The 57,526-nt window shown below is 71.5% G+C and carries 48 protein-coding genes and 2 pseudogenes (1 of these 50 cut by a window edge); 28 read left to right on the top strand and 22 right to left on the bottom strand.

Going from position 1 to position 57,526, the window contains the following annotated elements; all coding sequences use genetic code 11:
- The 5 genes from hutH to QCN29_RS24610 all read right to left on the bottom strand — a co-directional run.
- Window positions 1-1,048: the 5' portion of a histidine ammonia-lyase gene (hutH, locus tag QCN29_RS24630; RefSeq protein ID WP_240137565.1), read on the bottom strand. It extends 524 nt beyond the left edge of the window; only the first 1,048 of its 1,572 coding nucleotides appear in the window; its start codon is at window positions 1,046-1,048; its stop codon lies off the left edge, out of view.
- 38 nt (window positions 1,049-1,086) lie between these two features.
- Window positions 1,087-2,250 carry a GGDEF domain-containing protein gene (locus QCN29_RS24625; protein WP_240137492.1) on the bottom strand — a complete coding sequence of 388 codons (1,164 nt, stop codon included), beginning with the start codon at window positions 2,248-2,250 and terminating at the stop codon, window positions 1,087-1,089.
- Between the two features lie 170 nt (window positions 2,251-2,420).
- A complete protein-coding gene (locus QCN29_RS24620) occupies window positions 2,421-3,287 on the bottom strand; it encodes an enoyl-CoA hydratase/isomerase family protein (protein ID WP_279930847.1) in 867 nt (288 codons plus the stop codon).
- Window positions 3,288-3,349: 62 nt separating this feature from the next.
- Window positions 3,350-4,516, bottom strand: coding sequence for an adenylate/guanylate cyclase domain-containing protein (locus QCN29_RS24615; RefSeq protein WP_279930845.1), 1,167 nt, complete (start codon window positions 4,514-4,516; stop codon window positions 3,350-3,352).
- A gap of 237 nt (window positions 4,517-4,753) precedes the next feature.
- A complete protein-coding gene (locus QCN29_RS24610; protein WP_279930844.1) occupies window positions 4,754-5,662 on the bottom strand; it encodes a biotin--[acetyl-CoA-carboxylase] ligase in 909 nt (302 codons plus the stop codon).
- A gap of 134 nt (window positions 5,663-5,796) precedes the next feature.
- Between QCN29_RS24610 and QCN29_RS24605 the strand changes: the two genes are divergently transcribed.
- From QCN29_RS24605 to QCN29_RS24590, 4 genes are all read left to right on the top strand, one after another.
- Entirely contained in the window at window positions 5,797-7,389 is a 1,593-nt protein-coding gene (locus QCN29_RS24605) for an acyl-CoA carboxylase subunit beta (protein ID WP_279930842.1), read from the top strand.
- 36 nt (window positions 7,390-7,425) lie between these two features.
- A complete protein-coding gene (locus QCN29_RS24600; RefSeq protein WP_240137501.1) occupies window positions 7,426-7,635 on the top strand; it encodes an acyl-CoA carboxylase epsilon subunit in 210 nt (69 codons plus the stop codon).
- 656 nt (window positions 7,636-8,291) lie between these two features.
- Window positions 8,292-8,420: a morphogenic membrane protein MmpB gene (gene mmpB, locus QCN29_RS24595; protein ID WP_275674989.1), complete on the top strand. Its 129-nt coding sequence runs from the start codon at window positions 8,292-8,294 to the stop codon at window positions 8,418-8,420.
- A gap of 98 nt (window positions 8,421-8,518) precedes the next feature.
- Complete coding sequence (locus QCN29_RS24590) at window positions 8,519-9,124, top strand: Maf family protein (RefSeq protein WP_279930840.1); 606 nt, start codon at window positions 8,519-8,521, stop codon at window positions 9,122-9,124.
- A gap of 27 nt (window positions 9,125-9,151) precedes the next feature.
- Here the strand turns inward: QCN29_RS24590 and QCN29_RS24585 are convergent, their stop codons facing one another.
- Window positions 9,152-10,369: an RNA-guided endonuclease InsQ/TnpB family protein gene (locus QCN29_RS24585; RefSeq protein WP_279930839.1), complete on the bottom strand. Its 1,218-nt coding sequence runs from the start codon at window positions 10,367-10,369 to the stop codon at window positions 9,152-9,154.
- A 26-nt stretch (window positions 10,370-10,395) separates the two neighbouring features.
- On the opposite strand from QCN29_RS24585, the pseudogene tnpA reads away from it, so the two are divergent.
- Window positions 10,396-10,807, top strand: a pseudogene (gene tnpA, locus QCN29_RS24580) (IS200/IS605 family transposase); the annotation flags it as partial.
- Window positions 10,808-11,010: 203 nt separating this feature from the next.
- Here the strand turns inward: tnpA and QCN29_RS24575 are convergent.
- Entirely contained in the window at window positions 11,011-12,165 is a 1,155-nt protein-coding gene (locus tag QCN29_RS24575) for a helix-turn-helix domain-containing protein (protein ID WP_279930837.1), read from the bottom strand.
- A 203-nt stretch (window positions 12,166-12,368) separates the two neighbouring features.
- Here QCN29_RS24575 and QCN29_RS24570 point away from each other — a divergent pair.
- The 4 genes and pseudogenes from QCN29_RS24570 to QCN29_RS24555 all read left to right on the top strand — a co-directional run.
- Window positions 12,369-12,815 (top strand): annotated as a pseudogene (locus QCN29_RS24570) (amino acid permease); the annotation flags it as partial.
- A gap of 102 nt (window positions 12,816-12,917) precedes the next feature.
- Window positions 12,918-14,177: a M20 family metallo-hydrolase gene (locus tag QCN29_RS24565; protein ID WP_279930836.1), complete on the top strand. Its 1,260-nt coding sequence runs from the start codon at window positions 12,918-12,920 to the stop codon at window positions 14,175-14,177.
- Window positions 14,170-14,961: a nitrilase-related carbon-nitrogen hydrolase gene (locus QCN29_RS24560; protein WP_279930835.1), complete on the top strand. Its 792-nt coding sequence runs from the start codon at window positions 14,170-14,172 to the stop codon at window positions 14,959-14,961. The genes QCN29_RS24565 and QCN29_RS24560 overlap by 8 nt, the downstream gene beginning before the upstream one ends.
- A gap of 115 nt (window positions 14,962-15,076) precedes the next feature.
- Window positions 15,077-16,714 (top strand): flavin monoamine oxidase family protein, encoded by a 1,638-nt coding sequence (locus tag QCN29_RS24555; RefSeq protein ID WP_279930890.1) that lies wholly within the window; start codon window positions 15,077-15,079, stop codon window positions 16,712-16,714.
- Window positions 16,715-16,944: 230 nt separating this feature from the next.
- Here the strand turns inward: QCN29_RS24555 and QCN29_RS24550 are convergent, their stop codons facing one another.
- Window positions 16,945-17,409, bottom strand: coding sequence for a hypothetical protein (locus tag QCN29_RS24550; protein WP_279930888.1), 465 nt, complete (start codon window positions 17,407-17,409; stop codon window positions 16,945-16,947).
- Between the two features lie 380 nt (window positions 17,410-17,789).
- Between QCN29_RS24550 and QCN29_RS24545 the strand changes: the two genes are divergently transcribed.
- Window positions 17,790-19,544: an acetyl/propionyl/methylcrotonyl-CoA carboxylase subunit alpha gene (locus QCN29_RS24545; RefSeq protein WP_279930834.1), complete on the top strand. Its 1,755-nt coding sequence runs from the start codon at window positions 17,790-17,792 to the stop codon at window positions 19,542-19,544.
- A 69-nt stretch (window positions 19,545-19,613) separates the two neighbouring features.
- Here QCN29_RS24545 and QCN29_RS24540 read toward each other — a convergent pair whose 3' ends face one another.
- Entirely contained in the window at window positions 19,614-21,026 is a 1,413-nt protein-coding gene (locus QCN29_RS24540) for an MFS transporter (protein ID WP_279930833.1), read from the bottom strand.
- A gap of 211 nt (window positions 21,027-21,237) precedes the next feature.
- On the opposite strand from QCN29_RS24540, the gene QCN29_RS24535 reads away from it, so the two are divergent.
- Window positions 21,238-21,786, top strand: a complete 549-nt coding sequence (locus QCN29_RS24535; RefSeq protein WP_240137569.1) for a TetR/AcrR family transcriptional regulator — start codon at window positions 21,238-21,240, stop codon at window positions 21,784-21,786.
- 70 nt (window positions 21,787-21,856) lie between these two features.
- On the opposite strand, the gene QCN29_RS24530 is transcribed toward QCN29_RS24535, so the two are convergent.
- Together QCN29_RS24530 and QCN29_RS24525 are read right to left on the bottom strand one after the other, a co-directional pair.
- On the bottom strand, window positions 21,857-22,804 hold the full coding sequence (locus tag QCN29_RS24530; protein WP_450169965.1) for a DeoR/GlpR family DNA-binding transcription regulator: 948 nt from the start codon (window positions 22,802-22,804) through the stop codon (window positions 21,857-21,859).
- Window positions 22,805-22,985: 181 nt separating this feature from the next.
- A complete protein-coding gene (locus QCN29_RS24525; RefSeq protein WP_240137510.1) occupies window positions 22,986-24,425 on the bottom strand; it encodes an NAD(P)H-quinone dehydrogenase in 1,440 nt (479 codons plus the stop codon).
- 224 nt (window positions 24,426-24,649) lie between these two features.
- On the opposite strand from QCN29_RS24525, the gene QCN29_RS24520 reads away from it, so the two are divergent.
- From QCN29_RS24520 to QCN29_RS24510, 3 genes are all read left to right on the top strand, one after another.
- On the top strand, window positions 24,650-25,087 hold the full coding sequence (locus QCN29_RS24520) for a gamma-glutamylcyclotransferase (protein WP_240137512.1): 438 nt from the start codon (window positions 24,650-24,652) through the stop codon (window positions 25,085-25,087).
- Window positions 25,088-25,228: 141 nt separating this feature from the next.
- Entirely contained in the window at window positions 25,229-26,071 is an 843-nt protein-coding gene (locus QCN29_RS24515; protein WP_398859861.1) for a purine-nucleoside phosphorylase, read from the top strand.
- 840 nt (window positions 26,072-26,911) lie between these two features.
- Window positions 26,912-28,552: a phospho-sugar mutase gene (locus QCN29_RS24510; RefSeq protein ID WP_279930828.1), complete on the top strand. Its 1,641-nt coding sequence runs from the start codon at window positions 26,912-26,914 to the stop codon at window positions 28,550-28,552.
- Between the two features lie 559 nt (window positions 28,553-29,111).
- Here the strand turns inward: QCN29_RS24510 and QCN29_RS24505 are convergent.
- Window positions 29,112-29,747, bottom strand: a complete 636-nt coding sequence (locus QCN29_RS24505) for a PH domain-containing protein (RefSeq protein WP_279930827.1) — start codon at window positions 29,745-29,747, stop codon at window positions 29,112-29,114.
- 124 nt (window positions 29,748-29,871) lie between these two features.
- Between QCN29_RS24505 and deoC the strand changes: the two genes are divergently transcribed.
- The 3 genes from deoC to QCN29_RS24490 are packed head-to-tail and all read left to right on the top strand — an operon-like array spanning window position 29,872 to window position 33,171.
- A complete protein-coding gene (gene deoC / locus QCN29_RS24500; RefSeq protein ID WP_240137518.1) occupies window positions 29,872-30,813 on the top strand; it encodes a deoxyribose-phosphate aldolase in 942 nt (313 codons plus the stop codon).
- Between the two features lie 5 nt (window positions 30,814-30,818).
- Window positions 30,819-32,279: an aldehyde dehydrogenase family protein gene (locus QCN29_RS24495; protein ID WP_279930825.1), complete on the top strand. Its 1,461-nt coding sequence runs from the start codon at window positions 30,819-30,821 to the stop codon at window positions 32,277-32,279.
- On the top strand, window positions 32,272-33,171 hold the full coding sequence (locus tag QCN29_RS24490) for an aldehyde dehydrogenase family protein (RefSeq protein WP_279930823.1): 900 nt from the start codon (window positions 32,272-32,274) through the stop codon (window positions 33,169-33,171). Before QCN29_RS24495 ends, QCN29_RS24490 begins: the two co-directional genes overlap by 8 nt.
- A 130-nt stretch (window positions 33,172-33,301) precedes the next feature.
- Here QCN29_RS24490 and QCN29_RS24485 read toward each other — a convergent pair whose 3' ends face one another.
- Window positions 33,302-33,655 carry a hypothetical protein gene (locus QCN29_RS24485; protein ID WP_279930822.1) on the bottom strand — a complete coding sequence of 118 codons (354 nt, stop codon included), beginning with the start codon at window positions 33,653-33,655 and terminating at the stop codon, window positions 33,302-33,304.
- A 132-nt stretch (window positions 33,656-33,787) separates the two neighbouring features.
- Here QCN29_RS24485 and QCN29_RS24480 point away from each other — a divergent pair, with 132 nt between their 5' ends.
- Window positions 33,788-34,420, top strand: a complete 633-nt coding sequence (locus tag QCN29_RS24480; RefSeq protein ID WP_279930820.1) for a uridine kinase family protein — start codon at window positions 33,788-33,790, stop codon at window positions 34,418-34,420.
- 198 nt (window positions 34,421-34,618) lie between these two features.
- On the opposite strand, the gene QCN29_RS24475 is transcribed toward QCN29_RS24480, so the two are convergent.
- Together QCN29_RS24475 and QCN29_RS24470 are read right to left on the bottom strand one after the other, a co-directional pair.
- Window positions 34,619-35,974 carry a helix-turn-helix domain-containing protein gene (locus QCN29_RS24475; RefSeq protein ID WP_279930818.1) on the bottom strand — a complete coding sequence of 452 codons (1,356 nt, stop codon included), beginning with the start codon at window positions 35,972-35,974 and terminating at the stop codon, window positions 34,619-34,621.
- Window positions 35,975-36,344: 370 nt separating this feature from the next.
- Window positions 36,345-37,091: a SigE family RNA polymerase sigma factor gene (locus QCN29_RS24470; protein WP_279930817.1), complete on the bottom strand. Its 747-nt coding sequence runs from the start codon at window positions 37,089-37,091 to the stop codon at window positions 36,345-36,347.
- Between the two features lie 214 nt (window positions 37,092-37,305).
- Here QCN29_RS24470 and afsQ1 point away from each other — a divergent pair, with 214 nt between their 5' ends.
- From afsQ1 to QCN29_RS24445, 5 genes are all read left to right on the top strand, one after another.
- Entirely contained in the window at window positions 37,306-37,983 is a 678-nt protein-coding gene (gene afsQ1, locus QCN29_RS24465; RefSeq protein WP_240137534.1) for a two-component system response regulator AfsQ1, read from the top strand.
- 52 nt (window positions 37,984-38,035) lie between these two features.
- Window positions 38,036-39,688: a HAMP domain-containing sensor histidine kinase gene (locus tag QCN29_RS24460; protein WP_279930814.1), complete on the top strand. Its 1,653-nt coding sequence runs from the start codon at window positions 38,036-38,038 to the stop codon at window positions 39,686-39,688.
- 14 nt (window positions 39,689-39,702) lie between these two features.
- Window positions 39,703-40,359: a hypothetical protein gene (locus QCN29_RS24455; protein ID WP_279930813.1), complete on the top strand. Its 657-nt coding sequence runs from the start codon at window positions 39,703-39,705 to the stop codon at window positions 40,357-40,359.
- A 53-nt stretch (window positions 40,360-40,412) separates the two neighbouring features.
- The gene (locus tag QCN29_RS24450) at window positions 40,413-40,994 is read left to right on the top strand and encodes a VanZ family protein (RefSeq protein ID WP_240137539.1); all 582 of its coding nucleotides are present in this window, start codon (window positions 40,413-40,415) and stop codon (window positions 40,992-40,994) included.
- Window positions 40,995-41,094: 100 nt separating this feature from the next.
- Window positions 41,095-41,298 (top strand): PspC domain-containing protein, encoded by a 204-nt coding sequence (locus tag QCN29_RS24445; RefSeq protein WP_240137541.1) that lies wholly within the window; start codon window positions 41,095-41,097, stop codon window positions 41,296-41,298.
- A gap of 98 nt (window positions 41,299-41,396) precedes the next feature.
- On the opposite strand, the gene QCN29_RS24440 is transcribed toward QCN29_RS24445, so the two are convergent.
- Together QCN29_RS24440 and QCN29_RS24435 are read right to left on the bottom strand one after the other, a co-directional pair.
- The gene (locus QCN29_RS24440; protein ID WP_279930810.1) at window positions 41,397-41,771 is read right to left on the bottom strand and encodes an ATP-binding protein; all 375 of its coding nucleotides are present in this window, start codon (window positions 41,769-41,771) and stop codon (window positions 41,397-41,399) included.
- Between the two features lie 128 nt (window positions 41,772-41,899).
- Window positions 41,900-43,054 (bottom strand): adenosine deaminase, encoded by a 1,155-nt coding sequence (locus QCN29_RS24435; protein WP_279930808.1) that lies wholly within the window; start codon window positions 43,052-43,054, stop codon window positions 41,900-41,902.
- A gap of 274 nt (window positions 43,055-43,328) precedes the next feature.
- Between QCN29_RS24435 and QCN29_RS24430 the strand changes: the two genes are divergently transcribed.
- On the top strand, window positions 43,329-44,063 hold the full coding sequence (locus tag QCN29_RS24430) for an alpha/beta hydrolase (RefSeq protein ID WP_279930886.1): 735 nt from the start codon (window positions 43,329-43,331) through the stop codon (window positions 44,061-44,063).
- A gap of 613 nt (window positions 44,064-44,676) precedes the next feature.
- Here QCN29_RS24430 and QCN29_RS24425 read toward each other — a convergent pair.
- On the bottom strand, window positions 44,677-46,200 hold the full coding sequence (locus tag QCN29_RS24425) for a potassium channel protein (protein WP_279930806.1): 1,524 nt from the start codon (window positions 46,198-46,200) through the stop codon (window positions 44,677-44,679).
- A 315-nt stretch (window positions 46,201-46,515) separates the two neighbouring features.
- Here QCN29_RS24425 and QCN29_RS24420 point away from each other — a divergent pair, with 315 nt between their 5' ends.
- Window positions 46,516-48,174, top strand: coding sequence for a PucR family transcriptional regulator (locus QCN29_RS24420; protein WP_279930805.1), 1,659 nt, complete (start codon window positions 46,516-46,518; stop codon window positions 48,172-48,174).
- A 122-nt stretch (window positions 48,175-48,296) separates the two neighbouring features.
- Here QCN29_RS24420 and QCN29_RS24415 read toward each other — a convergent pair whose 3' ends face one another.
- Window positions 48,297-49,913: an alanine/glycine:cation symporter family protein gene (locus QCN29_RS24415; RefSeq protein ID WP_279930804.1), complete on the bottom strand. Its 1,617-nt coding sequence runs from the start codon at window positions 49,911-49,913 to the stop codon at window positions 48,297-48,299.
- 275 nt (window positions 49,914-50,188) lie between these two features.
- Complete coding sequence (putP, locus tag QCN29_RS24410; protein WP_279930802.1) at window positions 50,189-51,697, bottom strand: sodium/proline symporter PutP; 1,509 nt, start codon at window positions 51,695-51,697, stop codon at window positions 50,189-50,191.
- A gap of 271 nt (window positions 51,698-51,968) precedes the next feature.
- Between putP and QCN29_RS24405 the strand changes: the two genes are divergently transcribed.
- On the top strand, window positions 51,969-53,429 hold the full coding sequence (locus tag QCN29_RS24405; RefSeq protein WP_279930801.1) for a sodium-dependent transporter: 1,461 nt from the start codon (window positions 51,969-51,971) through the stop codon (window positions 53,427-53,429).
- Window positions 53,430-53,475: 46 nt separating this feature from the next.
- On the opposite strand, the gene QCN29_RS24400 is transcribed toward QCN29_RS24405, so the two are convergent.
- Window positions 53,476-54,429 (bottom strand): LysR family transcriptional regulator, encoded by a 954-nt coding sequence (locus tag QCN29_RS24400; protein WP_279930800.1) that lies wholly within the window; start codon window positions 54,427-54,429, stop codon window positions 53,476-53,478.
- 62 nt (window positions 54,430-54,491) lie between these two features.
- Here QCN29_RS24400 and QCN29_RS24395 point away from each other — a divergent pair, with 62 nt between their 5' ends.
- Together QCN29_RS24395 and QCN29_RS24390 are read left to right on the top strand one after the other, a co-directional pair.
- Window positions 54,492-55,775: an MFS transporter gene (locus QCN29_RS24395; protein ID WP_279930799.1), complete on the top strand. Its 1,284-nt coding sequence runs from the start codon at window positions 54,492-54,494 to the stop codon at window positions 55,773-55,775.
- Between the two features lie 79 nt (window positions 55,776-55,854).
- Window positions 55,855-56,841: a sigma-70 family RNA polymerase sigma factor gene (locus tag QCN29_RS24390; RefSeq protein WP_279930798.1), complete on the top strand. Its 987-nt coding sequence runs from the start codon at window positions 55,855-55,857 to the stop codon at window positions 56,839-56,841.
- A gap of 180 nt (window positions 56,842-57,021) precedes the next feature.
- Here QCN29_RS24390 and QCN29_RS24385 read toward each other — a convergent pair whose 3' ends face one another.
- The gene (locus QCN29_RS24385; RefSeq protein WP_279930797.1) at window positions 57,022-57,336 is read right to left on the bottom strand and encodes an STAS domain-containing protein; all 315 of its coding nucleotides are present in this window, start codon (window positions 57,334-57,336) and stop codon (window positions 57,022-57,024) included.
- Window positions 57,337-57,526 lie beyond the last annotated feature (190 nt).

Genomic DNA, 57,526 nt, shown 5'->3' with positions numbered 1-57,526 from the left:
GGACATAGGCGATGGGCGCGCCGTGGAAGTTGCCGTTGGACTCGACCCTCCCGCCCCCAGGGCCTTCGGCCTGCGAGGCGCCCCCGAGGAGGACGACCGGGTTGTCGACAGCGGCGGCCAGCTCCCGCTCGGCGACCAGACGGGCATGGGCGAGGGTGTCGCGGCCCGCGCCGGCGACCTGGGGGGCGCAGCGCACCGAGTACGCGTCCTGGACGCGGGGGGCCTCGTCCTGCTGGAAGTGGCCGACGAGCCCGGACCCCTTGAGCACCGCGCTCATGTTGGCGGCGGCGACGGCCTGGCCGGGGTGGGGGCGGATGGTGTGCAGTTCGGGGGCGAGCACCCTGTCCGTGCCGAGCAGCGCCTCGAGGGTGAGGGCCGCGGTGATGTCGGCGGAGGTGTAGAGGCGCTGGAGGTCGGCGATGGCCATGATCAGCATGCCGAGCATGCCGTCGGTGCCGTTGAGGAGGGCGAGGCCCTCCTTCTCGTGCAGCACGACGGGCTTGATGCCGTGCTCGGCGAGCAGTTCGCCTGCGGGGCGCACGACGCCGTCCGGGCCCTCCGCGTCGCCCTCTCCCATCAGGGTCAGGGCGCAGTGAGACAGCGGGGCGAGGTCGCCGGAGCAGCCCAGGGAGCCGTACTCGTGGACGACGGGGGTGATGCCGGCGTTCAGGACGTCCGCCATGGTCTGCGCGACCTCGGGGCGTACGCCGGTGCGCCCGGAGGCCACGGTCTTCAGCCGCAGGAACATCAACGCACGGACCACCTCGCGCTCCACGCGCGGGCCCATGCCCGCGGCGTGCGAGCGGACGAGGTTGCGCTGGAGCTGGGTGCGCAGATCGTGGCTGATGTGGCGGGTGGCGAGCGCGCCGAAGCCGGTCGACACGCCGTACACAGGCTCGGGCTTGGCGGCCAGCGCCTCCACGATCTCCCGCGCGGCCGTGAGCGCGGCCAGCGCCTGCTCGGACAGCTCGATCCTGGCGTTTCCGCGGGCCACGGCGATGACGTCCTCGGCGGTGGTCCCGGACGTGCCGACCACCACAGTGTGCATATCCATATTCAGCAGACTACGGACTGAATCGCAACCTGTCACCGGGGGGACTCGGGCGGCCCGTCCTGCGGACGTGCGGCGCGGAAGCTGCGGCGCTCGCCGGGCGGGCGCGGCGGGGCGTCGGCGAGCCGGAGGACCGCGCCGTCGCGGCCGGCCACCACGGGCTTCAGGGAGTGCGCGGCCTTCGCCCGGTACTGGGCGGCGTCGGCGAGCCGGAACAGGCGGCGGGCGGAGCGGACCTCGCCGATCGGATCCCCGGTGGAGGCGACCCCGCAGGCGACGCCCTCGCCCAGCTCCAACTCCGCTGCCCTTCTGCACAGTTCGTCGGCCACACGGACCACGTCGTCGGCGGTCGGGCCGAGGGCGACCAGGCAGAACTCGTCCCCGCCCAGACGGGCGGCCAGCGCTCCGGGAAGCATCGCGCCGCAGAGGGACAGCACGGAGCCGAACCGCTCCAGCAGACGGTCGCCGACGGCGTGGCCGAGGGTGTCGTTGACCTGCTTGAGGCCGTTGAGGTCGCAGACCACGAGGCTGACGACGTTGCCGTCGGCGCGGTGCCGCTCCAGCGCCTCGTCGAGGCGCGCGTCGACGGCCCGGCGGTTCGCCAGCCCGGTGAGAGGGTCGGTGAAGGCGAGTCTGCGGACCTCTTCCAGGCGCTCGGTCTGCGCGATGCCCGCGGCGACGACCGAGGCCAGAACGGTGGCGAAGTCGGCGTCCTCGCGGTCGAAGACGGGGGCGCGGAGGGGGCGGGCGACATAGAGCTCGCCCCAGGCGCGGCCGTGCAGCACGATCGGCGCGACGACGCAGCAGCCGCGGCCCCGGCGACGAAGGGCGGCCACCCGCTGGTGGCAGTAGCCGTGGCCGTCCTCGGCCGGGCCGTCGACGGTCTCCACCCACGCGTCGGGCTCGCCGCCGCCCGCCCATCGCTCGTGCAGAAACTCGGCGATTTCCGGGAAGTTGTGGACGGGGTAGGTCTCCGACTCCGGGAACTCCTCCTCGCCGTCGGCCAGTGCGCCCACGTTGACGAGCACCCTGAGCCGCCCCAGGTCGCGCTCCCACACCGAGAGCGCCGCGAAAGACCCGCCGAGCGCCTCGCGGGCGCCGTGGGCGGCGGCGCGCCAGGAGTCGCGGGGGGTCTGGGCGGCGGCCATGCTCTGCGCGAGGGCGACCACGGTCCGCAACCGCCGATCCTCAGCCATCATCCCAGCCTATGCCGTTCTGCCCGCATCCGGTCACCGATCGTGACGCCCTGGGGCCTGCGGACCCTCGCGGCACAGACAGCACCCCCGGGCCTGCGGACCACTCGCGGCACAGACAGCACCCCCGGGGCGCGAGGACTACCCGTGGCGCGAGGGCTGGACCCCTGCGCCGCTCACTCGCCCGGCCACTGCGGCGCGCGCTTCTCGTTGAACGCCGCCACACCCTCCGCACGGTCCCCCGAGAACGCCGTCGCACGCCACGCCGCGTCCTCGACGTCGAGGCCGGCCCGCAGGTCCAGTCCGTGGCCCAGCCGCATGGCCCGCTTGGCCGCGCGCAGTCCCACCGGGGAGTTCGCCGCGATCCGGGCGGCCAGCGCCAGCGCCTCGGTGCGTGCGTGCTCCGCCAGGATGTCCACGAGGCCCAGCTCGCGCGCCTCCGCGGCGTCCACGCGCCGCGCCGTGAAGACCAGCTCCGCCGCCCGTGCCGCCCCCACGCGCCGCGGCAGCAGCTGGGTGCCGCCGCCCCCGGGGATCACCCCGACCGACACTTCCGGCAGCCCCACCACGGAGGTCGCGTCCGCGACGATCACGTCGCAGGACAGGGCCAGCTCGAAGCCGCCGCCCAGGGCGAAGCCGTGCACCGCGGCCACCGAGGGCATCGGCAGCTCCAGCACACCGGTGTACGCGGCGCGTGCGGTCGGCCGCTGCCGCACCAGCTCCGCGTCGGTGAAGGAGTTGCGCTCCTTCAGATCCGCCCCCACGCAGAACGCGCGGTCATGCGTGGAGGTCAGCACCGTCACCCGTACGTCCCGGTCCGCGCCCAGCGCCTCGCACGCGGCCGCGATCGACCGCGCCATCTCGGTGGAGACCGCGTTCATCGCCTTCGGACGGTCGAGCACCAGCTCGGCGACCCGGCCCTGCTCATGCCTGCGGACGGCGACGAACTCGCCGAAACGCACTTCGGACGCGGACGCGGACGTGGACCCGGACGCGGACGTGGACCCGGACGTGGATGTGGACCCGGACGTGGATGTGGACATGCGCGCACCCTCCCAGAGACGATCGCAGGTTAACGACCGTTATCACAGCGGTACGGGCGATCCTAGACCTCTCGCCGCGCCAGCAGCCACGGCTCCACCACGCCCAGCCCGCGCACCGGCCGCTGCCACATCGGCTGAAGCTGGAAGCGGTACTTCGCCAGGGCGGCCGGGTCCTCGTCGGCCTCCGCCTTGGGCGCGTCCCCGTTCCGTACGATCTCCTCCGCGAACGCCCCGTCCACCAGCACCGCGTCCCTGGGCGCTATCGAGGTGAGCCGGCTGGCCAGGTTGACGGTCGTGCCGAAGACATCGCCCATCCGTGTGGTCACGGTCCCGAACGCGATGCCCACCCGCAGCGCCGGCATCGCCTCGTCGTCGGCCATCGTCTCGATCAGCCGGAGCGCGATCTCCCCGGCCGTGCCCGCGTCGTCCGCGGCGTACAGCACCTCGTCGCCGAGGGTCTTGATCAGCCGTCCGCCGTGCGCGGCGACCAGATCGGCGGCGGTGGTCTCGAAGGCCTCGACCAGCTCGCCGAGTTCCTCCTCCTCCATCCGCCGGGTCAGCCGGGTGAAGCCGACGAGGTCCGCGAAGCCGACCGCCAGCCTGCGGTCCACCATCTCCTCGTCGTCGGCGGCCTGCACGACCCGTCCTGTGGCCGCGGCGAGCTGCCGCCGCCACACGTACACCAGGAACTCCTCGAGCTCCGGCAGCAGCAGCTCGACCAGCGGATAGGTGACCTCGGTGCGGGTCATTCCGGGCTCGGGGGGCTCGGTGAGGCCCTCCAGGAAGGAGTCGATCTGCCATTCGGCGAGCCGGGCGGTGGTCTGCCCGGTCGAACGGGCCACCTGCACCGCCATGGGCTCGCTGAGCAGCCCGGCCTCGACCAGGCCCGCGAGCCGCCGCAGCGCCAGCACATCCGCCTCGGTGAGCGCCTTGGCCTGCCCGATGTCGGCGAAGCCCATGGCCCGCCAGAAGCGGGACGCCAGGTCCATCGACACCCCGGCCGTACGGGCCGCCTGGAAGGCGGTGTAACGGCGCTCCGCCCCCAGGATGAGCTGTTCGAGGCGGATGGCCAGCGGGTCGTCGGTCGGCTCCGCTGTGTGGTCCACCTCGTGGTGCGGCGTCGGATGCACGGACGACGCCCCCGAAGAAGCCGCGGAGGCCCCGGAGCCCGACGAGGAGCCCGACGGCGGCTGCGCACCCGCGCCGGAAGTGGTGTCGTCGACGGTCACCAGCCGCCTCCTGCCCGTTCCCTGCGCACTGCCCTGCCGATCTGTCGCTCGATCGCCTCAACGATACGTCAGGTGTGCCGTAGCTCACGTCCCGGAGGACGGGCCGAGCGCCGGCTCACCGGCCCCTGAGGCCCGGACCTGAACCTCGCGGGCCCGCTCAGGCCCCGGCCCGGGCCTCGCAGACCGGTTCAGGCCCCCGGAGCCTCGCAGCCCGGTTCAGGCCCGGTTCAGCCCGGATCAGGACCCGGCCGCCCGCAGATGCACGATGTCGCCGGCCCCGACGGCATGCCGCTCCCCGCCGTCCTCGGCCACCACCAGACGCCCCTCGCCGTCCACGGCCACCGCCTCTCCGGTCAGACTGCGGCCGCCGGGCAGCTCCGCGCGCACCGTGCGCCCGAGGGTCGCGCAGCCCGCCGCATATGCCTCCTGGAGGCCGGAACCCGCCGGATCTCCGCCCAGCGAGCGCCACCGGCGGTACCACTGCTCCAGGGAGCGCAGGATCGCGCGCAGCAGCGGGTCGCGGTCGGTGGAGACCGCATTCGCCAGGGCGAGGGAGCCCGCCTCGGGAACGGGCAGCTCATCGGGCCGCAGCGTGACATTGAGCCCGATGCCGACGACGACTGCGTCCTCGGTGACCCGCTCCGCGAGGATGCCGCCGGCCTTCCGCTCCTCCGTGCCGTTCGCCCCCTTCACCATGACCAGCAGGTCGTTAGGCCATTTGAGGGACATGTCGACGCCTGCCGCCCTGGCCAGGGCACTGGCCGTCGCCACTCCGGCCAGAAGCGGCAGCCAGGCCCAGTGGCGCACGGGCACGCCGTCGCCGGGCCGCAGCAGCACGGAGAAGAACAACCCGGAGCGGGCGGGGGCCGTCCAGGTGCGGTCCAGCCGGCCGCGCCCGGCCGTCTGCTCCTCCGCGACGAGCACCGCGCCCTCGGGGAGAGCGGCAGCACGCCCGCCGAGGTCGGTGTTGGTGGAGCCGATGGAGGGCACCACGTCGAGCGAGGTCCACAGCCCGCCCTCGATCAGCAGGGCTCGGCGCAGCGCGGTGACGTTCAGCGGGGGCCGGTCCAGATCGGACCAGCGGCTGCCGGATGCGGTACCCGGCTCATGGTCAGGGGTGTGCTCAGGCGCATTGTCTGGCGTCATGCAAGCCAGGTTAGGTGTGGTAAACGCCGCACTGCCGAACGGTATCCACGCCGATACGCTACGAGTCAGTAGCCAGCCACCCCGTCCCCTTGAGTCCCCCGTCCCCCCGTGACCAGGCAGGGAGCCGCATCCCGATGTCCGAGCCGGAAGAGATCGACATCCACACGACCGCGGGAAAGCTCGCGGATCTGCAGCGCCGGATCGAGCAGGCGACCCACGCCGGCTCCGCGCGCGCCGTGGAAAAGCAGCACGCCAAGGGCAAGTTGACCGCCCGGGAGCGGGTCGATCTGCTGCTTGACGAGGGGTCGTTCGTCGAACTGGACGAGTTCGCGCAGCACCGCTCCACCAGTTTCGGCCTGGAGAAGACGCGCCCGTACGGCGATGGCGTGGTCACCGGGTACGGCACGGTCGACGGCCGCCCGGTCGCCGTGTTCTCGCAGGACTTCACCGTCTTCGGCGGCGCCCTCGGCGAGGTGTTCGGTCAGAAGATCATCAAAGTGATGGACTTCGCGCTGAAGACCGGCTGTCCGGTGATCGGCATCAACGACTCCGGCGGCGCGCGCATCCAGGAAGGCGTGAGCGCCCTCGGCATGTACGGCGAGATCTTCCGCCGCAACACGCACGCCTCCGGGGTCATCCCGCAGATCTCGCTGATCGTGGGGCCGTGCGCGGGCGGCGCGGTCTACTCCCCCGCGATCACCGACTTCACGGTGATGGTGGACCAGACCTCGCATATGTTCATCACCGGGCCCGACGTCATCAAGACGGTCACCGGCGAGGACGTCGGCTTCGAGGACCTGGGCGGCGCACGCACGCACAACAGCACCTCGGGCGTGGCGCACCACATGGCGGGCGACGAGAAGGACGCCGTCGAGTACGTCAAGTCGCTGCTGTCCTATCTGCCCTCGAACAACCTCTCCGAGGCGCCGGCCTTCCCCGAGGAGGCCGATCTGACGCCGACCGGCGAGGACCTCGAGTTGGACACGCTCATCCCGGACAGCGCGAACCAGCCGTACGACATGCACTCCGTCATCGAGCACGTGCTGGACGACGGCGAGTTCCTGGAGACGCAGTCGCTGTTCGCGCCGAACATCGTCACCGGCTTCGGGCGCGTCGAGGGCTATCCGGTCGGCATCGTCGCCAACCAGCCGATGCAGTTCGCCGGCTGTCTGGACATCGACGCCAGCGAGAAGGCGGCCCGCTTCGTACGCACCTGCGACGCCTTCAACGTCCCGGTGCTGACCTTCGTCGACGTCCCCGGCTTCCTCCCCGGCGTCGACCAGGAGTACGGCGGGATCATCCGGCGCGGAGCCAAGCTGATCTACGCCTACGCGGAGGCGACCGTCCCGCTGATCACGGTGATCACCCGCAAGGCGTTCGGCGGCGCGTACGACGTCATGGGCTCCAAACACCTGGGCGCGGACCTCAACCTGGCCTGGCCGACCGCCCAGATCGCGGTCATGGGCGCGCAGGGCGCGGTGAACATCCTGCACCGCAGGACGATCGCCGAGGCCGCGACCGACGAGGAGCGCGAGGCCACCCGGGCGCGGCTGATCCAGGAGTACGAGGACGCACTGCTGAACCCGTACACGGCGGCGGAGCGCGGCTACATCGATGCGGTGATCATGCCGTCGGACACCCGTGCGCAGATCGTCAAGGGCCTGCGCCAGCTGCGGACGAAGCGGGCGAGCCTGCCGCCGAAGAAGCACGGCAACATCCCCCTGTAGGCACCCGTGCAATCCTCCGCAGGAAAGGAATCAGCGGTGATCAAGGTCGTACGGGGCAACCCGACACCGGAGGAGCTGGCCGCCGCGCTCGCGGTGGTGCGGGCACGCGCCGCGGCGACGGCGGCGGCTGCCGGGGAGGGCGCGCCGCTGCCGCCGGAGGGGTGGTCGGATCCGGCGCGCATCGCCCGCATGCGCAGGCCGGTGCCCGGGCCGCGCTCCTGGGCACGCACGTACTGGCCGCTCTGACCTGCCCGGGGACGTAACCGGGGCTCCGCCCCGGACCCCGTTGCGGGGACTCCGCCCCCGTACCCCCGCGCCTCAAACGCCGGCGAGGCTGAAATGTGCGAGCCCCGCCCTCAAGCGCCGGCAGGGCCGGATTTTCCGGCTCCTGCGCCCCACACCAGGCAGGGGGGATGCACGGGCCCCCGCGCCTCAAACGCCGGCGAGGCTGAAATGTGCGAGCCCCGCCCTCAAGCGCCGGCAGGGCCGGATTTTCCGGCTCCTGCGCCCCACACCAGGCAGGGGGGATGCACGGGCCCCCGCGCCTCAAACGCCGGCGAGGCTGAAATGTGCGAGCCCCGCCCTCAAGCGCCGGCAGGGCCGGATTTTCCGGCTCCTGCGCCCCACACGAGGCAGAGATGCACGGGCCCTCGCGCCCCAAGCGTCGGCGGGCTGAACGGGGCCGCCAACGCCGGCGGGGCTGGGATGTGGCTGAGCCGGATCCCAGCCCGTCCGGCGCTTGAGGACACGGCCGAAGGCCGTACAGGGGGTCCGGGGGCGAAGCCCCGGTTACGGGAAGGGGTGGGGCAGGGGAGAAGCTCCCCCCGGACACGGCCTGTGGCCGGGTCTCCTGAGTACCCGTACTCAGGCGCGGCACGAGCCGCCGCAGCAGGATCGAAGGCATGCTGTGGTCCGACCCAGACGACGAACCCCCGGAGGAACTGCGCGCCACGCAGGCGATGATGCGGCGCGCAGGGGTGGTGCTGGCGGTGGCGATGCTGCTGGCGATGCTGGTGGTCGGCCTGCACTGACGCCCCGGCCCCACCGGCATCGGACACCTGCCCGCGCCGCTGCGCGAGATGACGGGACGGCCGGCCACGGGCCCCCGCCGTCCGCCTACGATGAGCGCATGAACGCTCCCCGACGCCGTCTCGTCCTCGCGTCCGCCTCCCCCGCCCGGCTCGGGCTGCTGCGGCAGGCCGGCCTCGCCCCCGAAGTGATCGTCAGCGGGGTCGACGAGGACGCCCTCAGCGGGGCCACCCCGGCCGAGCTGGCGCTCGTCCTCGCCGAGGCGAAGGCCGCCGCCGTGGCCGGACGTCCCGAGGCGGCGGGCGCGCTGCTGATCGGCTGCGACTCGGTCCTGGAGCTCGACGGACAGGCACTGGGCAAGCCGGCGGACGCCGAGGAGGCCGTCACCCGCTGGAAGGCGATGCGCGGCCGTGCCGGGGTGCTGCAGACGGGCCACTGCGTGATCGACATGGCGACGGGCCGCCGGGCGTCGGCGACCGCCTCCACGACCGTCCGGTTCGGCGACCCCACGGACGCGGAGATCGCCGCGTATGTGGAGAGCGGTGAACCGCTGCGTGTGGCGGGCGCGTTCACGCTGGACGGGCGGTCCGCTCCGTTCATCGACGGCATCGAGGGCGACCACGGCAACGTCATCGGCCTCTCGCTGCCGCTGCTGCGCCGGCTGCTGGCGGAGCTGGATGTCCCGATCACGGAGCTGTGGAGCTGAACGAAGGCTTGACTTCCGCTCCCCGGCCTAAGGGCTGGGGATTCCTACGACGGTCGTCTGACCGTTTCGGTGGGTTCCTGCTTCACCGCGCTGGGCCGGTACGAGTACCGGTCTTACCTGCGCTCGACAGGCTGACACCGCCAGTCCGGCGGCCTTGGCGACGTTGACCGCCGCGTTGATGTCCCGGTCCAGGACGGCCCCGCAGGCCCCGCACGTCCACGTACGGACGTGGAGGGGCTTGAGGCCGTCCTTCACGCCGCACAGGCAGCAGACCTGAGAGGTCGGCTCGAAGCGGCCGATCCGGATGAAGATGCGCCCGTACCGGGCGGCCTTGTACTCCAGCATGGTCACGAACGCCGACCATCCGGCGTCGTGCACGGACTTGGCCAGGCGCGTGCGGGCGAGTCCCTTCACCGCCAGGTCCTCCACGGCAATCGCTTGGTTATCGCGAATGATCCGTGTGGAGAGCTGGTGGTGGAACTCGCGCCGCGCGTCGGCCACCTGTGCGTGAGCGCGGGCGACCTTGATGCGGGCCTTGTCCCTGTTCTTTGATCCCCTGGCTTTGCGGCTCAGACGCTTCTGCTCGCGCTTGAGCTTCTTCTCGGCCCGGCGCAGGAAGCGCGGGGCATCGATCTTCGTGCCGTCAGAGAGGACGGCGAAGTGCCCCAGCCCCAGGTCGATGCCGACCACGGCATCCGTCTCGGGCAGCGTCTCGGGGTCGGTCTCGACGATGAACGATGCGAAGTACCTGCAGGCCGCGTCCTTGATCACGGTCACCGTGGACGGGACCGAGGGCAGAGCGCGGGACCACTTGACCCGCACATCGCCGATCTTCGGCAGCGACAGGTCTTTGCCGGTGGTGATCTTCCAGCGGGCGTTCGCGGTGAACCGTACGGCCTGCCGGTTGTCCTTGCGGGACTTGAAACGGGGTGCTCCCATGCGCGGGCGCTTCCCCTTCAGCCCGTCGAAGAAGTTCCGGTAGGCGGTGTCCAGGTCCCGCAAGGACTGTTGCAGCACCACGGAGGAGACCTCACCGAGCCAGGCGCGTTCCTCGGTCTTCTTCGCCTCGGTGATCAGCAGCTTCGACATATCCCCGGTCTTGGGGAACGCCTCGCCCGCGGCTCGGGCGGCCTCACGAGCCCGCAGGGCGTCGTTGTAGACCACCCGCGCACACCCGAACGCCTGAGCCAGCGCGGAGCGCTGAGGACCGTTCGGGTACAGGCGGAAGCTGTACCTCAACTGCATGCCGATCACGGTATTACATTTGGTTTATGGCCGAGTATCAGAACATTCGTACTGGTAGACACTGCGCTTTCGTCCCTTCACACGCACTTGGCTTTCGTGACGAAGTACCGGCACAAGGTCTTCAAGGACGCCCACCTGACGCGTATGGAGGAGATCACGCGGGCCGTCTGCGAGGACTTCGAATGTGAGCTGGTCGAGTTCAACGGCGAGAACAACCACGTCCACCTGCTCGCGAACTTCCCGCCGAAGGTCGCCCTGTCCAAGCTGGTCAACAGCCTCAAGGGCGTCAGTTCCCACAGGCTCCGCCAGGAGTATCCAGAACTGGTCCAGCACTACTGGCGGGCGCAGCGCCTGTGGTCCGGCTCGTACTTCGCCGGGTCGGTGGGCGGGGCTCCGCTGTCGATCGTGCGGCAGTACACCGAGCAGCAGAACCGGCCCGTCTCAGCTGAGGCCGACAGTGCGGGCCCGTGCGCACAGCGCGGGTCAGAGCACTTCCCAGAATCGCTTCACCACCGACCTGAAGCCCGATGCACTGCGATTAGACCCAGTAGCGGCTGCGCCCACCCGGCGGAGCCGCTACGTCGTCGGATGCTGCGGGTGAGGGGACGTGCTCACTCGTCATCCGCCTGGAGCCGAGCGCCCTAAAGCCACTCCAACGCAATGATCACGGCAGCCGCGTCGTAGGGCCTCTGGACGTCGAGGCCTGTGTACCTCTCGAAGGCGTTGAGCCGGTTCAGCACGGTGTTGCGGTGACAGTTCATCGCCCGGCCCGTGTCACCCAAGCTTCCCGTTTCCAGATACGTGCTGACCGTCTCCAGGATCTTCCTGCGCTCCAGTTCCGTGCAGTTCTCCAGGTACGGGAAGACAATCTGTCCCAGGTCACACCCGACCCCGGCCAGAAGATGACGGGTCACCGACCGCCAGCGGTCCGACAGGGTGGCTACGCCCGTACTGTCCATCGGCAGGTCGATCATGATCTCTCTGGCGGCCGCAGCAGACTCTCTGATCCTCGCCAGCCCTCTGGCGACCGGGGCCACGGCCACCATCAGGCCGGCGAAGAGCTCCCGGGCGGGGTGCGAGAGCCGCCGGAGGGCCACTTCGTCCGTCGGCCAGATGAACAGGGTGTGGTGCCCCATATCGAAGGCAAAAGGGGTCCAGACGCTTCGCGCGGCGCCACGGATCCGACGGCGGATGACGGCTCCGTCCTCCCGGGAAGCAGCGGCCACGCAGAAGTTTCCCGTCAGTGGGACGCGAAGCGCGCCGGCGATCCGTTCCAGGGCGGCCTCGGTCGGCCGCGACGGAGCGAACAGCTGCGACAGGTACTGCCTTTGAAGGTCGGCGTTGGCCTGCTCGATGGCCAGCTGCTCCGCGAGATAGTGCTCCTGGACGTGCGCCGCGAACTCGTCGACCGTGGTCCAGACGCATCCGGCCCGACGGACCAGGAGTGCCGGGTCCACCTCCGAGGACGACTCCGCGAGGTGTTCCCACAGCACGGTGAAATCCAGGCGGATGGCGCGCAGCAGGCTGTCCAGCGGAACGGCCTGCCGAGCGCGCCGGGTACCCAGTGATTCGGCGACAGCGACGAGCCTGCTCGTAGTCCCGTCGGAACGCAGACTGTCCAGGATCGCTGTGAACGACTCCGCGCTCGACCGTCGCAAATCCTCTGCGGTCAGCTCGGAATCGGCATAGGAAGGGTCCGCCATCGCGCGTGCCAGGAACTTCTCCACCATGGCGCCCAAACTTCCGCGCGTCCGCTCGATGAGGTCGTCCCATCGCTGTTCATCCTGACCGGACACGCCTGCCTCCTTCTGCCTGGTGCGATGCCTCAGATATTACGACGCCTCGAAGACCACCCACTCTGCTCTGCCAACCCATGGCATTGTGCATACGCCAAATTTTACGCCTCTCGCACCGTGCGACTTTCCATTGTCCGTTCGCCTGACCACTGACAACCTTCCACTTGCACCCCTTCGACCCCGGCACAAGGAGGAACTCGTGACTGTGTGACACGGGCACCGAGGCAACGCTCCCGAGAGGCTCCGACGGCGAGGAACCCGAATACCGGAAAGGCCTCTCGCATCGCCAGATGCAAATGATCGGAATTGGCGGCGCCATTGGCACGGGTCTTTTCCTCGGTGCGGGCGGAAGCCTTTCCTCGGCGGGTCCCGCCCTGGCGATCATCTATGCTTTCTGCGGCGTCTCTTCGCCTTCTTCATTCTGCGAGCTCTCGGCGAACTTGTTCCGCATCGACCGAATTCCGGCTCCTCGTTTCCTACGCGCGTGAATTCTTCGACGAGAAAGCCGCCTACGCATCCGGCTGGGTATCTCTTGGGCGCTCACCGCCATCGTCGACATCACCGCGGTCGCCGCGTACCTCCACTACTGGCCGGCGCCCACCAGCGTGCCGCAGTGGCTGCTGGCCCTTCTCGTCCCGGCACTCGTCGTCGGCTGGTAAAGCGTGCGCAGCCGGGTCCCCGCCCTCGCAGCCGAGTCCTCCGCACCGGCTCCCTCCGAAATCCCCTGACCCGACTTTCCCAGGAGAAAACACATGACCACCGAGCACATGACCCCGGACTCCGACTCCGAGCTGTTCCTGCGAGACTTCCGCTCGCTGAGCCGGATCGGCGAGACACCCGGCGGAGGCGTGGACCGGCAGGCCGCGACCGTCGCCGACGCCCAGGCGCGGGCCTGGTTCACCGCCCTGCTGAGCCAGTACGGCTTCACCGTCGAGGTCGACGCCATCGGCAACGTCTTCGGGCTGCTGGAGTGGAACCCTGGAGCACCGTACGTGCTGGTCGGCTCCCACCTCGACAGCCAGCCCCTGGCCGGCAAGTTCGACGGGGCGTACGGTGTCGCGGCTGCCCTGCACGCGGGCCGGCGGCTGGCCGCGGGTCATGCCCCCGGTCACCGGCCGAAGTACAACCTGGCGGTGGTGGACTGGTTCAACGAGGAGGGGTCCCGGTTCGCCCCGTCCATGATGGGCAGCTCGGTTTTCACCGGAAAGATGACGGCAGCGGACGCCCTCGCCATTCGTGACGTGGAGGGAGTGACCGTCGCCGAGGCCCTCGCCGCCATCGGGCACTCCGGGTCCGGGGCCGGGCCGGCGCCCGCCGCGTGCGCCGAGATCCATATCGAGCAGGGGCGGTCGCTGGAGGACTCCGGCACCACCATCGGGCTCGTCCACTCCTGCTGGGCGGCGGAGAAGTTCACCGTCACTGTGCGCGGCGAGCAGGCGCACACCGGGTCCACGGTCATCGCCGACCGCCGCGACGCCCTCCTCGGGGCCTCCCGTCTGGTGGTACTGCTGCGCGGGCTGGCCGACCGCTACCCCGCCGGGGGGTTGCACACCTCGGTCGGACAGCTCACCGTGCTGCCCAACTCCCCCGTCGTCGTGCCCCGCCAGGTCGACCTGACGATGGACCTCCGCTCGGCCGACGAGGAAGTCCTCGCCGAGGCAAAGCAGTTGCTGAAGGATGGCATCAAACTGATCGAGGACGAGGTGAACGTCCGGATCGAGGTTCGCGGCACCCATGCGTGGGGTGTCCTTCCGTACCCGGCAGCCGGTGTGGACCTCGCCCGCGAGTGCGCGGAATGCCTCGGCCTGACCAGCCGACCGGTGTACACGCTGGCCGGGCACGACTCCATCAACATGAACGACGTCGTGCCGACGGTCATGCTGTTCGTCCCGAGTCGGGAGGGGGTCAGCCACAACGAGGGCGAGTTCACCGAGGAGCCCGATCTGTGCGCCGGAGTCGACGTCCTGACTGAGGTGGTCCGGAGGCTGTGCGAGGGCTCGCTCGATGACTGAGTCCGGCCCTCTGACCGTGGCGGTCATGCAGGCCACCGGCATCGTCGGCGACGCCACCCGCAACCTGGCGACGATAGAGGAGTTCGCGACGCGGGCCGTGGCACGTGGTGCACGGCTTGTGGTGACGCCGGAACTGTTCGTCAGCGGTTACGGCCCGGCCGCTGTCGCCGACGACGACGGAGCCCTGCAACGCGAACGGCTCGCCGCCGTCGCCCGGTCCGCCGGAGTGGCCCTCGTCGCCTCGACCGTCGACCGCCAGGACGGCGAACGCTTCATCAGCGCATCGCTCTTCGACGGCACCGGGAGCGAACTGACCAGGTACCACAAGATGCATCTCTTCGGTGCGGCAGAGAACACGTTCTTCGCGCCCGGCCGGGAGCGGCCTCAGGTCGTCGACCTGCATGGCGTACCCGTGGCGCTCGGCGTCTGCTTCGACGTGGAGTTCCCCGAGTTCACCCGCGCGGCGGCGCTCTCCGGAGCCGAGCTGCTGTGCGTGCCCACCGCGGTTCCGCTGCGCCCGCCGGTCGACGGCCGGCCCGCACCGTTCGACACCCGGCTCGTCCCCGGCATGGTGGTGCCCACGCGGGCGTTGGAGAGCCAGATCTTCATCGCGTACGCCAACCACGCCGGCCCCGCCTTCGCCGGGCTGAGCTGCATCAGCGATCCCTACGGCCGACGCGTCGCAGCCGGCGAGACGGGCGAGGAGCTGGTGCAGGGCGACGTGAGCCGCAGTGTCCTCCGCGCGGCGCGTCACGACACCGACTATCTCGCCCTGCGCGGCTGACCAGCCCTCCCCGAAGCGACCGTCCCCCTCCCGCACAACCGATCCACGCCGGACCGCACCCCGGCACGAACCTTCAGGACGCCCCGTGAACACGCCCCCGCACAGCGGCATCAGCATGCTGATCCCCGACTTTCCCTTCTCCTACGACGAGTACCTCGCGCACCCCGACGGGCTCGGCTCAATCCCGCGCGAGCAGCACGGCACGGAGGTCGCCGTCGTCGGCGCCGGCATGTCCGGTCTGGTCGCCGCGTACGAGCTGATGAAGCTGGGGCTGAAGCCGGTCGTGTACGAGTCCGCTCAGCTCGGCGGGCGGCTGCGCGGTGCCTGTCAACCCGGTACCGGCCACCCGGTGGCAGACCTGGGCGGCATGCGGTTCCCCCGGTCCGCGCGCGCCCTGTTCCACTACATCGACATGCTCGGCCTCGACACGAAGCCGTTCCCCAACCCCCTCACCCCGGCCTCCGACAGCACCGTGATTGAGATCGCCGGGCGCAGGCACTACGCCGAGTCCTCCGCCGACCTGCCGCAGATGTTCCACGACGTCGCCGCGGCCTGGCAGGACTGCCTTGAGGAACGCTCCCACTTCGGGGCCATGCAGCAGGCGATCGCGGACCGCGACTACCGCACGATCAAGAAGCTGTGGAACGAGCTCGTTCCCCGCCTGGACGACATGTCCTTCTCGCACTACCTCGCCACGTCCAAGGCGTTTTCCTCCCTCCCCTTCGAGTACCGCGAGGCGTTCGGTCTCGTCGGCTTCGGCACCGGCGGCTGGGACACCAACTTCCCCGACTCGATGCTCGAGATCCTGCGGGTGGTCTACGTGGGTGCCGAGGACGACCATCAGCGCATCCTCGGCGGTGCTCAGCGCCTGCCCCAGCTCCTGTGGCAGCACGTCCCCGAGGACCTCGCCCACTGGCCATCCGGTACCAGCCTCGCTTCGCTGCACGGCGGATCGCCCCGCGGCGCGGTGCGGCGTATACGCAGGGCGGAGGGCCCCGGCGACCTGATCGAGATCACGGACAGGTGGGGCAGGACGTCGACCTACCCCGCGGTCATCGCCACGTGCCAGTCGTGGCTGCTGTCCGCCCGGATCGACACGGACGAGTCGCTGTTCAGCCACCATCTGTGGACGGCCATCGAGCGGACGCACTACATGCAGTCGTCCAAGACGTTCGTCGTGGTCGACCGGCCCTTCTGGAAGGACGTCGACCCCGAGACCGGCCAGCACGTGCTCAGCACCACGCTCACGGACCGTCTGACCCGCGGCACGTACCTGCTGGATGACGGCCCCGACAAGCCCGCGCTGATCTGCCTGTCGTACACGTGGAACGACGACGCGCTGAAGTGGCTGCCGCTCGACGTCGAGGAGCGGGTGCGACTGATGCTGCACTCCCTGAAGCAGATCTATCCGAACGTCGACATCGCCTCGCACATCATCGGTGATCCGGTCACCATCTCCTGGGAGGACGACCCGGACTTCATGGGCGCCTTCAGCGACAACCTGCCAGGTCACTACCGCTACCAGGAACGTCTCTACAGCCACTTCATGCAGGAGGGCTTCGCCCCGTCCCACCGCGGCATCTTCCTCGCGGGAGATGACGTGTCGTGGACCGGCGGCTGGGCCGAGGGCGCGGTCACAACCGGCTTGAACGCGGTGTGGGGTGTCATGACCCAGCTGGGTGGCAAGACCACTGCGGCCAACCCTGGCCCTGGCGACCGGTTCGACGAGCTGAAGCCGATCCGGCTGGGGTGACGGGCGGGCGTAGGTGAGGAAACTACTGCTCGGCAGGCGGTCCGCGGCGTGCGTAGCCAGGCCTCCAGGAGCTTGCCGAGGTCGCACGTGACACGAACGCGAGTGATACGGCCGTTCTCGATGTGCGCCATCCGGCTACGGGAAACGGCTCCCCGGTGCCGCGGGGGGCGGAACCCCGGGCAGGGCCTCAGGCGTGACCCCGGGCCGGGCAGGGGGCTCAAGCGGTGGCCTCAGGCGGGAGCGGCGCCGTTCGCGGAAGCGTCGGCAGCATCCGCCTCGGCCCCCTCCGGCGGAGCCTTCGCGCCGCGTTCCTCCCCGTACGCCACCAGCGTCAGCACGATCAGCCCCAGGACGATCATCAAGAAGGCGAACGCGCCCCAGCCCACGAGCCCCACAGTCACCGCACCCAGCACCCCGTGGGTGATCGCACAGGTGACCAGCAGGGTGCGCGCGGCGCGCCCCGGCGCCCGGTCCCGCACCCCGGCGAGCAGCGACACCGCGGCGCACGCCGTCAGATAGAGCCCGAAGGCGATGCCCATCGCCCAGGTTCCGGTGACCATGGCGTCCGGGTCGAGCCCGGCCAGCGACATGGACTGGCCGTCGGCGAAGGTGGCGAGGATGCCGTTGATCGCCACGATGCCGACGGCCTCCGCCAGCAGTACGAGTGCCGTCACCACGGCTGCCGGTCTGCGCACCACGGCGCCCCCAACCCTCAGTCACTCGATTACCGGAAGTACGTACGACAGCGCGAACGCTACTGACTGGTAAACCCTTGGACAAGATGTAGGACCAGATGCTCGGCGGGCCGCTCCACCGGGCAGACAATGATTGGGCCATTCGTAGGGACTCCACAAAGAAACCCATTCGGCCGCTGGACCCCTGAACAGAGACCTTGACCACATCACAGGTCTACTGTGCGAGGGGGGAACCCGTCGTACCTTTGGTGCGACAAGGGATTTCGCAGTCTGGGCGAGCCTCGAATCACGCTCCGTGTGGGCAAGCTCACCATTGGGGACGGGTCGATAGGCCGTGTCGGCAGTCCCTAAACTCAGCTTGTTTCAAGGAGGGAGCCATCGTGCGCAAGGTGCTCATCGCCAACCGTGGCGAAATCGCTGTACGCGTCGCCCGAGCCTGCCGGGATGCCGGGATCGCGAGCGTAGCCGTCTACGCCGACCCGGACCGGGACGCTCTGCATGTCCGCGCGGCCGACGAAGCGTTCGCCCTGGGCGGTGACACCCCGGCCGCCAGCTATCTGGACATGGCCAAGGTGCTGCAGGCCGCCAAGGATTCCGGAGCCGACGCCGTCCACCCAGGCTATGGCTTCCTCTCCGAGAACGCGGAGTTCGCGCAGGCCGTCATCGACGCCGGGCTGATCTGGATCGGCCCGCCGCCGCAGGCGATCCGGGACCTGGGCGACAAGGTCGCCGCCCGGCACATCGCCCAGCGCGCGGGCGCGCCGCTGGTGGCCGGCACCCCCGACCCGGTCAGCGGCGCGGGCGAGGTGGTGGCCTTCGCCGAGGAGCACGGCCTGCCGATCGCGATCAAGGCGGCGTTCGGCGGCGGCGGTCGCGGTCTGAAGGTCGCCCGCACCCTGGACGAGGTGCCCGAGCTGTACGACTCCGCCGTGCGCGAGGCGGTGGCGGCCTTCGGCCGCGGCGAGTGCTTCGTGGAGCGCTACCTGGACAAGCCGCGCCATGTGGAGACCCAGTGCCTGGCCGACCAGCACGGTAACGTCGTGGTGGTCTCCACCCGCGACTGCTCGCTGCAGCGCCGCCACCAGAAGCTGGTCGAGGAGGCCCCGGCCCCCTTCCTGAGCGACGAGCAGAACGCCGAGCTGTACCGGGCGTCCAAGGCCATCCTCAAGGAGGCCGGCTACGTCGGCGCGGGCACCGTGGAGTTCCTCGTCGGCCTCGACGGCACGATCTCCTTCCTGGAGGTCAACACCCGACTCCAGGTGGAGCACCCGGTCACCGAGGAGGTCACGGGCATCGACCTCGTACGGGAGATGTTCCGCATCGCCGACGGCGAGGCGCTCGGCTACGACGACCCGCCGGTGCGCGGTCACTCGTTCGAGTTCCGCATCAACGGCGAGGACCCCGGCCGCAACTTCCTCCCGGCCCCCGGCACGGTGACCGCGTTCACCCCGCCGACCGGCCCGGGTGTGCGACTGGACGCCGGCGTGGAGTCCGGCTCCGTGATCGGCCCGGCCTGGGACTCGCTGCTGGCCAAGCTGATCGTCACCGGCGCCAGCCGTGAGCAGGCGCTGCAGCGCGCCGCCCGGGCGCTGGCGGAGTTCACGGTCGAGGGCATGGCCACCGCCATCCCCTTCCACCGCAAGGCGGTCGCCGACCCCGCCTTCACCGCCAACCCGTTCCAGGTCCACACCCGCTGGATCGAGACGGAGTTCGTCAACGACATCGCGGCCTTCGCCGCCCCGGCGGACGCCGAGGCCGAGGAGGAGGCGGACCGGGAGACGGTCGTCGTCGAGGTCGGAGGCAAGCGCCTGGAGGTCTCGCTGCCGACCTCGCTGGGCATGAGCCTGGCCCGCACCGGGCTGGCCGCGGGCGCGAAGCCGAAGCGCCGCGCCGCCCGCAAGTCCGCCTCCGCGGCGTCCGGCGACGCCCTCGCCTCCCCGATGCAGGGCACCATCGTCAAGGTGTCGGTCGAGGAGGGCCAGGAGGTCAAGGAAGGCGATCTGATCGTCGTCCTCGAGGCGATGAAGATGGAGCAGCCCCTCAACGCCCACCGCTCCGGCACCGTCAAGGGCCTGTCCGCCGAGGTCGGCGCCTCGCTCACGTCCGGCGCGGTGATCTGCGAGATCAAGGACTGAGGACTCAAGGCCCACGGACCGGCCTCAGGGGCCGAGGGCCCGAGGTCCGCGGCCTCGACGACCCGGGGCTCAGCGACCGGCGTCCGCCGTCCGTTTCCGGTGTGGGGCCTGACCGTGAGCTGAACGGTCAGGCCCCACCCGTGTGTTCAGTACCAGGACGAGCGCGGCGGCCAGGAACACGGCGGCCGCCCCGAGTCCGGCGGCGCTGTCCGTGCCCCGGACCCCGGCCCCGTACACCGTGACGACCAGCACGGACAGTCCCAGCGCACCGCCGATCTGCTGCACGGTCTGCATCGTGCCGGAGGCCGCGCCCGCGCGGGACGGGTCGACGCCGCTGAGGATGAGCGCGCTGAGCGGCATGAAGACGAGCCCGACCCCGAGGCCGTTCAGCGCGAGCGGGACGGCCAGCGCCCACTGCCCTCCCCCGGCCGCGGCCGCCGCTGCCTGGCCCAGCACACCGGTGATCGCGAGCGTGAGCCCGGTCCCGGCGACCCTCTTGAGGCCGTGCCGGGCGAGCAGCCGCCCGGCGAGCACGGAGGCGGCGAAGAGGCCCGCGGCGAGCGGCAGAAAGGCGAGCCCCGCGTGCAGCGGGCCGTAGCCGCGTACGACTTGCAGATGCCGTGTGTCGACGTACAGCACCCCGAACATCGCGGCGGGCGTCAGCAGCATCGCCCCGTAGGCGAGTACCCGGTTCCGTACGGCGAACAGGCCGAGCGGAACGACCGGCTGGGCCGCCCGGCGCTCGATGTGCACGAAGACCGGCAGCAGGACGAACGCGGCGGCGAGCGAGGGGGCGACCTGAGGGTCCGCCCAGCCGTGGTCGGCGGCGCGGATGAAGGCGTAGACGAGGGCTGCGACCGCGCCCGTGCCGGTGAGCGCGCCCGCGAGGTCGAAGCGGGCGGGCCTGCGGGGCGTCTCGACGAGGGCGAACGGCAGCAGCGCGGCGACGGCAAGCCCGACGGGCACGTTGATGAACAGCGTCCAGCGCCAGGAGCCGAGGCCGGTCAGCAGCCCGCCGAGGACCATGCCGATCGCAGACCCGGCCGCCGCCATGGAGGTGAACAGGCCCAGCGCACGGTCCCGTTCGGGCCCTTCGGGGTGGATCGTGGCGACGAGTGCGAGCGCCGACGGCGCGGTCACGGCGGCGGCCGCCCCCTGGGCGGCGCGGGCGAGCAGCAGGGCGGGCGCGTTGTCGGCGAGGCCGCCGAGGAGCGAGGCGACGCTGAAGGCGGCCGCCCCCGCGACGAGGGTGCGGCGACGCCCGAACAGGTCGCCGATCCGGCCCCCGACGAGAAGCAGCCCGCCGAAGGCCAGCGTGTAGGCGTTCAGGACCCAGGACAGGCCCGCGGGGCTGAAGCCCAGATCGGCGCCGATGCCGGGGAGGGCGATGTTCACGACGGTGGCGTCGAGCATCAGCATCATCTGACAGCCGAGGATGAGCGCGAGTGCGAGCGCGGGCCTGCGGGATGCCGCGGTGTTCACAGCGCGTGGGCCTCCCCGTGCTCGGATGGCATGCTGGATGCCGGGGGCGGACTCAGGGAGGACAGCGGAGATGGCGACCACGTCGGCGGAGTCCGAGCGGCCGATGCGGTCCGAGCGGCCGCGGTTCGCGCAGCAGCGGTCAGAGCAGACACGGTCAGAGCAGACACGGTCAGAGCAGACGCGGTCAGAGCAGACGCGGTCAGAGCGGCCGATGCGGGCGGATGCGCGCCGCAATCACGCCCGGCTGGTGACCGAGGCCAGGGCCGTCTTCGCGGAGCGTGGCACCGATGCATCGCTCGAGGAGATCGCACGGCGCTCGGGGGTCGGTATCGGAACGCTGTACCGGCATTTCCCCAACCGCCACGCCATGATGAACGCGGTCTTCCAGGACGCGCTGGCGGCGCTGCTCGAGCGCTCCCGCGAACTGGCGGACGCGGAGGAGCCGTGCACGGCGCTCGTCGACTGGCTGCGGGCGATCATCACCCACGCCGGTGAGTACCGGGGGCTGGCCCGGGAGCTGATGTGCGCCTCCGGCGACGAGAGTTCGGCGCTGGCCCGGTGCAGCGGGGAGCTGCGCGAGGCGGGCGAGGTGCTGCTGCTGCGGGCGCAGCGGGGTGGTGCGGTGCGGGCGGATGTCTCGATCGGGGACCTGCTGCAGCTGACGAACGCGATCGCCCTCGCCTCGGAGCAGTCACCGGAGGATCCGGGCCTCCCGGACCGGCTGCTTCGGCTCACGCTGCGGGGGCTGCGGGCGATGTGACCGCGCCCCCGGGAAGCCGACGGCGCGGCGCACCCCACGGGGGCGTGGGGGCGATGCCCCCGCAGAAAGCTCACCTGCGGCGGAGGTCCGCCATGCGCGTCGGCCGGTCCCGATCCGCGGGCTCCGACGTCAGCGGCGAGGGGCTGCGCAACGGGCCTGGAGCACTGCGGGTGCGGCGTTGCCCGGGCAGCGGGACCTCACGGCGGGGCTGCCGCCCCGAGGGTCCCGAGGGCAACCCGTCCTCCGCCACAGGCCCCGCACCGGCGCCGGCACCCGCACCCGCGACGGCGATCTGGACGCCCTGGTCGGCCAGGGCCTGCAACTCCGTGGCGGCACGGTCGTCATGCGCCGGCGGCTCATCCGTGACCAGTCGGGTGATCACGTCCGTCGGCACCGTCTGGAACATCGTGTCGGTGCCGAGCTTGGTGTGGTCGGCGAGCACGACCACCTCCGCCGCCGCCTGCACCAGCGCCCGGTCGACGCTGGCCGACAGCATGTTGGACGTGGACAGGCCGCGCTCGGCCGTCAGCCCGCTGCCGGACAGAAACGCGCGCGAGACACGCAGTCCCTGGAGCGACTGCTCCGCGCCGCTGCCCACCAGTGCGTAGTTGGTGCCCCGCAGCGTGCCCCCGGTCATCACGACCTCCACGCGGTTGGCATGGGCCAACGCCTGGGCCACCAGCAGGGAGTTGGTGACCACGGTCAGCCCGGGAACCCGCGCGAGCCGGCGGGCCAGCTCCTGCGTCGTCGTTCCCGCACCGACCACGATCGCCTCGCCTTCCTCGACGAGGCTTGCGGCGAGATCGGCGATGGCCGTCTTCTCGGCGGTCGCGGACAGGGATTTCTGCGGAAAGCCGGATTCGCGGGTGAAGCCGCCCGGCAGTACTGCACCGCCGTGCCGGCGGTCGAGGAGTCCTTCTGCCTCCAGTGCCCGCACGTCCCGCCGTACGGTCACTTCGGAGGTCTGGACGACGCGGGCGAGCTCACGGAGCGAAACCGCCCCGTTGGCCCGCACCATTTCGAGGATCAATTGGCGACGTTCTGCAGCGAACACGAAACTGACAGTAACCCCATCGCCCGATAGTTTTCAGCAGTATGCACTGAATAGACGAAGTTGCCGACACATGGAGCCCCGGAGTGGTATGGGCTGCCCCGAGTTGTTCGCCCGAACGTCCCAGGCAGGCGGCCTGAACGGCCGGTTACAGCTCGGCGGTGGCCTTCCGGGTGTGCAGCTGCCGCGCGACTTCCGCGATCGACCCCGACAGAGAGGGGTACACGGTGAAAGCATTTGCGATCTGCTCCACCGTCAGATTGTTGTCGACCGCGATCGAGATCGGATGGATCAGTTCGCTCGCGCGCGGCGCGACGACGACTCCGCCGACCACGATCCCGGTGCCGGGACGGCAGAAGATCTTGACGAAGCCGTCCCGGATGCCCTGCATCTTCGCGCGCGGGTTGCGCAGCAGCGGCAGCTTGACGACACGGGCGTCGATGACCTCGGCGTCCACGTCCGCCTGCGTGTAGCCGACGGTCGCGATCTCGGGGTCGGTGAAGACATTGGAGGACACCGTCTTCAGGTTCAGCGGTGTCACCGCGTCGCCCAGGAAGTGGTACATCGCGATCCGGCCCTGCATCGCCGCGACCGACGCGAGGGCGAAGACGCCCGTGACGTCGCCGGCCGCGTACACGCCGGGCGCGCTGGTGCGGGACACCCGGTCGGTCCAGATGTGGCCGGAGTCCTTGAGCCGTACGCCGGCCTCCTCCAGGCCCATGCCCGCGGAGTTGGGGATCGCGCCGACCGCCATCAGGCAGTGCGTGCCGGAGATGACCCGGCCGTCGGAGAGGGTGACCTCCACCCGGTCGCCCACGCGCTTGGCGGACTCGGCGCGCGAGCGGGCCATCACGTTCATGCCGCGGCGGCGGAAGACGTCCTCGAGGACGGCCGCGGCGTCCGGGTCCTCGCCGGGCAGCACGCGGTCGCGCGAGGAGACGAGGGTGACGCGGGAGCCGAGCGCCTGGTACGCGCCGGCGAACTCCGCGCCGGTGACGCCGGACCCCACCACGATGAGCTCTTCGGGCAGGACGTCGAGGTCGTACACCTGCGTCCAGTTCAGAATGCGCTCCCCGTCGGGCTTGGCGTCCGGGATCTCTCGCGGGTGCCCGCCGGTGGCGATCAGCACCGCGTCCGCGGTGAGCCGCTCCTGAGTGCCGTCGGCCGCGGTGACCACGACCGTGCGGGAGCCGTCCATCGCCTGCTGGCCCTCCAGCCGCCCGCGGCCGCGCATGACGCGCGCCCCCGCGCGGGTGACGGAGGCGGTGATGTCATGGGACTGCGCGAGGGCGAGCCGCTTCACCCGTCGGTTGACCTTGCCGAGGTCCACGCCCACGACACGGGCGGAGTGCTCCAGCGGCGGGGTGTCGTCGGCGACGATGATGCCGAGCTCCTCGTACGAGGAGTCGAAGTTTGTCATCACCTCGGCCGTGGCGATCAGGGTCTTGGACGGCACGCAGTCGGTGAGCACCGACGCCCCGCCCAGGCCGTCGCAGTCGACGACGGTCACCTCCGCGCCGAGCTGGGCGCCCACCAGGGCCGCCTCGTAGCCGCCGGGTCCGCCGCCGATGATCACGATCCGGGTCACGAAAAAGTCCGCCTCGCATGTCGTTCCCGGCCTGCCTGCCCGCCCGACCGGGGGTCCGGGGCCTGGCCCCGGGGAATGCAGTACGTACTTCATTGTCCCGCACGGCACGGGCTTCTCTCCCCGCGGGGCCCCGATACGGCAGCCGGACAGCGGCCAAACGGCCGCACTCACGTGCCACAGGCCATATGAGCGGCTCCAGCCTTCCCTCCCGTACCCTCGATCTCATGTCGCTCTACGCCGCGTACGCCGGCAACCTCGACGCGCGGCTGATGTCCCGCCGCGCACCGCACTCCCCGCTGCGCGGCACCGGCTGGCTGAACGGCTGGCGGCTGACCTTCGGCGGGGAGCAGCTGGGCTGGGAGGGGGCGCTGGCCACGATCGTGGAGGCCCCGCGCTCCCAGGTCTTCGTCGCCCTGTACGACATCGCGCCGATGGACGAGGAGGCGATGGACCGCTGGGAGGGCGTCGGACTCGACATCTACCGGCGGATGCGGGTCCGGGTGCACACCCTGGACGGCGAGGAGCCCGCGTGGGTCTACGTCCTGAACGCCTACGAGGGCGGTCTGCCGTCGGCCCGCTATCTCGGTGAGCTCGCGGACGCGGCGGAGTCGGCGGGCGCGCCGCACGACTATGTGATGGAGCTGCGCAAGCGCCCCTGCTGACGATCGGGCAATCACCGGCGGCGGGTTCACCGGCGGCGGGTTCACCGGCGGCGGGTTCGTCGGAAACGACAACACAACGATCCGAACACCGTGAGCTGAGTCATCTACGCGCGTAGGGAATGCTCGGCTACTCTCGACGACGTGAACGCATCTGTGAATCCCGAGCTCCACGGCGCTGCCGCCGATCCCCAGTCCGACCCGCACGGCACCGCCGACGCCGCGGCCGCACGACTGCGCGAACTGACCGGCGCCGAGGCCCACGACGTCGCACTTGTGATGGGCTCCGGCTGGGCCCCGGCCGTCGACGCGCTCGGCGCGCCCGAGGCGGAGTTCCCGGTCACGGAGCTGCCGGGCTTCCCGCCCCCGGCGGTCGAGGGCCACGGCGGCAAGATCCGCTCGTACCGCGTCGGCGACAAGCGTGCGCTGGTCTTCCTGGGCCGTACGCACTACTACGAGGGCCGCGGCGTCGCGGCCGTGGCGCACGGCGTGCGCACGGCGGTGGCCGCGGGCTGCAAGACCGTCGTCCTGACGAACGGCTGCGGCGGTCTGCGCGAGGGCATGCGTCCCGGCCAGCCGGTGCTGATCAGCGACCACATCAACCTCACGGCGACCTCCCCGATCGTCGGCGCGAACTTCGTCGACCTGACGGACCTGTACTCGCCGCGGCTGCGGGCGCTGTGCAAGGAGGTGGACGAGACCCTCGAGGAGGGCGTCTACGTCCAGTTCCCCGGCCCCCACTACGAGACCCCGGCCGAGATCAACATGGTCCGCGTGCTGGGCGGCGACCTGGTCGGCATGTCCACGGTCCTGGAGGCCATCGCGGCCCGGGAGGCGGGCGCCGAGGTGCTCGGCATCTCACTGGTGACCAACCTGGCGGCCGGTCTGACGGGCGAACCCCTGAACCACGAGGAGGTCCTCCAGGCGGGCCGCGACTCGGCGGCGCGGATGGGCGAGCTGCTGACCCGGGTGCTGGCGCGGATCTGACGGCCCCTGAGGGATGTTCTCGCAGGCCGCGGCCCCGCGCCCTGCGCGCCGGGACCCGACGGCCCCTGACGGTCCCCGGCCGCATCGCCGCATGGGGCCCGCCGGGAACAACCTCACCGGCCGCCGCCCGAGCGACACGGGCGCACCGCCCTACCGCACCCCTATGCGAGCCGGGGACGGAACTCCCGGAACGCGCCGTCCCCACCGCACCTCCGTGCACCCCGGGGACTGCGGCGTCACCCCCCCCCGGCGCCCCGCACCACCCGCACCACCCGAGCGGACGCCGGAGCGACACCCGACGCCGCTCCCCCCGCGCAGCGCCCCGGGGGACTGCCGTCGCGCGGGAGGAGGCGCGTGGCGGCAGCCCCCGGGGGCGCACCCCGCGGATGCCGGGAACGGCGGGGAACCCTCGCCACCCCGGCGGCGACGCGGAACGACGCCGCACCCGCATGCCGCGGCACAAAGCAGCCGCCTTGCCGGGGCAGGCTCCCCGGAAGGGAAGGGCCGGGCAGGCACCCCGGAAAGGAAGGGGCCGGGGCAGAACCTCTGGACGGCGAGAACGGCGGGAAGCCCTCGCCGCACCCCGCACCCCGCACCCCGGCAGCGGACACCGCACCCGCACACCGGCCCGGGAACCCGCCGACCGCGAAGCCGCACCCGCCCACGCGGTGCGAAGCAGACTCCCCGCCGAAGCCGTCACACGGCAGGCAGCCCCCAGGAAACCGTCCGGAAACCTCCCCTGGGAGGGCCCCGGGGCGCATCCCCCGGTTACGGGAGGGTGCGGGGTGGGGGAGACAACCCCACAGACACCCATCAACCACCACGAGAGGCGACACCACAGTGACCCAGGACCTCATCGCGCGAGCCAACGCCTGGCTGGCCGAGGACCCGGACGGCGAGACCCGCGAGGAGCTCGCGAAGCTCATCGAGTCACAGGACCTCGACGAGCTCGCCGCCCGCTTCGCCGGCACGCTCCAGTTCGGCACCGCCGGACTCCGCGGGGAGCTGGGCGCCGGGCCCATGCGGATGAACCGGGCCGTCGTCATCCGCGCCGCCGCGGGCCTGGCCGGGTACCTCAAGGCCAAGGGCCGGGGCGACGGCCTCGTCGTCATCGGCTACGACGCCCGCTACAAGTCCGCGGACTTCGCCCGCGACACGGCCGCCGTCATGGTCGGCGCGGGTCTGCGCGCCGCCGTGCTGCCGCGCCCGCTTCCTACGCCGGTCCTGGCCTTCGCCATAAGGCAGCTCGGCGCGGTCGCCGGCGTCGAGGTGACCGCCAGCCACAACCCGCCGCGCGACAACGGCTACAAGGTCTACCTCGGCGACGGCTCCCAGATCGTGCCGCCCGCCGACGCGGAGATCGCGGCCGAGATCGCGGCGGTCGCGAGCCTGGACGACGTGGAGCGCGCCGCCGAGGGCTGGGAGACGCTCGGCGACGAGATCGTGGAGGCGTATCTGGCCCGTACGGACGCGGTGCTGGCGCCCTCCTCCCCCCGTACCGCCCGCGTGGTCTACACGGCCATGCACGGCGTCGGCAAGGACGTGCTGACGGCGGCGTTCGCCCGGGCCGGCTTCCCCGCCCCGGTGCTGGTCGAGGAGCAGGCGGAGCCGGACCCGGCCTTCCCGACGGTCGCCTTCCCGAACCCGGAGGAGCCGGGCGCGATGGATCTCGCATTCGCCGCCGCCCGCCGGGCGCAGCCGGACATCATCATCGCCAACGACCCCGACGCCGACCGCTGCGCCGTCGCCGTGCCGCACGAGGACGACTGGCGGATGCTGCGCGGCGACGAGGTCGGCGCGCTGCTCGCCGCCCATCTGGTGCACAAGGGTGCGACCGGTGCGTTCGCCGAGTCGATCGTCTCGTCCTCGCTCCTGGGCCGGATCGCGGACGCCGCCGGACTGCGGCACGAGGAGACCCTGACCGGCTTCAAGTGGATCGCGCGCGTGGAAGGTCTGCGGTACGGCTACGAGGAGGCGCTCGGCTACTGCGTCGACCCCGAGGGCGTACGCGACAAGGACGGCATCACCGCCGCGCTGCTCGTCGCCGAGCTGGCGTCCGAGCTGAAGGAGCACGACCGCACGCTCACCGACCTGCTCGACGACCTGGCCGTGGCGCACGGGCTGCACGCCACCGACCAGCTCTCCGTGCGGGTGGAGGACCTCAGCGTCATCGCCGACGCGATGCGCACGCTGCGCGAGCAGCCGCCGGCCCGGCTCGCGGGGCTGCAGGTCGTCACCGCCGAGGACCTGACCCGGGGCACGGAAGCGCTGCCGCCGACGGACGGGCTGCGCTACTACCTGGAGGGCGAGTTCAAGGCACGCGTCATCGTCCGCCCCAGCGGCACCGAGCCGAAGCTGAAGTGCTACCTGGAGGTCGTGGTCCCGGTCGCGGACGCGAGCGAGTTGTCCACGGCACGGGAGAGTGCGACGCGGATCCTCTCGGCGATCAAGACGGACCTGGCGAGCGCGGCGGGCATCTGACGCCCCGCGGTGCGCCGCGCCCCGGCCGGGGCGCGGCGCAGCCGTCCGCCCCGCGCCCGCCCGCACGGCCCCGGACACGGAGGACCGCCCGCTCCGCGGACTGCGGCCACCCCACGCCCACGCCGTGACCTCCGGCCACCCCATGCCCACGCCTGATCTGCGGCCCCCCACGCACCGTCGGCCAGACGGCGCCCCCGGGCCGCACCCGGGCCACGCGTCCGCCCCACAGGCCCGGGGGCCGGGCATACAGGCGCCGCCTGTCGGGCGGCACGCCGGACCCCACCGGCCCACGGCCGCGGGCAGTCTGGCAGCGTCTGCGCCCGACAGCACCCCGCAGACGCGCGGCGTGCGAGGCGCGGCGCGCGCCCGCGGCCCCCAACGCCCGGGCAAGGGGCAGAAACGCGTTGGCCCACACCGGCGAGGTGCCTGAAGCGTGCCGCATACCCACACCGGGCCGGACGTCGTCCTCGACACGCACCCCGGCCCGCGCCGTACAGCGGCGCGCAACGCGGACGCACGCCCGGCCCTTCCAGCCCGTGCCGCCTCTGCCAGAACCCGCTCAGCCGGTCGCGAGCAGCACCGCCAGCACCACCGCGCCCGCCACGGCCGGCGCCGCCACCTCGTAGGCCCAGCGGATCTGGGGCTCGCCCTGGGCGCCGGGAAGGGGCCCGCAGCGCTCGGCCATCTCCCGCAGGTCGGCGATCGTCTGGTCGGCGGGGGCCAGCCGCGACTCCTGGTCGCGGACGTCGGCCGTGGCGGACGTCCGGCCGTGCGGATCGTCGTACGCAGCCTGTGCCTGCCTCCGCGCTGCGCGCTTGCGCTGCCGCAGCGATACGGGGATCGCCCAGAGCTGGTACTTGCGGCCGCCCTGGGTGAAGATCTCGCTCGAGTACCCGGCGCGCACATCGGCCACGGACCCCCAAGGCAGCACGATGTTGCGGAAGGGGTTCCTGATGCGGATACGCTCGTCGTTGGCGAAGACCGCGGGCCGCACGGTGAACGCCACCACGAGCGGCACGACGAGCAGCGCCCCCGCCAGGGCGAGCCACGGGGTGCGGCCCTCGCCGCGGATCACGGCGTCGCCGACGATCCACAGGATCAGCGCGAGCAGCAGTCCGCCGCCCACCAGTCCGCCGGTGGACCGGAAGGCCCGGTCGGCGTAGGCGGGCTCGGCGGGCTGCTGGGGACTCGTCATGCCTCCGATTCTGCCGCACGCGCCGGAGCGGCTCCCTCACGGAGCCCGCAGGTCACGATCCGGCAGCGCCGCCTGCGCCCTCTGTACAGCCCGCTACGCGCGTAGATATGCTCATCTCGTGACCATGCCCACCACTGCATTCGCTGACGTGACCGCGTCCGACAGCGCACTGCGCCGCTTCCTCCACGGCCTCCCCGGCGTCGACGCCGTGGGGCTGGAGGCCCGCGCCGCATCGCTCGGCACGCGCTCGATCAAGACCACGGCCAAGGCGTACGCCATCGATCTGGCCATCTCGATGATCGATCTGACGACGCTCGAAGGCGCGGACACCCCGGGCAAGGTCCGGGCGCTCGCCGCCAAGGCCGTCCACCCCGATCCGACCGACCGCACCACGCCGACGACCGCCGCCGTCTGTGTCTACCCGGACATGGTCGCGACCGCCAAGGAGGCCCTGAAGGGGGCCGACGTCAAGGTCGCGTCCGTGGCCACCGCCTTCCCCGCCGGCCGCGCCGCGCTCGACATCAAGCTCGCGGACACCCGCGACGCCGTCGCCGCCGGGGCCGACGAGATCGACATGGTGATCGACCGCGGCGCGTTCCTCTCCGGCCACTACCTCAGGGTGTACGAGGAGATCCGCGCCGTGAAGGAGGCCTCCGGCCCGGCCCGGCTGAAGGTCATCTTCGAGACCGGCGAGCTGTCCACGTACGACAACATCCGCCGCGCCTCCTGGCTCGGCATGCTCGCGGGCGCGGACTTCATCAAGACCTCCACCGGGAAGGTCGCGGTGAACGCCACTCCGGCGAACACCCTCCTGATGCTCCAGGCCGTGCGCGACTTCCGGGAGCAGACTGGAATCCAGGTGGGAGTGAAGCCGGCCGGCGGCATCCGCACCTCCAAGGACGCGATCAAGTTCCTGGTCCTGGTGAACGAGACCGCGGGCGCGGACTGGCTGGACAACCACTGGTTCCGGTTCGGCGCCTCCAGCCTGCTGAACGATCTGCTGCTGCAGCGTCAGAAGCTGGCGACCGGCCGCTACTCCGGCCCCGACTACGTGACGGTGGACTGAGCCCCATGAACCAGACATCCACACCCGCTTCCGCTTCCCCCTTCGAGTACGCGCCGGCCCCCGAGTCCCGCTCGGTCGTCGACATCGCCCCCTCGTACGGGCTCTTCATCGACGGCGAGTTCGCCGAGGCCGCCGAGGGCAAGGTCTTCAAGACGATCTCCCCCGCCACCGAGGAGGTCCTCTCCGAGGTCGCCCGGGCGGGCGCCGAGGACGTCGACCGGGCGGTGCGGGCCGCCCGCAAGGCGTTCGAGAAGTGGTCGGCGCTGCCCGGCGCCGAGCGTGCCAAGTACCTCTTCCGCATCGCGCGGATCATCCAGGAGCGCTCCCGCGAGCTGGCCGTCCTGGAGACCCTCGACAACGGCAAGCCGATCAAGGAGACCCGCGACGCGGACCTCCCCCTGGTAGCCGCGCACTTCTTCTACTACGCGGGCTGGGCCGACAAGCTGGACCACGCGGGCTACGGGCCGAACCCCCGGCCGCTGGGCGTGGCCGGCCAGGTCATCCCGTGGAACTTCCCGCTGCTGATGCTCGCCTGGAAGATCGCCCCGGCGCTGGCCGCCGGCAACACGGTGGTGCTGAAGCCGGCCGAGACGACCCCGCTGTCCGCGCTGTTCTTCGCGGACATCTGCCGCCAGGCGGGCCTGCCCAGGGGCGTCGTCAACATCATCCCCGGATACGGGGAGGCCGGCGCGGCCCTGGTCGAGCACCCGGATGTGAACAAGGTCGCCTTCACCGGCTCCACCGCCGTCGGCAAGGCGATCGCCCGCCAGGTCGCAGGCACCCGCAAGAAGGTCACCCTGGAGCTGGGCGGCAAGGGCGCGAACATCGTCTTCGACGACGCCCCGATCGACCAGGCCGTCGAGGGCATCGTCGGCGGCATCTTCTTCAACCAGGGCCAGGTCTGCTGCGCGGGCTCCCGCCTCCTCGTCCAGGAGTCCATCCAGGACGAGGTGCTGGACTCCCTCAAGCGCCGGCTGTCCACCCTCCGTCTGGGCGACCCGCTGGACAAGAACACCGACATCGGCGCGATCAACTCCGCCGAGCAGCTGGCCCGGATCACGGCCCTCGCCGAGGCCGGTGAGGCCGAAGGCGCCGAGCGCTGGTCCCCCGCCTGCGAACTGCCCTCCTCCGGCTACTGGTTCGCGCCCACCGTCTTCACGGGCGTCACCCAGGCGCACACGATCGCGCGCGACGAGATCTTCGGCCCGGTGCTGTCCGTCCTCACCTTCCGTACACCGGACGAGGCGGTGGCGAAGGCCAACAACAGCCCGTACGGCCTGTCGGCAGGCATCTGGACGGAGAAGGGCTCGCGCATCCTGGCGGTGGCGAACAAGCTCCGCGCCGGAGTCGTCTGGGCCAACACGTTCAACAAGTTCGACCCGACCTCGCCGTTCGGCGGCTACAAGGAGTCGGGGTTTGGCCGCGAGGGCGGCCGCCACGGTCTGGAGGCGTACCTCGATGTCTGATACTCCCGCACGCCTTGGCGTCTTCAAGACCTACAAGCTGTACGTCGGGGGCAAGTTCCCCCGCTCCGAGAGCGGCCGGGTGTACGAGGTGACCGACTCCAAGGACAAGTGGCTGGCCAACGCCCCGCTCGCGTCCCGCAAGGACGCCCGGGACGCGGTCGTCGCAGCCCGCAAGGCGTTCGGCGGCTGGTCGGGCGCGACCGCGTACAACCGCGGGCAGATCCTCTACCGCATCGCGGAGATGCTGGAGGGCCGCCGGGACCAGTTCGTCCGCGAAGTGGCGGACGCGGAGGGCCTGTCGAAGTCCAAGGCCGCCGCCCAGGTGGACGCGGCCGTCGACCGCTGGGTCTGGTACGCGGGCTGGACCGACAAGATCGGCCAGATCACAGGAGGGGCAAACCCGGTCGCGGGTCCGTTCTTCAACCTCTCCACCCCGGAGCCGACCGGTGTCGTGGCGGTTCTGGCCCCCCGGAAGTCGTCCTTCCTCGGCCTGGTGTCCGTAGTGGCCCCGGTGATCGCGACCGGGAACACGGCCGTCGTGATCGCCTCCGAGGAGTCCCCGCTGCCCGCGCTGTCCCTCGGCGAGGTGCTCGCCACCTCCGACCTGCCGGGCGGCGTGGTGAACGTCCTGTCCGGCCGCACGGCGGAGATCGCGGCCCCGCTCGCCGCGCACCAGGACGTCAACGCGATCGACCTCACGGGCGCCGCGGACGACGAGGTGCTGGCCAAGGAGCTGGAGACCGCGGCCGCGGACAACCTCAAGCGGGTGCTCCGTCCACAGGCTGTGGACTGGAACGAGACGCCGGGAACGGGCCGGCTGACGGCGTTCCTGGAGACGAAGACGGTCTGGCACCCGACGGGTTCGCTGGGTGCGTCGGGCTCCTCGTACTGAACACCGGTCCCGAACTCGCCGTCCCCGAACGCTCCCGAGCCGAAGGCCCCGCCGCATCCCTCACACGGCGGGGCCTTCGCCCGTACGGTCCGGTGTACGGGCCTTCGCCCGCACACCGGACTGGGCCGGCTCAGCCCGGCAGCAGCCCTGCCACCTGCCCAACCAGCGGCAAAGTCCCCAGCGAACCGCCCTTGGCAACCGGGTCGGTGGCGAGCGCCGTGCTCACCGGGGGGAAGTCGGCGACCTGCGTGCCGACGGCGTTGTCGAGCGGGTCGACGCCCGTGTTGGCGAGCGGGTCGAGCTGCAGGCTCTTGACCGGGCCCAGCGCGCCTGGCAGCGCGTGCGACAGCCCCTCGCCCGCATCGGTCTGCGCGGCATGCGCGCCGCCGCCGGCGCCGAGGACCGCGCCCGCGGCCGCGGCGACGGCAAGTCCGGCGCACAGCAGGGCACGTCGCTGATTGCTGGGAGCTGCATGACGGGCCATGGAGCACCTACCTCCTCGAAATTGAACACTGTGTAATCAACTCTGCACCCAGAGTAGGGGAAACGGAATGCCGGAACCCACCGAAGGCCCGGGGGATCCCCTGCGCGGGTCAATGCCGCACACTTGTCTCCCGTGAGTTCCCATCCCATCCCGACGCGCGTCGTGCTGCTCGCCGGCCCCTCAGGTTCCGGAAAGTCGTCTCTCGCCGCCCTCGCCGGACTGCCCGTGCTGCGCCTTGACGACTTCTACAAGGAGGGCGACGACCCTTCGCTCCCTACGGTCGAGGGGAGCGAGGACATCGACTGGGACTCCCCCGGCTCGTGGGACGCGGACGCGGCGGTGGCCGCGATCGAGGAGTTGTGCGCCACCGGCCGTACGACCGTGCCGGTATACGACATCGCGACGAGCGCGCGCGTGGGCCGTGAGCCCCTGGACTTCGGCACCATGCCGCTGTTCATCGCGGAGGGCATCTTCGCGGCCGACATCGTGGCGCACTGCGCCGAACTGGGCCTGCTGGCCGATGCGCTGTGTCTGCGCGGCCGGCCCTCCACGACGTTCCGCCGCCGGCTGCTGCGCGATCTGCGCGAGGGCCGCAAGTCGGTCCCGTTCCTGCTGCGCAGGGGCTGGCGGCTGATGCGTGCGGAACGGGGCATCGTCGCCCGCCAGTCGGCCCTGGGCGCCCACCCGTGCGCCAAGCCGGAGGCCCTGACCCGCCTCCGCACGGCTATGTCCGGCGCCCACGACGCTTCCCGCGCCCCTGCCTGAGCACTCCCCACACCTCGGCGTGGCAGCATCACGGCCCGGGCCGCGTACCGTGCGAAGGGTGAGCGGCATGCTCTGCGAAGAGGCCACGCTCTCACTGCTTGCGCTCTTCGCCATGGCGGCGTTCGGCCTTGGCGAGGTACCGGAGGAAGGAGTACCGGGCCGATGGCTGTCGACTGGTTGCTCCGACGGATCAGCAGGTCATGCGAGGGCGCCGACGCGGTGGGCGAACGCACGTACTCCGAGGAGGGCGCGTTCGTGCCGCATCAGGTCGGCGGCCACGGTCCGCACCGAGCTGCGACGAACCTCCTGTGGCGCTGCTTGCTCGGCGGCCAGGAGGGCTCGGTAGCAGCGGTCGGGCTTGTCCCACTGGTCAAAGGCCCGGGCGACGTCGATCCAGTATCGGGCCTGGCGTTCGGTGGTGGGCAGGGCGGTGGGATCGATACGCCGGGCGTGTTCGATGGCTTGGCCCGCGTCACCGAGAAGGTGGCTGACCGAGACCTGGTGAAGGAGCACCTGGCTGGGGCCGAAGACGGTGCCGCGTAGCAGTGCGTCGTGGCCGAGTTGCCCTGCAGTGGCTTCGGCCTCGGCGATGAGCGCGTATGCGGTGTGCCGGTCGCCTTGCTTCGCTGCGGTATAGGCGGCGGTGGCGTACAGGTTGCCCTGGACTGAGAGCCGTTCGGTTGCGTCGGTGGTGCGGTCGGCGGTCAGCTGCTGGGCGGCGGTGACGGCGACGTCGGTGGCGCGGGCGTAGTGGCCTTGGCGGCGCCAGGCGGAGGAGACCATGCGGTGGGCTTCGGCCACGGTGAGGGCGTCCGCACCGCCGAGTGCCGCGGTGAGGGCCCGGTCGGCGGTGACGGCGGCCAGGCCGTCTTCGCCGAGCTTGATGCACAGACGGGTTGCGGTGGTGTACAGCTCGGCGACTGCGGTCGCCGCCTGCTCCGGGTACCCGTGAGCGCCAAGGGCCTGGGCGAGGGCGATCCGGGCCGGGAGTGCGCGGGCGAGGGTGTCGTAGCGGCAAGCGCTGAAATCGGCTCGGGCGGCGTTCACCGCTGCGGTGACGGCTGACGGAGTGGGGTCCGGGGTGAGTGGACGGCCGTGCTGCCGGTGCAGCAGGAGGTCTTCCAAGCCGGACAGACTCGGCTGTGCCGGTGCGTGGGCGGCGGCTGGCGGTCCGAGGACCGCGCTGGTGGTGGCTCCGGCCATTCCTGCCAGGAGCATTCGGCGTCGCACCGGGTCGTCTCCCTCTTCGCCGAACAGAGTCTGTGTGCCCACCCTAGTGGCGTCGGTCCGGTCCGAGACGGCTCGCTGCCGTTGCGGCGCGAGGCCGAGTGCGTGCGGGGGGATGTCGAGGCAGGCGGCGAGGTTCCGGAGCAGCAGCACGTCGCGCATGGGCTGCTTGCCACGTTCCATCCGGGACAGAGAGGCGGCGGTATAGCCGACCCGCTTGCCGAGGTCGGCGAGGGTGATGTCGGCCGCACGGCGGGCTAACCGGACGATTGCGCCGGCATCGCGGCGGGTTGAGCCGGAACTCTCCGGCCGGACCGTGCTGGCCACCGGGGGAGCCGGGCTGATCGGCAGCCGGATCGCTGCCTGCCTGCGCCACGTGGGAGCCCGGCCGATCCTGCTGTGCGTGCTGAATGCCTCATACGGACGCGCGGCCTGCCGCCGCCCGGGCTCTGATGCCCTCCACGCTCCAGCAATACCCAGCCTCCAGCCGCAGGGCATCAGCACACCCGGAGACAGACGCGTGGGACCGGACAAGACCCCCCGGCCTGTCCGGTCCCACGATCCCCCGTGTCCCCCGCGTCTCTCCCCCGTACCCGCGGTCCCCGTCTGCCAACGCGAGACCCTCGGGCCCCGGTCGGCAGCCTCCCCCGATGCCGCCGACCGAAGTCCCCCCCGTTTTCCCCGTTCCCCCCGCCCCTCAGGCGACGAGTTCGCCGAAGGACTCCTCCTGGTCGCGGCCGAGGCTGAGGACTTCGTCGTCCCGCAGCCTGCGGAGCGAGCGCCAGATGCTGGACTTCACCGTGCCGACGCTGATGTCGAGGATCTCCGCGATCTCGGGGTCCGTACGTCCCTCGTAGTACCGCAGGACCAGCATCGTCCGCTGCAGCTCCGGAAGCCTGGCCAGCGCCTGCCACAGCACCGCGCGCAGTTCCGTGCCCCGCATCGCGTCCGTGTCGCCGGCCGTTTCCGGCAGCTCTTCCGTCGGGTACTCGTTGAGCTTGCGCCGACGCCAGGCGCTGATGTGGAGATTCGTCATCGTGCGGCGCAGATAGCCGCCGACCGCGGCCTTGTCGGTGATCCTGTCCCAGGCCCGGTACGTGGAGAACAGCGCGCTCTGCAGCAGGTCCTCCGCCTCGAACCGGTCGCCGGTCAGGTGGTACGCGGTCGCGTAGAGGGAGGCGCGGCGCTCCTGCACAAAGGCGGTGAACTCCGCCTCCGAGCAGATCTGCCGCTCCCCCGTCGCCTCCCCCTGCGCACTCCCGCCGCCCCCCTCGGGCGCGTCGACCACCGCCATGTACGGCGGCTTGTGCTGACGCCCGGCGCCGCGAACGCACCCCCGCCCGCTCACAGCGCCGGACTTCTTCTCACTCCCCCGGTCACTCCGGCCGATGTCGTGGAGCCGCGTGATCACCGCGCTCGAACCGGAGCTGTGCAGTGCGTTCATCTCGCGCCCCCCTGTCGTGTGGAGTGTCTTCCGGGTGGTGTGTCCGTGTGCCAAAGAGCTTGCCCGGGCAGTTTCATCGCCCTGTCCGCCGACTGTCACAGCCGCGTCACAGGGGACGTGGGCATGTGCGGAAAGTGTGGGGACGGGCCGCGGAGCCGGTCCACTGGTCGGCCAACGGTCGAACTCCGGCTCCCCCATAGGTCAGAATGACGCCGTGCCTTTCCTGTTGCTGATCGAGGACGACGACGCCATCCGCACGGCCCTCGAGCTCTCCCTGTCCCGTCAGGGCCACCGTGTGGCCACCGCGGCGACGGGCGAGGAGGGTCTCAAGATGCTGCGTGAGCAGCGGCCGGATCTGATCGTGCTGGACGTGATGCTGCCCGGCATCGACGGCTTCGAGGTGTGCCGCCGCATCAGGCGCACCGACCAGCTTCCGATCATCCTGCTCACGGCGCGCAGCGATGACATCGACGTCGTCGTGGGCCTGGAGTCGGGCGCGGACGACTATGTCGTGAAGCCTGTGCAGGGCCGGGTCCTCGACGCCCGCATCCGGGCGGTGCTGCGCCGCGGAGAGCGCGAGTCGACCGACTCGGCGACGTTCGGCTCCCTGGTGATCGACCGCTCCGCGATGACGGTCACCAAGAACGGCGAGGATCTTCAGCTCACGCCGACCGAGCTGCGGCTGCTGCTGGAGCTGAGCCGCAGGCCGGGACAGGCGCTCTCCCGCCAGCAGCTGCTGCGGCTGGTCTGGGAGCACGACTACCTCGGCGACTCACGGCTGGTGGACGCGTGTGTGCAGCGGCTGCGCGCGAAGGTCGAGGACGTGCCGTCCTCGCCGACCCTGATCCGCACCGTGCGGGGTGTTGGCTACCGCCTGGACGCGCCCTCATGATCCCTGTGACGCCACTGCGCCGCGCGAGCGGAGACACGGACGGAAGAGCACATTGAGCGGTGCCGCAAAGCGCGCGATACTTTCCGGCCTTCGCCTCACCAGTCTCCGCGTACGTCTCGTCGTCGTCTTCGCCCTGGTCGCGCTGACCGCCGCCGTCTCCGCCTCCGGCATCGCCTACTGGCTCAACCGCGAGGCCGTGCTCACCCGCACCCAGGACGCGGCGCTCGACGGCTTCCGGCAGGACATGCAGAACCGGGCCGCCGCGCTGCCGCTGCGCCCCACCCAGTACGAGCTGGAGAAGACCGCCCAGCAGATGGCCGGCGGCGAGGGCTACAACGTGCTGCTGATCGGTGAGCGTGCCGCGGGCAAGCCGATCGTCGGAGCGTCGAACCGGGACGAGTTCACGCTGGACGACGTGCCGCCGCGGCTGCGGGACGCGGTGGACAAGCGGCAGGATCTGAGCGCGGGCAACGCGGCCCCGTACCACCTGTACTGGCTGCGCACCGAGCGCGCCGGCAAGCCGTATCTGGTGGGCGGCACCAGGATCATCGGCGGCGGGCCGACCGGCTATGTCTTCAAGTCGCTGGAGCAGGAGCGGCAGGATCTCAATTCGCTGGCCTGGTCACTGGGGATCGCGACCCTGCTGGCGCTGGTGGGCTCCGCCCTGCTCGCGCAGGCCGCGGCGACGACGGTGCTCAAGCCGGTGCACCGGCTCGGCGAGGCGGCCCGGCGGCTGGGCGAGGGCAAGCTCGACACCCGGCTGCGGGTCTCGGGCACGGACGAGCTCGCGGAGCTGGCGCGGACGTTCAACAAGACCGCGGAGTCGCTGGAGAAGAAGGTCGCGGACATGAGCGCGCGGGAGGAGTCCAGCCGCCGCTTCGTCGCCGATATGTCGCATGAGCTGCGTACGCCGATGACCGCGCTGACCGCCGTGACCGAGGTGCTGGAGGATGAGGCGGACAACCTTGATCCGATGATCGCCCCGGCCGTGCAGCTCGTGGTCAGCGAGACGCGGCGGCTCGGCGACCTGGTGGAGAACCTGATGGAGGTCACCCGCTTTGACGCGGGCACCGCCAGGCTCGTGCTGGACGATGTGGACGTAGCCGACCAGGTCACCGCCTGTATCGACGCACGGGCCTGGCTGGACGCGGTGGAGCTGGACGCCGAGCGGGGGATCATGGCGCGGCTCGATCCTCGGCGGCTCGACGTGATCCTGGCGAATCTGATCGGCAACGCGCTCAAGCACGGCGGCTCGCCTGTGCGGGTGTCCGTTCGGCTGCTCGGTGGAGAGGGAGAGCCGGACGGCGCGGAGGAGTTGCTGATCGAGGTGCGCGACCACGGGCCCGGCATTCCCGAGGAGGTGCTGCCGCATGTCTTCGACCGCTTCTACAAGGCGAGCGCGTCGCGGCCCCGCTCGGACGGCAGCGGTCTCGGACTGTCCATCGCGATGGAGAACGCCCATATCCACGGCGGCGACATCACCGCGTCGAACTCGCCGGACGGGGACGGCGCGATCTTCGCGCTGCGGCTGCCGCGCGACGCCTCGACGCTCCGCGAGGCTGCCGACGGCGGCGAGGACCGGCGCGGAGGCGGCCGGGACGGTCACCACGCCCGGGGTGACCGGGGCGACCGGGGTGGTCAGGGCGGCCGGGACGGCCGACGCGCCGACGGCCGGGACGGCGACGAGGGGGTGGACGCACAGTGAGGCCGCAGATATCGATGACGTCGTCCAGGACGTCGAGGGGAGCAGCCCGCCGGGTCGCCGCCCTGCTGCTGGGCGCCGCCGTGCTGAGCGGCTGCGGCATCAGGACGACCCAGGTGCCGGTGGACGCCGGGACTGCGCCGTCGCGCGTGCCGTGCGAGGTGTCCGGCGAGGACGCCGCTTCCGATTCGCAGGCCGACGGCCTGTCGGTGCGGATCTATCTGATGTGCACCTCTCAGCTGGAGCAGGTGGTACGCGTCGCGCAGATCCCTGAGGAGAAGGCGGCCGTCAGTCCGCTGCTGATCGCCAGGGCGCTGCTGGACGAGCTGGCCGAGCAGCCGTCCCAGGCGGAGCAGGAGGCCGGGTTCGCCACCCATGTGAACGAACCGATCGGGCTGAGCGGCCCGCGTGCGGGCGATCCCGCGGGCACGCTGCGGCTGAGCCGGCAGCCGGAGGACCTCCCGGCAGGGGCGCTCGCCCAGATCGTGTGCACCTTCGCTGAGAACGGCGTCGCCGTGGCGGAGGACTCTGTGGTGCTGGGCGGCCCCGGGGAGTACGAGCCCCGGGGCTACCGGTGCGACACACGGGCCAAGGAACGGCCCGAGGGGCCGATGCCGACGCTCTCGGCCCTGCCCCCGGCCGCCGCCTCCCCTTCCGCTTCGGCCTCGTCCTGACCTGTTCGCCCGGGTGCGGAACCGATTCACGCACGGTACGCGTCTAGGGGGGCGTGCAGCGTCAAGGTAAGGGCGGCAGCGCCGCCATCCGCTTCCGCGCGGCGGGAGGCGTTCTCCTCTTCGCGCATCTGCTGCTCGTCGCCTGGCTCACGCTGCGCCCGCGCGACGTGCTGTGGGTGACGGCCGCGAACTTCGAACCGCTGGCCGGGATCAGAGCGGATCTGGCGCTCGGCCCCGTGGAGGCGGCCCGCCGACTGGGTGAGGGCTTGATGCTGCTGGCCCCGCTGGGGGTGCTGCTGCCGATGGCGGGAGGCCGGCTGGATGTCTCCCCGTGGGGGTCGCTGGCCCGTACCGTGACCGCCGGGGCGCTGCTGTCGCTGGGGATCGAGTTGCTGCAGACCGGTGTGCCCGGGCAGGTCGTCGATGTGGACTCGCTGCTGCTGAACACGGTCGGGGTGGCGCTCGCCCATCTGCTGGTGGTGCCCGTGGGACGGGCCAGGCTGCGCCGCAGACAGCCGGGCGCGGCGAGGAGCGGCGGCTCGGGGCGGGGCGGGGCGCGCCCCGGGACCGTACTGCGGGAGGAGTCGCCTCAGGGGCCGACCCCGACGATTACCAGGGTGGGGATCGCCCCGTAGAGGGATGCTTTGCCCCGCTGTTGCGGCCATGATGGAGTTATCGGGAGCACACGGAGTGACTCCCTGCGAGGACTGACCAGGACTCTCGAAGGAGCCCACCATGGCCGCACTTGTCCGCCCCACTGAAGGACGCATGATCGGCGGAGTGTGCGCAGCGCTGGCCCGGCGCTTCGGCACCTCCGCGACGACGATGCGCGTCATCTTCCTGGTCTCGTGCCTGCTGCCGGGCCCGCAGTTCCTGCTCTACCTGGCCCTGTGGGTGCTGCTGCCGTCGGAGAAGAAGACGGCGAACACGGCCTGGTGACGCGTGCTTGACGCATATGTGGGGCGCCCGCCGGATCCGGCGGGCGCCCCACGTGTGCGCGGGCTGCGGTGTCGTACGCGCTATGTGGCGCAGAGCGGTCAGCCGAGGGGCGACGCCGGCAGTCCGCCGAGGAGCGGAACCCCGCCCGCGCCCTGGGAGACGGGGCCGAGGAGGCTGGAGACCGGGTCGTGGGCGTGGTCGGTCGGCAGGGTCCTGGTCGCTGCGGCTTCGGCGGTGGCCGGCAGGTTCATGGCGCTGCCCGCGAGGGATTCGTTCGCACCCGCGGGGAGCTTCGAGGCGACCTCCTGCACCGGAGCGACCTCCCCGACCGGCAGCATCTTGGTGACGGTGTCCAGCGAGGTGGCGGAGTCCGGGAGCGCGGCGGGCTCGGCGGCGGCGGCCCCCGCGGCGGCAGCGGCGAAGGCGGCGCCGAGGGCGGCGACACCGAGAGTCTTGGCGGCAGACTGCTTCATCAGGGGTGAGTCCTTGAGGACGGGGATAAGAGCGGCACCGCAAGCTATCCATGAGCCGACACAAGCCGCAAACAGCGCGAAACGACCGGAGATTGACATCTCCGGCCGCTTCGCGATATGCGCTCCGCTCAGCCTTCGCGCACCGGGGAATCGCCGCTCACAGCGGTCTGCCGGAACAGCCATTCGGACTTCAGCTCGGCGTAACCGGGCTTGATCACGTCATTGATCATCGCCAGTCGTTCATCGAAAGGAATGAACGCCGACTTCATCGCATTGACGGTGAACCACTGCATGTCATCGAGCGTGTATCCGAAGGTCTCGGTCAGCAGCTCGAACTCACGGCTCATGCTCGTACCGCTCATCAGCCGGTTGTCGGTGTTCACCGTGGCCCGGAAGTGGAGCCTGCGCAACAGGCCGATCGGGTGCTCGGCGTAGGAGGCGGCGGCGCCCGTCTGCAGATTGGACGTCGGGCACAGCTCCAGCGGGACGCGCTTGTCCCGTACGTACGCGGCCAGCCGGCCGAGCTTCACACTGCCGTCGTCGGCGACCTCGATGTCGTCGATGATGCGCACACCGTGGCCCAGGCGGTCGGCGCCGCACCACTGGAGGGCCTGCCAGATCGAGGGCAGCCCGAACGCCTCGCCCGCGTGGATCGTGAAGTGGTTGTTCTCCCGCTTCAGATACTCGAAGGCGTCCAGGTGCCGGGTGGGCGGATAGCCCGCCTCCGCTCCGGCGATGTCGAAGCCGACGACCCCGGAGTCCCGGTAGCGGTTGGCCAGTTCGGCGATCTCCAGGGCGCGGGCGGCATGGCGCATCGCGGTCAGCAGCGCGCCCACCCGGATGCGGCAGCCGCTCTCGCGGGCCCGCCGCTCGCCCTCGCGGAAGCCGGCGTTGACCGCCTCCACCACCTCTTCGAGGGTGAGTCCGGACTCCAGATGCTGCTCGGGCGCGTACCGGACCTCCGCGTAGACGACTCCGTCCTCGGCGAGGTCCACGGCGCACTCGGCGGCCACCCGGAACAGCGCGTCGCGCGTCTGCATCACGGCGCAGGTGTGGGCGAAGGTCTCCAGATAGCGCTCCAGCGAGCCGGAGTCGGCGGCCTCGCGGAACCAGATGCCGAGTTTGTCGGGCTCGGTCTCGGGGAGCAGCTCGTACCCGGCATCCCGGGCGAGGTCGATGATCGTGCCGGGGCGCAGCCCGCCGTCGAGGTGGTCGTGGAGCAGCACCTTCGGGGCGCGGCGGATCTGGTCCGCGGTAGGCAGGTTGGGTGTCTGGCTCGTCATCTGCGCACTCTAGCCCCTACGCGCGTAGAGAGATCCCCCTTACGACACCGGTCGATACGTAACAGTGACCGCGCGTACGGGTGGAGTACACACGGACTTCTGAGACTGTTCTGCCATGGCACACCTCGCACTGCCCCGGTGGCAGGGACGACTGCCCCGGTGGCAGGGACGGCAGACGGCTCCGGCGGCACGCACCCGGCGGCGAGGCGAAGTGTCCTCCACGGCCGCGGCCGGCCACCCCGCCGACGAGGCCCCGCGGGCGCGCCTCAGCCGCGTGTCGGGCGCGGGGATCGGCGTCGGCGCGGCGGACGCCGCCGTCGCAGCGGCCGTGCTCCTGCTGCCGAACGGAGAGCTCGAATCCACCCGCCGGCCCTCGTCCCTGGCCTACTCGGCCACCCAGCCGCTGGGGCGCATGCTGGCCAGAGCCGGCCGTCAGGAGGGGGTGGCCGTGCACACCGTCCAGTACCGCGTGCGCGGCTGGAACGGCGAGCGCGCGGACCTCGCGGCGGACGCGGCCTGGGCGGTGGAGGAGGTCGTACGCCGCTACGGCGATGTGCCGGTGTGCCTGGCCGGCCACGGCATGGGCGGCCGGGCGGCGCTCAGGGCGGCGGGACATTCCGCTGTCACCTCGGTGCTGGCCCTTGCGCCGTGGCTGCCGGACGACGCGTCGGGGGTGGAGCCGCTGGAGCCGGTGGAACAGCTCACCGGGCGGCGGGTGATGATCGTGCACGGCACGACGGACGCACGGACCGATCCGGAGCTGTCGTACCGGCTGGCGGGGCGCGTGAAGAAGGCGAACGCGGGCACGTGCCGGTTCGAGGTGCACTCCGACGGGCATGCGCTGCGCCAGCACCACGACGAAGTCCTGGCCCTGTCCGCGGACTTCGTCTTCGGCACGCTGTGCGATCGCGCCTACTCCCGCCCCGTTGCCGACGCCTTCGCGGCGCCGCCGCCGCTGGGGCTGCGGATGCCCCTGGCCGCGGGCTTCGGCCGCGCGCTGCGGCCGTAGTCCGGGCGCGGACCCCGAACCCCCGGGGCAGGTCGTCCCACCCGCCCGCTGCGGCGGCAGTCCAAGCGCGGACCCCGAGCCCCCGGGCAGGCCATCCCACCCGCCCGCTCTTCCTCCGTGCGGGGGTTGCGCCCCACACGCCCCTCGCGGCGTTTCGCGCGGGCCGCGATGCGGCGACAGGGGCGCGCATCATGTCCGGGCCGGGCCCCCGCAGCGTGCGGTGGTGCGGGGCGTACACCCGGAAGGCCAAGCCCGCGCGGCTCTTCGCGCCGCAGGGGGGTGGGCGGCCACGCCCCCACCCCGATGGAGGGCGGTGGACTGTCGCACCCCGGAGTGCCCGGGGCGGTCCGGGACGTCGCCGGGCACTGGCGCGTACGCGGCGCGCGGCCGGCGGCGCGGGGCGGTCACCGGGCTCGGGCCGACCGCGGAGGTCAATCCGCGACGGCGGGGACGGAGCGCCGATCTTCGATTTGGCTGCCGAGACGGCGGGGTCAATCCGCGACGGCGGAGGCGGAGGCGGCGATCTTCGATTTGGCTGCCGAGACGGCGGGGTCAATCCGCGACGGCGGAGGCGGAGGCGGCGATCTTCGATTTGGCTGCCGAGACGGCGGGGTCAATCCGCGACGGCGGGGGCGGAGGCGGCGACGGCGGAGGGCGCGAGCGGGCCGGGCGTGCACATGCGGGCGCACCGGCCGGCCTCGTGCACCCGCCCATCGGGGTGCAGTACATATATACGAGCGTCGACGGCGAACGTCGCCAGCGGTGCCAGCCCCATCGCCATGGCAGCGATGTAGGAGCCGCCCACCCGGTGGGTGTCGCAGACGGTGCCGATCCGGAACAGATACCGGGACTCCGACGTCACATCCTCGTCCCCGCCCGCCCGCAGCACGATCCGCTGGTCGGGGGCCACGGCCCGGGCCGCCACCGCCACCGCGATGTTCTCCAGCACGTCCGAGGTGGCGGCGACGATCGCCCGTGCACGGGGCAGCGCGAGCTTCCGCAACAGGAAGCGGTCGCCCGCGCGCCCGAACATCACCGGTATGCCGAGCGACTTGGCCACCGGCACACAGGCCGCACGGGGGTCGCGTTCGACGGCCACCACCCCGATGCCGAGCCGCTGGAGCTCCAGGCAGAGCCGCAGCCCCACCTGGCCGAGCCCCACCACGATGACATGACCGCGCCGGGGCACCACCCGCGCGCCGACGAGGCCGGTCAGCCGGCCGGAGGTCATCCGGTCGACCAGACCGGCGGTGAAGAGCGCGGAGAAGCCGAGGACGCACAGCAGGCTCACGGTGGACAGCGTCAGGTACCACGTCGGCGCGTGGCCGTCCGCCCCGCCCGCGTCCACCGTGGTCAGGACCATCGCCGAATGCCAGGCTGCGGCGACCAGGGGCTCGCCCAGCACCAGCGCGCCCAGCACCGTGTCCAGCAGGAACACGAGGACCAGTCCGGCCAGCCCGACGAGCAGCGCGTTCGTACTGCCGTCCAGCGGCCTGACCTGGGCGTGCACCCGGTGCCAGAGCCTGCGCACCGCGCCGATCCTGACCTCGGGCGACGACTCCACGCGCAGACCGCCGGGGATGCCGTCCGCGCCCTCTTCCCCCTCCTCAGCTCCGCCCGGGGCGCAGTCCAAAGTGCCTTCCGGGGCGCCGTCCGGGGCGCTCGTCACACCCAGCCGGTTCCCGTCGGGCGTGCGGCACAGGGTCACCAGGCGGTCCGCCACGCAGGGGCCGAGCAGAGCCGGCACCAGTGCGTCCGTCATGCCGATCACCGTGCAGTTGGGGACCGAACGCACGACCTCGCCGGCCACCGTCCTGTCGAACAGCGTCACCAGCAGCCGTATCCCGGGGCGTGCGTGCTCGACGAGCAGTGCGTACCGAAGGGCCTGGATGTCCTCCCGCGAAACGACCACCACGACGTCGACGTCCGGCTCCAGCGCGGCGCCGAGCGCGTCTGCCGACGGCGCGGACAGCCGGCCGACCCGTGCACCCCACGCCGTCGCGTAGTCGGCGACGGCGGCCGTCAGCTCGTCGTCGCCGACCAGCAGCAGCCGCCCTCTCGTCGGACCGTTGCCCGGGCCGGCGGCGCGCGGATCGGCGCCCCAGGGTTCGGGGACAGGTGGCTCGGGGACCAGCACCGGCGCTCCTCGAAGATCGTTGCCCAGCTCCCCTCGACGGTACGGAGCGCGCCCCCGGGACTCTTTGTGCATATCGCCAGGGGCTTGCCTCCCACCTTGGCCGATCGCACGACAGTACGAGGCCCTCGCCGACGGTTGTATGTGCTCCTGCCCACCGAGTACCGTCGGTCCCACCGGCACGCCGCGGCGAGCGACATCACGCCCCGTGGCGGACGGTCACACGGTGAGGAAGTCCAGGCCGAGGGGTCCGCCCCGGCCTCTCCCCACGTGGATCTTGCCTGGCACATCCGCTCGTGTGCAGGACAGGTGGTCACCATGGACGACACAGTCAGGCCGGCCGGCGCCGTCGTGCGGCAGCTGCTGCTCGCGCTCGGCGATCCGGTCATCGGGCTGGTCGCCGCGCCCGGAGGTCTCGACGTCGAGATCAACGACGTTGTGATTCTGGACGCCGACGACGAGCCGGACCCCTACCGCGGCGATCTGGTGCTGATCATCGGCGCACGGGGCCCGCGGGTCCACCGCCTCGCGCGCGCCGCCGCGGGCCAGGGGGCCGCGGCGGTGGCCCTGAAGACGGAACACGGCGAGGACCTCGACGAGCTGAAGCGCATCGCCGAGGACACCGGGATCGTGGTCCTCGGCGTGCGTCCCGAGGTCCGCTGGGCCCAACTCGACTCCCTCGCCAGGGGTGTTGTCGCGGACGCGCGGGTCATGGTGCCGGAAGCCGGGCGACAGGCCGACCTGTTCGCCCTCGCGCAGACGGTCGCCGCGCTCACCGGCGGCATCGTGAGCATCGAGGACAGCGCCAACCGCGTCCTGGCCTACTCGCGTTCCGACGACGAGGTCGACGAACTGCGCCGGCTGTCGATCCTGGGCTGGCAGGGCCCGGCCGACTACCTCGCCCTGCTGCGCGAGTGGGGGGTGTTCGACCGGCTGCGCGCCGGCGACGACGTGGTGCGCATCGACGAGCGGCCCGAGAGAGGAATCAGAAGGCGGCTCGCCATCGGCATCCGCGTCGACGAGCAGCTGCTCGGTTCCATCTGGGTGCAGGAGGGCCGCGAACCGCTGGCGGAGAACGCGGAGAAGGCGCTGGTCGGCGCCGCGCGGGCGGCCGCCTTGCAGCTCGTCCGGCGGCGTACGGGCGCCTCGCCGGACCTGGAGTTCGAACAGAGCCTGTTCCGCCGGGTGCTGGAGGGGCATATCGACCCCCGGACGTTCGCCGACAACATCGGGGCCGACCCGGACGAACCGGCGGTCGTGGCGGCGTTCACCCTCGACTCGGGGCCGGCGGGAGGCGGGGCGGGGGGCGACGCCGGCCGTCCGGCCTTCGAGATGCGCAGGGCGACCATGGCGAGCCTGATCTCCGTGCACGCGGCCGCGTACCGGCGGCGGTCTCTGGTCACCGCCGCCGACTCACGCGTCTATATGCTGCTCCCCGGCCTGCCCGAGCAGTCCGGGGAGAGCATCGCCTGCGGGCTGGCGAGCGAGATCGTGCGGGCGGCCGGCCAGCGGATGCAGCTTGACGTACGCGCCGCCATCGGCTCGGTGGTCGGCGGACTGCACGCGATCGCCCAGTCGAGGGCGGAGGCGGACCAGGTGCTCGACATCGTCCTGCGCGGCGGCGGGCGACGCGTGGCCACCATCGCCGACGTACGCTCCGAAGTCCTGTTGAGCGAGGCCCTGGCGCTGCTGGAGCAGAACCCGCGCCTGCGCGACCCCCGCATCACCGCCCTTCTCGCCTACGAGGCCGAGCACGAGTCCGGTCTTGTGCCTTCCGTGCTCGCGTATTTGGGGACGCTCGGGAATGTGCGGGCGGCGGCACGGTCGCTGCACGTCCATCCGAACACCCTCCGCTACCGGCTGAAGCGGGCCGAGACGGTCAGCGGGATCGATCTCGCCGATCCCCACCAGTGCCTCTTCTCCCATCTGCAACTGCTGCTGGAGAACGGGTCGATGGCCGTGCCGCCCGGCAAGTGACCCCGGGGGCTCCGACACGTACGCACGCGCACCTGCCGGAGCCCCCAGGGCCGTGGGACGTCGTCTCTGCCGTTTGGCGCCTTCCGGTCCGCTCTACGACGTCCTTGACCTCCTATGACGTCCTATGACGTCTGGTCGGCCGACTCCGGCCCGCCGCTCTGCCCGGCGGGCTCGCGGTCCCGCTCCTCGGGGGAGCGCAGCGCCGTGCGGAACCGGGCCAGTTCCCGCTTGACGACCGGTGCGAGCAGATAGAGGCCGATGATGTTGATCAGCGCGAGGAGGAACAGCACGGCGTCGGTGAACGCCAGCACGCTGCCGAAGGTGAGAACGGCGCCGATGACGATGAACGTGCAGAACACCGTCTGGTAGACGCGCTCGCTGAGCTTGCTCCTCCCGAACAGGTGGCTCCACGCCTTCTGGCCGTAGTAGGCCCAGGTGATCATGGTGGAGACGGCGAAGAGGACCACCGCCACGGTGAGGATGACCGGGAACCAGGGCAGCACCGTCTCGAATGCCGAGGAGGTGACGGTGACACCGTCCACGGTGTTTCCGTTCGCCGCGTAGTCCGCCTTCGCGTCGTTCCAGAGCTGGGTGTCGGCGATGACGATGGTCAGCGCGGTCATGGTGCAGACGACCACGGTGTCGATGAACGGCTCGAGCAGTGCGACCAGTCCCTCGGTCGCCGGGTAGCGGGTCTTCACGGCCGAGTGTGCGATGGGTGCGGAGCCCAGCCCCGCCTCGTTGGAGAACGCGGCCCGGGTGAAGCCGACGATCAGCGCGCCGATGGTGCCTCCGACGACGCCTTCCCCGGTGAACGCGCCGCGGAAGATCTCACCGAAGGCCGCGGGAACGTCAGTGACGTTGAAGAGGATGACGATGAGGCAGCCGGTGACGTACACGATCGCCATGGCCGGCACCAGGCGGCTGGTCACACGGCCGATTGACTTGATGCCGCCGATGATGACGAAGCCGACGACAAGGGCCAGCAGGACGCCGAGCGCCAGCGCCGAGCCGTCGCCTGCCAGCGGGCCGTCGTCCCCTCCGGTGATGTCGCGGATCTGGATGACGGTCTGGTTGGCCTGGAACATATTGCCGCCGCCGATCCCGAAGAGCAGGATCATGACGGCGGCGAGCGCCGCGAGGGCCCGTCCGAGGAACCGGCCGGAGGATCCGGGCAGCCGCTCCGCGACTCCCTTGCGCAGGTACTGCATCGGACCGCCGGAGACGGTTCCGTCCGGGTGGTGGTCGCGGTAGCGGACGCCGAGGGTGCACTCGACGAACTTGGAGCACATGCCCAGCAGTCCGCAGAGCACCATCCAGAAGGTGGCTCCCGCCCCGCCGATGGTGACGGCCACGCCGACGCCGGCGATGTTGCCCAGGCCCACCGTTCCGGAGACGGCCGACGTCAGGGCCTGGAAGTGGGTGATCTCGCCCGGGTCGTCCTTGCGGCTGTGCCGGCCGCGGAGGATCTGCAGGGCCAGCCGGAGCCCGCGGACCTGGATGAATCCGAAGTAGAGAGTGAAGACCGCGCCCGCGAGTACGAGCCAGGCCACGATCCAGGGAAAGCTGATCCCGAAGAGGGACACCTCGCCGAAGACGAAGTCTCCCAGCCCGGTGGCGATCGGATCGAATATCGCGTTGATCTTTTCTTCCACGGTCCCGAGGAATCCGCTCTCCGCCCCTTGGGCGAGTGCGGGAAGCTCTTCGGGAGCGGCATGAGGATGGTGTGTCAGAGGCATTGCGGTCCCCTTCTTCCGGGCCGGGGACGACGACGCCGTCGAGACGTCCCGGACCCCGGATCGCCGTTCGGGGAACCGTAGGGCCGCCCCGCTCGGCTCGGTTTCGTGCAGTTGGCCAAAGAACCGGCGCAGAACCTGGTGACCTGGACCACGCCACGGCCGCGCGGCCCGGCCCGTTCAACAGGCACGCGGCCCGGCCCGTTCGACAGGCACGCGGCCCGGCCCGTTCGACAGGCACGCGGAAACACGGACCGGACCGCGGGCGCAGTCGGCGGCTATGCGTGCAGTGCGCCCCTGCCTCTCCTCATCCGGTCTCCCCCGGGGCCGGACCAGGTGCGCAGGGGCGGGCGTCCGACGAAGCGGCCGAAGACCAGCGCGGCGAGCGTCGCGGCGATCACGCCCGGCACCATTTCGTAGATGCCGGACTCGAACGGCCCGAGGAGCGGGTCGATGTCCTCCCACAGCACCACGGTGAGCGCACCGGCCACCATGCCCGCCATGGCGCCCGCCGCGCTCATCCGCGGCCAGTACAGCGACAGGACGATCACCGGGCCGAAGGCCGCGCCGAAGCCCGCCCACGCATAGGCGACGATGTCGAGCACCGCGCCCCCGTCGAGCGCGATCCCATAGGCGACGACGGCGACGGTGACGACGGTGATGCGGCCGACCAGCAGCAGCACGGTGTCGGAGGCACTGCGGTTGAGGAAGGCCCGGTAGAAGTCCTCGGTGAGGGCGGTGGAGGAGACCAGCAGCTGGCTGTCCGCGGTGGACTTGATCGCGGCCAGCACCGCGGCCAGCAGCAGGCTCGCGACCCAGGGGTTGAGCAGATCCACCGAGAGCCCGATGAAGACGGTCTCCGGATTGGCCAGCGGTTCGTCGAGGAGGGCGATGCCGAGGAGCCCGACGAGCGAGGCGCCGGTCAGCGTGACCACCACCCAGCCCACCCCGATGCGGCGGGCGAGGGGGATGTCCTCCGCGCTGCGGATCGCCATGAAGCGGGCCAGTACATGGGGCTGGCCGAAGTAGCCGAGCCCCCAGGCCAGCAGGGAGATCACGGCTATCAGGCCCAGCGATCCGCCGTCCGTCCACCGGCCGTCCGCGAAACTGGCCTGCGCCCCCATGTCCAGGAGTTCGGGGGACTTGCCTGCGAGGTCGTCGCCCAGCGCGCCGAAGCCGCCGAGCGCTCCGATGCCCAGCACCGGCAGCACGAGCAGCGCCAGGAACATCATGGTGCCCTGCACCGCGTCCGTCACGCTCACCGCCAGGAAGCCGCCCAGCAGCGTGTAGACGACGATCACCACGGCGGCCACGGTCAGGGCGAACTCGTACCCGACCTCGAAGATCTCGTCGAACAGCAGACCGCCGGCGACCAGCCCCCCGGCGACGTACAGCGTGAAGAAGACGACTATGACCGCGGCCGAGACGATGCGGATCAGCCGGGTGCGGTCTTCGAACCGCTCCTCCAGATAGGCCGACAGCGTCACGGCGTCCCCGGCGCGTTCGGTGTACGTACGCAACCTGGGTGCGACGAAACGCCAGTTGAGATAGGTGCCGGCGGCCAGACCGACCGCGATCCAGGTGGCGCCGACGCCGGCCGCGTAGACGGCGCCGGGCAGCCCCAGCATCAGCCAGCCGGACATGTCGCTGGCCTGGGCCGACAGCGCGGCCACCGGGGCGCGCAGCCTGCGGCCGCCGAGGGCGAAGTCGTGGTAGGTGCGGGTCTCCTGGTAGACGAGGACGCCGACGGAGACCATCGCCAGCAGATAGACCGCAAAGGTGATCATGGCGGGTACGGTCAGGAGCAGCACTCGTTCCTCCCTTGCCGTTCGAGAATCCGCGGAGTGTAAACGCAAGGGGCGCCCGGGGTCGTTGGCCAGTCGGCCAAAGATCTGACGGCGTCTCGTCTCTTCATTCCGGCCCGCGCCCCGGCCCCGCGCCCCGGCCCCGCGCCCCGGATCGGCGGCAGGCTCGGCGGCCGGCTCGCGGCGGCCGAGCCGGCGTGCTAGCCAGTCAGTGCGGGCGGCGATCCGCACGAGGAGCGAGGAAGGTGCCGCGATGGCAGCGAAGGAAGTGTTCGCAAGCAGGTTCACCTTCGTGATCGCCGGCATCGGCATGGCCGTGGGCACCGGCAACATCTGGCGGTTTCCGCGGGTCGCCGCCGAGTGGGGCGGCGGCGCGTTCCTCATCGCCCTGGTCGTCGCCAACCTGGTGTGGGCGATCCCCATCCTGATGGCCGAGTCCTACATGGGCTCCCGGAGCAGGCTGGGCACGGTGGGGGCGTTCCGCGACTTCATGGGCAGGAGGTTCGCCTGGCTCGGCGGCTTCATGGCCGCCACCTCGCTCGCCATCACGTTCTACTACTCGGTGGTCTGCGGATGGACCCTGCGGTATCTGGTCTATGCGCTCACCGGTACCTTCACCGCTGAGCGGGACACCCAGGCGCTGTGGGACGACTTCACCGCGACGCCGTGGCAGACCGTCCTGTCCCATCTCGTCGCCGTCGCGATCGTGGGCGCCGTCGTGGTCCGCGGCCTCAAACGCGGTTTCGAGAAGGTGCTCAAATACGCCATCCCGCTGCTGTTCGCCATCCTCGTCGTCCTCGCCGTCCAGGCGCTGACGCTGGACGGCGCGACCGAAGGGCTGCGGCACCTCTTCACACCCGAATGGAGCAGGCTCGGCGACGCACAGCTGTGGCTCCAGGCGTTCAGCCAGATGGCGTTCTCCACCGGCGCCGGATGGGGCCTGTATCTCACCTACTCGGTGTATCTGCGCAGCAGGGAGGACTTCGGCCTCAACGCGACCGTGGTGTGCGGGGGCAACCTGCTGGCCTCCCTGCTCGCCGGCACAGCGGTCATCGTGACGCTGTTCGCCCTGGGCACGCAGGAGCAGATCGACAGCGCGACGGCGGGCAACGAGGGCCTGGCCTTCATCTTCTTCCCGCAGCTGCTCAACGAGATGCCCGGCGGGGCGTTCTTCGGCGTGCTGTTCTTCCTCGCACTCGCCCTGGCGGGCATCTCCAGCCTCATCGCCATGGTGGAACTCGCCACCCGCAACGTCATGGACGCCGGCGTCTCCCGCCCGCGGGCGGTGGGACTCGTCGTCGCGGTCACCGCCGTCGCCGGCCTTCCGTCCGCGTTCAGCCTGGACTTCCTCTCCAACCAGGACTTCGTCTGGGGCGTCGCCCTGCTGATCGGCGGGCTGCTCGCGGCCTTCGCCATGATGAAGTACGGACTCGAACGGGCACGAGCCGACCTCGACGCCGTGAGCGACCTTCCCGTCTGGGCGTGGTGGCCGTGGCTCATCCGGCTGTTCCCGCTGATGTTCGCCGTACTGATCGGCTGGTGGATCCACCGCGCGATCACCGAGTTCGCACCGGACGACTGGTGGAACCCCCTGGTGGGCTTCAGCGCCGCGACCATGGTGCTCCAGTGGCTCGTCGTCCTGCTCGTCCTCCGTGCGCTGAACAGCTTCCTGGCCGACCGGATCGGGAGCGGCCCGATGACCCGGCTCGACTGATCGCCGCACGGCAGTCGGCGGCGGGACGGCCGGGGCCTCGGCGGACTCATGTCGGGAGCAGGTGGCCCCGGCGGGAGAGCAGGAACTTCCTGAAGGCGGCCACCGGCGGGGTCTCGGGGTGACCGTCCAGCCAGGCGACGCCGATCTCCCGGACCGCCCGCGGGGCGGTGACCGTCAGTTCGACGACCCCGGGACGCGCCACGGCAGGCGGCGGGAGGAGGGCGACCCCCAGGCCCGCCGCCACCAGCCCGCGCAGGGTCTCCGCCTCCTCGCCCTCGAAGGCCACCCGCGGTTTGAAACCCGCCTCGGCGCACAGGTCGTCCGTGATGCGCCGCAGCCCGTACCCCGGCTCCAGGGTGACGAAGGACTCCTCCGCCGCCTCCGCGAGCCGCACCCGCTTGCGTCCGGCCAGCCGGTGGTCGTCCGGCACGACGAGCCGCAGCCGCTGCTCGTCCAGCCGCCGGGCGATGAGGTCCGGCGCGTCCGGGACGGGCGAGGTGAGGCACAGGTCGAGCTCGCCGGCCCGCAGACGTTCGATCATCGCCTCGCCGTAGTTCTGGACGAGGGTGAACCGCACGCGCGGATGGTCCACCCGGAACGCCCGGATCAGTTCGGGCACCGTCTCCCACCCCATGGTGTGCAGAAACCCGAACGCCACCTTCCCGCCCGTCGGGTCGGCGTCCGCCCGCACCGAGTCGGCCGCCCGCTCGACCTCCGCGAGCGCCCGCTCCACGGACGTCAGGAACGCGCGCCCGGACGGGGTGAGGGAGACCGTACGGCCCTTGCGGGCGAACAGTTCGACCCCCAGGTCCTCTTCGAGCCGGACCATCGCCCGCGAGAGCGTCGACTGCGGCACGCCCATCTCCAGCGACGCCCGCGTCACATGCTCGTGGCGGGCCACTCCGGCGAAGTACGCGAGACGCGGAGCGAGCAGCAGCGCGACGTCTTCTTCGTAACTACTCGGTGACAGTCGATGCTGTGAGCTGCGTTCATGCGCCATGGGAACGATTATCCCCATTCCATGCATTGGACGCATGAAGTGCGGCGTTCTACTTTCGTTATATGCCTCCCGCCAGTACCAAGGCGTCCACCGCGGTGGACGCCCACCAGCTGTCCCCTGGTACCTCCGCCTACCGCCGGATGAGCCTCGCGCTCTTCGCGGCAGGCGTCGCGACCTTCGCTCTTCTCTACTCCACCCAGGCTCTGCTGCCCGCCGTCTCCACGGGATTCGGCGTCAGCGCCTCCGCCGCAAGCTGGACGGTCTCCGCCGCGACGGGCGCGCTCGCCCTCGCCGTACTGCCGCTCAGCACTCTCTCCGAACGCTTCGGGCGGCGGCGGATGATGACCGTCTCGCTGGCGGTCGCCGTCGCCGTCGGACTGCTCGTACCGCTCGCGCCGAGCCTCGAATGGCTGGTGTCGCTGCGCGCCGTGCAGGGCGCCGCACTGGCCGGGGTGCCCGCCTCGGCGATGGCGTACCTCGCGGAGGAGGTGCGTCCCAAGGCGCTGGTGGGCGCGATCGGACTGTTCGTGGCGGGCAACAGCATCGGCGGCATGAGCGGCCGGATCACGGCCGGCTGGGCGGCCCAGCTGTGGGGCTGGCGCGCGGGCCTCGCCGCGGTCGGGGTGCTCGCGGTGGTCTGCGCGGTCGCGTTCCGGGCGCTGCTGCCCAGAGCCCGGCACTTCACCCCCGGTTCGCTGCGGCCGCGCGCGGTCGCCCGCACCGTCCGCGGCCATCTGGCGGATCCGCTGCTGCTCCGGCTGTACGGGATCGGCGCTCTGTTCATGACCGTCTTCGGCGCGGTCTACACGGTGATCGGCTACCGGCTGGCCGGGGAACCGTTCGGCCTCCCGCAGGGTGTGGTCGGCTCGATCTTCCTGGTCTATCTGGTCGGCACGGTCTCCTCGGCCGCCGCGGGCAAGCTGGTGGGCCGGATGGGGCGACGCGGAGCGCTCTATCTCGCCGTCGTCACCACGGCTGCGGGTCTGCTGCTGTCGCTGGCGCAGACGCTGACCGCGGTGCTGGCCGGCCTGGTGCTGATCACGGCCGGGTTCTTCGCGGGCCACGCGGTCGCCTCGTCCGCGGTGAGCCGCACGGCGAAGAGGGGACGCGCCCAGGCGTCGGCCCTGTACCAGTCCGCGTACTACCTCGGCAGCAGCGCGGGCGGCACGCTCGGCGCGGTCGCCTTCCACGCCGGGGGCTGGGCGGGAACGGTCCTGCTGGGGCTGGTGGCCGTCGTCGGCGTCGTCTCGATCACCCTGTACGGGACCCACTGCGCGCGCGTCGCTGAGCGCGCTGCCCGCACCGAGGTCCGGCGGCAGCTCGCGACGGCCGGCGCGCATATGTGAGGCTGGTTGTCAGACCGTTCCGGTAGCTTCCTCATCGTCGGCGTGGACCAGCGTCGCGGGGCGAGTGGGGTGGATCGAGATGAGCGATCTGGCGACGACCGAAGACCTGGACGCACGGCTGGAGCAGCACCGCAGGGAGCTGACCGGCTACTGCTACCGCATGCTGGGCTCGTCCTTCGAGGCGGAGGACGCGGTGCAGGACACCATGGTCCGGGCCTGGCGGAACATCGGGAAGTTCGAGGGGCGCTCCTCGCTGCGCTCCTGGCTGTACCGCATCGCGACCAACGTCTGTCTGGACATGCTCAATGCGGGCAGCCGCCGGGCGCGCCCGATGGACCTCACGGCCCCGACCCCGGTCGCGCAGGCGCAGCTGAACACCCGCCCCGAGGTCACCTGGCTGGAGCCGGTGCCCGACGGGCGGGTGCTGCCGTCCGCCGCGGACCCGGCGGAGACTGCGGTGGAGCGCGAGTCGATCCGGCTCGCGTTCGTCGCGGCACTGCAGCATCTGCCGCCGAAACAGCGGGCCGTGCTGATCCTGCGCGAGGTGCTGGCCTGGCGGGCGAGCGAGGTGGCCGAGCTGCTGAGCACCTCCGTGGCCTCGGTCAACAGCGCCCTCCAGCGGGCGCGGGCGACGCTCGCGGACTCCCCGCCCGCCGAGACGGCCGCGGACAACCCGCTGGACGAGGAGCAGCGCAGGCTGCTGGACCGCTATGTGGCGGCCTTCGAGGGCTATGACATGGACGCGCTGACGGCGCTCCTCCACGAGGACGCGACGCTTTCCATGCCGCCGTACGACCTGTGGCTCCGGGGCCACGCCGACATAGTCGGCTGGATGCTGGGCGTCGGCTCCGTCTGCCGCAACTCCCGGCTGATCCCCACCGTCGCCAACGGCACCCCGGCCTTCGCGCACTACCACCGCAGCGAGGACGGCACGGGATACACCCCGTGGGCGCTGATGGTGATCGAGATCGTGGACGGCCGGATCTCCGGAATCAACTCCTTCCTGGACACCACGCGCTGGTTCCCCCTCTTCGACCTCCCGGAGCGCCTGGACGCCGACTCCTGAGGCTCCGCGGAAGGCGCAGCAATCGGCCTTCCAACGTTGTGCGGGCCCATCGCGGCCGGTCGCCCGGTTCCCCGTTCGCCGACGCCTTCTCGGGGACTGCCGAATTTCCGGGGACTGCCGAATTTCCGGGGACTGCCGAATTTCCGGGGACTGCCGAACGGGGCGAGACCCATGGGCCGCTCAGCCCGGGCCCTGCCCCAGCCCGACCAGCTTCAGCAGCTCCCTCAGCTCCGGTCCCGCCCCCCGGAGCCTGAGCACCCCGCCCTCCCGCCGCACGGCCAGTCGCAGCCGCGCCACGGCGTCGACGGCGGCGAGCCCCGCGTACACCAGGCCACTGGCATCGCAGATCACCTCGGGGCCCGCGCCCCCGGGCCGGCGGTGCGCGAGCCGCTCGCTCAGCTCCCGGCAGAGCCGGAGCGGGTCGGCGGGTGTGAGCGTGCCTTCGAGGCGTATGACGATGGGCTGCTCGGCGTCCACATGTAAGTGGACGGCCATGCGGTCCACAACTCATCGGTACGCGCCGGCCACGGGATGCACGCGCGATCAGCCTCCGGCGGGCGGCCGGGGCACGGAGTGAGGTGCGCGGCGCCGCGCGGCGGGTGCGGGACGGGGCTGGACGGGGCGGGTGCGGGACGGGCCGAGGCGGGCGCGGCGGGCGCGGGACGGGGCGGGGCGGGACGGGCCG

The sequence above is a fragment of the Streptomyces chengmaiensis genome (genome assembly GCF_029846775.1).
Classification (GTDB): Bacteria; Actinomycetota; Actinomycetes; order Streptomycetales; family Streptomycetaceae; genus Streptomyces; species Streptomyces chengmaiensis.
The sequence above is the reverse complement of the archived record's forward strand: the minus strand, read 5'-3'. Positions and strand labels throughout refer to the sequence as shown.

Bases quoted from the DNA above. Each gene is read 5' to 3' on its own strand.
- QCN29_RS24625 (WP_240137492.1), bottom strand. From the start codon at position 2,250: ATGATGGCTGAGGATCGGCGGTTGCGGACCGTGGTCGCCCTCGCGCAG.
- QCN29_RS24620 (WP_279930847.1), bottom strand. From the start codon at position 3,287: ATGTCCACATCCACGTCCGGGTCCACATCCACGTCCGGGTCCACGTCC.
- QCN29_RS24610 (WP_279930844.1), bottom strand. From the start codon at position 5,662: ATGACGCCAGACAATGCGCCTGAGCACACCCCTGACCATGAGCCGGGT.
- QCN29_RS24605 (WP_279930842.1), top strand. From the start codon at position 5,797: ATGTCCGAGCCGGAAGAGATCGACATCCACACGACCGCGGGAAAGCTC.
- mmpB (WP_275674989.1), top strand. From the start codon at position 8,292: ATGCTGTGGTCCGACCCAGACGACGAACCCCCGGAGGAACTGCGCGCC.
- QCN29_RS24590 (WP_279930840.1), top strand. From the start codon at position 8,519: ATGAACGCTCCCCGACGCCGTCTCGTCCTCGCGTCCGCCTCCCCCGCC.
- QCN29_RS24585 (WP_279930839.1), bottom strand. From the start codon at position 10,369: ATGCAGTTGAGGTACAGCTTCCGCCTGTACCCGAACGGTCCTCAGCGC.
- QCN29_RS24565 (WP_279930836.1), top strand. From the start codon at position 12,918: ATGACCACCGAGCACATGACCCCGGACTCCGACTCCGAGCTGTTCCTG.
- QCN29_RS24560 (WP_279930835.1), top strand. From the start codon at position 14,170: ATGACTGAGTCCGGCCCTCTGACCGTGGCGGTCATGCAGGCCACCGGC.
- QCN29_RS24555 (WP_279930890.1), top strand. From the start codon at position 15,077: ATGCTGATCCCCGACTTTCCCTTCTCCTACGACGAGTACCTCGCGCAC.
- QCN29_RS24535 (WP_240137569.1), top strand. From the start codon at position 21,238: ATGCGGGCGGATGCGCGCCGCAATCACGCCCGGCTGGTGACCGAGGCC.
- QCN29_RS24530 (WP_450169965.1), bottom strand. From the start codon at position 22,804: ATGGTGCGGGCCAACGGGGCGGTTTCGCTCCGTGAGCTCGCCCGCGTC.
- QCN29_RS24520 (WP_240137512.1), top strand. From the start codon at position 24,650: ATGTCGCTCTACGCCGCGTACGCCGGCAACCTCGACGCGCGGCTGATG.
- QCN29_RS24505 (WP_279930827.1), bottom strand. From the start codon at position 29,747: ATGACGAGTCCCCAGCAGCCCGCCGAGCCCGCCTACGCCGACCGGGCC.
- deoC (WP_240137518.1), top strand. From the start codon at position 29,872: ATGCCCACCACTGCATTCGCTGACGTGACCGCGTCCGACAGCGCACTG.
- QCN29_RS24495 (WP_279930825.1), top strand. From the start codon at position 30,819: ATGAACCAGACATCCACACCCGCTTCCGCTTCCCCCTTCGAGTACGCG.
- QCN29_RS24490 (WP_279930823.1), top strand. From the start codon at position 32,272: ATGTCTGATACTCCCGCACGCCTTGGCGTCTTCAAGACCTACAAGCTG.
- QCN29_RS24485 (WP_279930822.1), bottom strand. From the start codon at position 33,655: ATGGCCCGTCATGCAGCTCCCAGCAATCAGCGACGTGCCCTGCTGTGC.
- QCN29_RS24470 (WP_279930817.1), bottom strand. From the start codon at position 37,091: ATGAACGCACTGCACAGCTCCGGTTCGAGCGCGGTGATCACGCGGCTC.
- QCN29_RS24455 (WP_279930813.1), top strand. From the start codon at position 39,703: ATGACGTCGTCCAGGACGTCGAGGGGAGCAGCCCGCCGGGTCGCCGCC.
- QCN29_RS24445 (WP_240137541.1), top strand. From the start codon at position 41,095: ATGGCCGCACTTGTCCGCCCCACTGAAGGACGCATGATCGGCGGAGTG.
- QCN29_RS24440 (WP_279930810.1), bottom strand. From the start codon at position 41,771: ATGAAGCAGTCTGCCGCCAAGACTCTCGGTGTCGCCGCCCTCGGCGCC.
- QCN29_RS24435 (WP_279930808.1), bottom strand. From the start codon at position 43,054: ATGACGAGCCAGACACCCAACCTGCCTACCGCGGACCAGATCCGCCGC.
- QCN29_RS24420 (WP_279930805.1), top strand. From the start codon at position 46,516: ATGGACGACACAGTCAGGCCGGCCGGCGCCGTCGTGCGGCAGCTGCTG.
- QCN29_RS24415 (WP_279930804.1), bottom strand. From the start codon at position 49,913: ATGCCTCTGACACACCATCCTCATGCCGCTCCCGAAGAGCTTCCCGCA.
- putP (WP_279930802.1), bottom strand. From the start codon at position 51,697: ATGATCACCTTTGCGGTCTATCTGCTGGCGATGGTCTCCGTCGGCGTC.
- QCN29_RS24405 (WP_279930801.1), top strand. From the start codon at position 51,969: ATGGCAGCGAAGGAAGTGTTCGCAAGCAGGTTCACCTTCGTGATCGCC.
- QCN29_RS24400 (WP_279930800.1), bottom strand. From the start codon at position 54,429: ATGGCGCATGAACGCAGCTCACAGCATCGACTGTCACCGAGTAGTTAC.
- QCN29_RS24395 (WP_279930799.1), top strand. From the start codon at position 54,492: ATGCCTCCCGCCAGTACCAAGGCGTCCACCGCGGTGGACGCCCACCAG.
- QCN29_RS24390 (WP_279930798.1), top strand. From the start codon at position 55,855: ATGAGCGATCTGGCGACGACCGAAGACCTGGACGCACGGCTGGAGCAG.
- QCN29_RS24385 (WP_279930797.1), bottom strand. From the start codon at position 57,336: ATGGCCGTCCACTTACATGTGGACGCCGAGCAGCCCATCGTCATACGC.